The organism is Leucobacter sp. GX24907 (assembly GCF_053567335.1).
On the sequence record NZ_JBSGPD010000005.1, the window covers coordinates 285,120 to 342,790 of the forward strand.

At 66.8% G+C, this 57,671-nt stretch carries 50 protein-coding genes and 1 tRNA gene (1 of these 51 only partly in view); 20 read left to right on the forward strand and 31 right to left on the reverse strand.

Features of this window, described 5'->3' with window-relative positions:
- A protein-coding gene (locus tag ACUYV6_RS09790; RefSeq protein WP_449278475.1) for an isopeptide-forming domain-containing fimbrial protein crosses the window boundary here: on the reverse strand, positions 1-64 show its 5' end (the start). 9,695 nt of this gene lie to the left of the window's left edge; 64 of the gene's 9,759 nt are visible here — the first part of the coding sequence; it begins with the start codon at positions 62-64; its stop codon lies beyond the left edge, outside the window.
- Between the two features lie 304 nt (positions 65-368).
- Between ACUYV6_RS09790 and ACUYV6_RS09795 the strand changes: the two genes are divergently transcribed.
- Entirely contained in the window at positions 369-1,328 is a 960-nt protein-coding gene (locus tag ACUYV6_RS09795) for a 3-methyladenine DNA glycosylase (RefSeq protein WP_449278476.1), read from the forward strand.
- Here ACUYV6_RS09795 and ACUYV6_RS09800 read toward each other — a convergent pair.
- The 3 genes from ACUYV6_RS09800 to ACUYV6_RS09810 form a co-directional block, all read right to left on the reverse strand.
- The gene (locus ACUYV6_RS09800; RefSeq protein WP_449278477.1) at positions 1,325-1,639 is read right to left on the reverse strand and encodes a chorismate mutase; all 315 of its coding nucleotides are present in this window, start codon (positions 1,637-1,639) and stop codon (positions 1,325-1,327) included. The genes ACUYV6_RS09795 and ACUYV6_RS09800 overlap by 4 nt on opposite strands.
- 19 nt (positions 1,640-1,658) lie before the next feature.
- The gene (locus ACUYV6_RS09805) at positions 1,659-2,945 is read right to left on the reverse strand and encodes an adenylosuccinate synthase (RefSeq protein WP_449278478.1); all 1,287 of its coding nucleotides are present in this window, start codon (positions 2,943-2,945) and stop codon (positions 1,659-1,661) included.
- A gap of 72 nt (positions 2,946-3,017) precedes the next feature.
- Entirely contained in the window at positions 3,018-3,698 is a 681-nt protein-coding gene (locus ACUYV6_RS09810; protein WP_449278479.1) for a TetR family transcriptional regulator, read from the reverse strand.
- A gap of 97 nt (positions 3,699-3,795) precedes the next feature.
- Here ACUYV6_RS09810 and ACUYV6_RS09815 point away from each other — a divergent pair, with 97 nt between their 5' ends.
- The gene (locus tag ACUYV6_RS09815) at positions 3,796-4,629 is read left to right on the forward strand and encodes a CPBP family intramembrane glutamic endopeptidase (RefSeq protein WP_449278480.1); all 834 of its coding nucleotides are present in this window, start codon (positions 3,796-3,798) and stop codon (positions 4,627-4,629) included.
- On the opposite strand, the gene ACUYV6_RS09820 is transcribed toward ACUYV6_RS09815, so the two are convergent.
- The 5 genes from ACUYV6_RS09820 to ACUYV6_RS09840 all read right to left on the reverse strand — a co-directional run bounded on the left by ACUYV6_RS09820 (position 4,626) and on the right by ACUYV6_RS09840 (position 9,364).
- Positions 4,626-5,042: a DUF3151 domain-containing protein gene (locus ACUYV6_RS09820; RefSeq protein WP_449278481.1), complete on the reverse strand. Its 417-nt coding sequence runs from the start codon at positions 5,040-5,042 to the stop codon at positions 4,626-4,628. The genes ACUYV6_RS09815 and ACUYV6_RS09820 overlap by 4 nt on opposite strands.
- Before the next feature lie 29 nt (positions 5,043-5,071).
- A complete protein-coding gene (locus tag ACUYV6_RS09825) occupies positions 5,072-5,560 on the reverse strand; it encodes a YajQ family cyclic di-GMP-binding protein (RefSeq protein WP_449278482.1) in 489 nt (162 codons plus the stop codon).
- Between the two features lie 104 nt (positions 5,561-5,664).
- Entirely contained in the window at positions 5,665-6,990 is a 1,326-nt protein-coding gene (locus tag ACUYV6_RS09830) for a winged helix DNA-binding domain-containing protein (protein ID WP_449278483.1), read from the reverse strand.
- Positions 6,991-7,030: 40 nt separating this feature from the next.
- On the reverse strand, positions 7,031-8,170 hold the full coding sequence (locus ACUYV6_RS09835; RefSeq protein WP_449278484.1) for a glycosyltransferase: 1,140 nt from the start codon (positions 8,168-8,170) through the stop codon (positions 7,031-7,033).
- A gap of 3 nt (positions 8,171-8,173) precedes the next feature.
- Positions 8,174-9,364, reverse strand: coding sequence for a glycosyltransferase (locus ACUYV6_RS09840; RefSeq protein ID WP_449278485.1), 1,191 nt, complete (start codon positions 9,362-9,364; stop codon positions 8,174-8,176).
- Positions 9,365-9,626: 262 nt separating this feature from the next.
- Here ACUYV6_RS09840 and ACUYV6_RS09845 point away from each other — a divergent pair, with 262 nt between their 5' ends.
- The gene (locus tag ACUYV6_RS09845) at positions 9,627-9,926 is read left to right on the forward strand and encodes a helix-turn-helix domain-containing protein (RefSeq protein WP_449278486.1); all 300 of its coding nucleotides are present in this window, start codon (positions 9,627-9,629) and stop codon (positions 9,924-9,926) included.
- Here ACUYV6_RS09845 and ACUYV6_RS09850 read toward each other — a convergent pair.
- The 5 genes from ACUYV6_RS09850 to dnaK form a co-directional block, all read right to left on the reverse strand.
- Positions 9,923-11,107 (reverse strand): class I SAM-dependent methyltransferase, encoded by a 1,185-nt coding sequence (locus tag ACUYV6_RS09850; RefSeq protein ID WP_449278487.1) that lies wholly within the window; start codon positions 11,105-11,107, stop codon positions 9,923-9,925. The genes ACUYV6_RS09845 and ACUYV6_RS09850 overlap by 4 nt on opposite strands.
- Positions 11,104-11,520, reverse strand: a complete 417-nt coding sequence (locus tag ACUYV6_RS09855) for a heat shock protein transcriptional repressor HspR (protein ID WP_449278532.1) — start codon at positions 11,518-11,520, stop codon at positions 11,104-11,106. The genes ACUYV6_RS09850 and ACUYV6_RS09855 overlap by 4 nt, the downstream gene beginning before the upstream one ends.
- Before the next feature lie 82 nt (positions 11,521-11,602).
- A complete protein-coding gene (locus tag ACUYV6_RS09860) occupies positions 11,603-12,565 on the reverse strand; it encodes a DnaJ C-terminal domain-containing protein (protein ID WP_449278488.1) in 963 nt (320 codons plus the stop codon).
- Positions 12,558-13,247 (reverse strand): nucleotide exchange factor GrpE, encoded by a 690-nt coding sequence (locus tag ACUYV6_RS09865; protein WP_449278489.1) that lies wholly within the window; start codon positions 13,245-13,247, stop codon positions 12,558-12,560. Before ACUYV6_RS09865 ends, ACUYV6_RS09860 begins: the two co-directional genes overlap by 8 nt.
- Positions 13,248-13,267: 20 nt before the next feature.
- Positions 13,268-15,121 (reverse strand): molecular chaperone DnaK, encoded by a 1,854-nt coding sequence (gene dnaK, locus ACUYV6_RS09870; protein ID WP_449278490.1) that lies wholly within the window; start codon positions 15,119-15,121, stop codon positions 13,268-13,270.
- 295 nt (positions 15,122-15,416) lie between these two features.
- Here dnaK and ACUYV6_RS09875 point away from each other — a divergent pair, with 295 nt between their 5' ends.
- Positions 15,417-16,736, forward strand: coding sequence for an MFS transporter (locus ACUYV6_RS09875; RefSeq protein ID WP_449278491.1), 1,320 nt, complete (start codon positions 15,417-15,419; stop codon positions 16,734-16,736).
- A gap of 282 nt (positions 16,737-17,018) precedes the next feature.
- A complete protein-coding gene (locus ACUYV6_RS09880) occupies positions 17,019-18,308 on the forward strand; it encodes an ATP-dependent DNA helicase (RefSeq protein WP_449278492.1) in 1,290 nt (429 codons plus the stop codon).
- Positions 18,309-18,559: 251 nt separating this feature from the next.
- Here ACUYV6_RS09880 and ACUYV6_RS09885 read toward each other — a convergent pair whose 3' ends face one another.
- On the reverse strand, positions 18,560-19,660 hold the full coding sequence (locus ACUYV6_RS09885) for a biliverdin-producing heme oxygenase (protein ID WP_449278493.1): 1,101 nt from the start codon (positions 19,658-19,660) through the stop codon (positions 18,560-18,562).
- A gap of 116 nt (positions 19,661-19,776) precedes the next feature.
- On the opposite strand from ACUYV6_RS09885, the gene ACUYV6_RS09890 reads away from it, so the two are divergent.
- From ACUYV6_RS09890 to ACUYV6_RS09900, 3 genes are all read left to right on the forward strand, one after another.
- Positions 19,777-21,045: a serine hydrolase domain-containing protein gene (locus ACUYV6_RS09890; RefSeq protein WP_449278494.1), complete on the forward strand. Its 1,269-nt coding sequence runs from the start codon at positions 19,777-19,779 to the stop codon at positions 21,043-21,045.
- Between the two features lie 160 nt (positions 21,046-21,205).
- A tRNA-Gly gene (locus ACUYV6_RS09895) sits at positions 21,206-21,279 on the forward strand.
- Positions 21,280-21,375: 96 nt separating this feature from the next.
- The gene (locus ACUYV6_RS09900) at positions 21,376-22,146 is read left to right on the forward strand and encodes a GntR family transcriptional regulator (RefSeq protein WP_449278495.1); all 771 of its coding nucleotides are present in this window, start codon (positions 21,376-21,378) and stop codon (positions 22,144-22,146) included.
- Positions 22,147-22,227: 81 nt separating this feature from the next.
- Here the strand turns inward: ACUYV6_RS09900 and ACUYV6_RS09905 are convergent, their stop codons facing one another.
- Together ACUYV6_RS09905 and ACUYV6_RS09910 are read right to left on the reverse strand one after the other, a co-directional pair.
- On the reverse strand, positions 22,228-23,133 hold the full coding sequence (locus ACUYV6_RS09905) for a dihydrodipicolinate synthase family protein (protein ID WP_449278496.1): 906 nt from the start codon (positions 23,131-23,133) through the stop codon (positions 22,228-22,230).
- Positions 23,134-23,398: 265 nt separating this feature from the next.
- Positions 23,399-24,097, reverse strand: coding sequence for a GntR family transcriptional regulator (locus ACUYV6_RS09910; RefSeq protein ID WP_449278533.1), 699 nt, complete (start codon positions 24,095-24,097; stop codon positions 23,399-23,401).
- 284 nt (positions 24,098-24,381) lie between these two features.
- Between ACUYV6_RS09910 and ACUYV6_RS09915 the strand changes: the two genes are divergently transcribed.
- A complete protein-coding gene (locus ACUYV6_RS09915) occupies positions 24,382-25,212 on the forward strand; it encodes an alpha/beta fold hydrolase (RefSeq protein ID WP_449278497.1) in 831 nt (276 codons plus the stop codon).
- Between the two features lie 152 nt (positions 25,213-25,364).
- Positions 25,365-26,243, forward strand: coding sequence for an exodeoxyribonuclease III (locus ACUYV6_RS09920; RefSeq protein ID WP_449278498.1), 879 nt, complete (start codon positions 25,365-25,367; stop codon positions 26,241-26,243).
- A gap of 120 nt (positions 26,244-26,363) precedes the next feature.
- On the opposite strand, the gene ACUYV6_RS09925 is transcribed toward ACUYV6_RS09920, so the two are convergent.
- Positions 26,364-27,530, reverse strand: a complete 1,167-nt coding sequence (locus tag ACUYV6_RS09925; RefSeq protein ID WP_449278499.1) for an ABC transporter permease — start codon at positions 27,528-27,530, stop codon at positions 26,364-26,366.
- The gene (locus tag ACUYV6_RS09930) at positions 27,527-28,438 is read right to left on the reverse strand and encodes an ABC transporter ATP-binding protein (RefSeq protein ID WP_449278500.1); all 912 of its coding nucleotides are present in this window, start codon (positions 28,436-28,438) and stop codon (positions 27,527-27,529) included. Before ACUYV6_RS09930 ends, ACUYV6_RS09925 begins: the two co-directional genes overlap by 4 nt.
- 158 nt (positions 28,439-28,596) lie before the next feature.
- Here ACUYV6_RS09930 and ACUYV6_RS09935 point away from each other — a divergent pair, with 158 nt between their 5' ends.
- Together ACUYV6_RS09935 and ACUYV6_RS09940 are read left to right on the forward strand one after the other, a co-directional pair.
- Positions 28,597-30,054, forward strand: coding sequence for a sensor histidine kinase (locus ACUYV6_RS09935; RefSeq protein WP_449278501.1), 1,458 nt, complete (start codon positions 28,597-28,599; stop codon positions 30,052-30,054).
- Positions 30,055-30,066: 12 nt separating this feature from the next.
- Entirely contained in the window at positions 30,067-30,765 is a 699-nt protein-coding gene (locus ACUYV6_RS09940; protein WP_449278502.1) for a response regulator, read from the forward strand.
- A 24-nt stretch (positions 30,766-30,789) separates the two neighbouring features.
- On the opposite strand, the gene ACUYV6_RS09945 is transcribed toward ACUYV6_RS09940, so the two are convergent.
- From ACUYV6_RS09945 to ACUYV6_RS09955, 3 genes are all read right to left on the reverse strand, one after another.
- Positions 30,790-31,140: a hypothetical protein gene (locus ACUYV6_RS09945; RefSeq protein WP_449278503.1), complete on the reverse strand. Its 351-nt coding sequence runs from the start codon at positions 31,138-31,140 to the stop codon at positions 30,790-30,792.
- Between the two features lie 71 nt (positions 31,141-31,211).
- Entirely contained in the window at positions 31,212-31,733 is a 522-nt protein-coding gene (locus ACUYV6_RS09950; protein WP_449278504.1) for a DUF4395 family protein, read from the reverse strand.
- A complete protein-coding gene (locus ACUYV6_RS09955) occupies positions 31,730-32,164 on the reverse strand; it encodes a thioredoxin family protein (RefSeq protein ID WP_449278505.1) in 435 nt (144 codons plus the stop codon). Before ACUYV6_RS09955 ends, ACUYV6_RS09950 begins: the two co-directional genes overlap by 4 nt.
- Before the next feature lie 234 nt (positions 32,165-32,398).
- Here ACUYV6_RS09955 and ACUYV6_RS09960 point away from each other — a divergent pair, with 234 nt between their 5' ends.
- Positions 32,399-33,055, forward strand: coding sequence for a GNAT family N-acetyltransferase (locus ACUYV6_RS09960; RefSeq protein WP_449278506.1), 657 nt, complete (start codon positions 32,399-32,401; stop codon positions 33,053-33,055).
- A gap of 257 nt (positions 33,056-33,312) precedes the next feature.
- Here ACUYV6_RS09960 and ACUYV6_RS09965 read toward each other — a convergent pair whose 3' ends face one another.
- From ACUYV6_RS09965 to ACUYV6_RS09985, 5 genes are all read right to left on the reverse strand, one after another.
- Complete coding sequence (locus ACUYV6_RS09965; protein WP_449278507.1) at positions 33,313-37,275, reverse strand: aldehyde dehydrogenase family protein; 3,963 nt, start codon at positions 37,273-37,275, stop codon at positions 33,313-33,315.
- Between the two features lie 177 nt (positions 37,276-37,452).
- Positions 37,453-38,244: an ABC transporter ATP-binding protein gene (locus ACUYV6_RS09970; RefSeq protein WP_449278508.1), complete on the reverse strand. Its 792-nt coding sequence runs from the start codon at positions 38,242-38,244 to the stop codon at positions 37,453-37,455.
- A 5-nt stretch (positions 38,245-38,249) separates the two neighbouring features.
- Positions 38,250-39,263, reverse strand: a complete 1,014-nt coding sequence (locus tag ACUYV6_RS09975; protein WP_449278509.1) for an ABC transporter permease — start codon at positions 39,261-39,263, stop codon at positions 38,250-38,252.
- A 153-nt stretch (positions 39,264-39,416) separates the two neighbouring features.
- Positions 39,417-40,418, reverse strand: a complete 1,002-nt coding sequence (locus ACUYV6_RS09980) for an ABC transporter substrate-binding protein (protein ID WP_449278510.1) — start codon at positions 40,416-40,418, stop codon at positions 39,417-39,419.
- A gap of 159 nt (positions 40,419-40,577) precedes the next feature.
- A complete protein-coding gene (locus tag ACUYV6_RS09985) occupies positions 40,578-41,135 on the reverse strand; it encodes a YbhB/YbcL family Raf kinase inhibitor-like protein (RefSeq protein WP_449278511.1) in 558 nt (185 codons plus the stop codon).
- A 154-nt stretch (positions 41,136-41,289) separates the two neighbouring features.
- On the opposite strand from ACUYV6_RS09985, the gene ACUYV6_RS09990 reads away from it, so the two are divergent.
- On the forward strand, positions 41,290-42,147 hold the full coding sequence (locus ACUYV6_RS09990; protein WP_449278512.1) for a FadR/GntR family transcriptional regulator: 858 nt from the start codon (positions 41,290-41,292) through the stop codon (positions 42,145-42,147).
- A 70-nt stretch (positions 42,148-42,217) separates the two neighbouring features.
- Here the strand turns inward: ACUYV6_RS09990 and ACUYV6_RS09995 are convergent, their stop codons facing one another.
- Positions 42,218-44,398, reverse strand: coding sequence for a RecQ family ATP-dependent DNA helicase (locus tag ACUYV6_RS09995; RefSeq protein ID WP_449278513.1), 2,181 nt, complete (start codon positions 44,396-44,398; stop codon positions 42,218-42,220).
- Between the two features lie 76 nt (positions 44,399-44,474).
- Between ACUYV6_RS09995 and ACUYV6_RS10000 the strand changes: the two genes are divergently transcribed.
- Entirely contained in the window at positions 44,475-45,419 is a 945-nt protein-coding gene (locus ACUYV6_RS10000; RefSeq protein ID WP_449278514.1) for a tRNA uridine(34) hydroxylase, read from the forward strand.
- An 80-nt stretch (positions 45,420-45,499) separates the two neighbouring features.
- On the opposite strand, the gene ACUYV6_RS10005 is transcribed toward ACUYV6_RS10000, so the two are convergent.
- Together ACUYV6_RS10005 and ACUYV6_RS10010 are read right to left on the reverse strand one after the other, a co-directional pair.
- Positions 45,500-47,527: a M13 family metallopeptidase gene (locus ACUYV6_RS10005; protein WP_449278515.1), complete on the reverse strand. Its 2,028-nt coding sequence runs from the start codon at positions 47,525-47,527 to the stop codon at positions 45,500-45,502.
- Between the two features lie 59 nt (positions 47,528-47,586).
- Positions 47,587-48,540, reverse strand: coding sequence for a VOC family protein (locus ACUYV6_RS10010; RefSeq protein WP_449278516.1), 954 nt, complete (start codon positions 48,538-48,540; stop codon positions 47,587-47,589).
- Positions 48,541-48,950: 410 nt separating this feature from the next.
- Between ACUYV6_RS10010 and ACUYV6_RS10015 the strand changes: the two genes are divergently transcribed.
- The 5 genes from ACUYV6_RS10015 (at position 48,951) to ACUYV6_RS10035 (ending at position 56,248) form a co-directional block, all read left to right on the forward strand.
- Positions 48,951-50,306 (forward strand): MATE family efflux transporter, encoded by a 1,356-nt coding sequence (locus ACUYV6_RS10015; RefSeq protein WP_449278517.1) that lies wholly within the window; start codon positions 48,951-48,953, stop codon positions 50,304-50,306.
- Between the two features lie 18 nt (positions 50,307-50,324).
- A complete protein-coding gene (locus tag ACUYV6_RS10020) occupies positions 50,325-52,490 on the forward strand; it encodes a thiamine pyrophosphate-dependent enzyme (protein WP_449278518.1) in 2,166 nt (721 codons plus the stop codon).
- Complete coding sequence (locus ACUYV6_RS10025) at positions 52,487-54,091, forward strand: MFS transporter (RefSeq protein WP_449278519.1); 1,605 nt, start codon at positions 52,487-52,489, stop codon at positions 54,089-54,091. Before ACUYV6_RS10020 ends, ACUYV6_RS10025 begins: the two co-directional genes overlap by 4 nt.
- A gap of 230 nt (positions 54,092-54,321) precedes the next feature.
- The gene (nucS, locus tag ACUYV6_RS10030) at positions 54,322-55,014 is read left to right on the forward strand and encodes an endonuclease NucS (protein WP_449278520.1); all 693 of its coding nucleotides are present in this window, start codon (positions 54,322-54,324) and stop codon (positions 55,012-55,014) included.
- A gap of 67 nt (positions 55,015-55,081) precedes the next feature.
- On the forward strand, positions 55,082-56,248 hold the full coding sequence (locus ACUYV6_RS10035) for a diaminopropionate ammonia-lyase (RefSeq protein WP_449278521.1): 1,167 nt from the start codon (positions 55,082-55,084) through the stop codon (positions 56,246-56,248).
- Here the strand turns inward: ACUYV6_RS10035 and ACUYV6_RS10040 are convergent.
- Entirely contained in the window at positions 56,243-57,580 is a 1,338-nt protein-coding gene (locus tag ACUYV6_RS10040; protein WP_449278522.1) for an MFS transporter, read from the reverse strand. The genes ACUYV6_RS10035 and ACUYV6_RS10040 overlap by 6 nt on opposite strands.
- Positions 57,581-57,671 lie beyond the last annotated feature (91 nt).

Sequence of the window (57,671 nt, forward strand, 5' to 3'; positions counted from 1 at the left end):
TCCACTTGCGCAGTCCGCGCTTTTCCGTCCGCTGCGCTGCGTGCGCAGGTGCTATCGACGACACACTTATTCCCCAATGCTCCTGACCCACGCGTGTGCACGCACGAACCAGGTCTGTTCCGAGCGAACTCGGCGAAATCCCAATTTGTCGAGTCCGACCGCGTGTCGCGCTGGCAGAATCCTGCTGGGACGGGACGGATGGACCCACTTCGGGGGGAAATACTACCCAGAACTTCAACACAAGTCGAAATAAATGTGCAGAAATGTACAACGCATGACGCAAATTGCGCGCTCTGTTCGCTATATTCGTCGCCGTCCAGGTGGATCGCGAGGCGAAGCAGGCCTCGCCGACAACTATCCTGGATCGCGTGTCCGCACCCGCCCAGATCCCTCCAGGGATTCTTCCGGAAGAGCAGCCGCTCCTCGCAGAAGAGCAACTCGCCCTTCCCGAGAAGCCACTGACCCTTCCAGAGGAGCAGTGGCGCGAGCAGGAACGCGGCCATCTCGCGCGAGCTGAAGCGCTGACCGCCGAGCACCGCGCTCGCGCGGCACGTCGAGAACGTCACCCGATCGAGGACTTCCTCTTCACCTACTACCGGATGACGCCCGGTGAACTCGCCCGCTGGCATCCGGGGCCGGGCGTCCTACTGCGGGCAGGTGCAGAGCGCCAGGACTGGAAGTTCTACCGTGTCGATGCATCCGGGAATGCGCGCGTCGACGTCTCCGCCTTCTTCGCCCGACGCGCCGGCACCGTCGACTACGTCGCCGATCTCCTCTCGGCGACCCGAGACCGGCCACCGAGTCTCGGCTGCTTCGGACTCCACGAATGGGCGATGATCTATCGCCTCGGTCCCGAGCAGGTTCGTCACGTCGGCCTCCCACTGCGACTCGGCCATGCCTTGAGCGACCGAATCGTCGAGGAGCACCCCGTGGTCTGCAGCCACTTCGATGCGTTCCGGTTCTTTACGCCAAGCGCTCGGCCGCGCAACGAACTGCACCCCACACGCGAGAACCAGCCCTCGCTCGAACAGCCGGGCTGCCTGCATGCGGGCATGGACATATACAAGTGGTGCGGCAAACTCGGCCCGATCATTCCAGGAGAGTTGCTCCTGGATGCCTTTGAGCTCGCACGAGATATCCGCCGGGTAGATATGCGAGCTTCGCCATATGACGTGCGCGGATACGGGCTCGACGCGATCCCGATCGAGACCTCGGACGGGAAACGTCACTACGCTCGCCTGCAAGCGGACTTCGCCGAGCGGGGGAACGGGCTCCGCGACCGGGCGCTCGATGCGATCGAACGCGCTCGTGCGGAACTCTCGCGCTAGCCTTCCGACGCGATGTTGCGGTGGTGGTGGATGACCTCCGCGACGACGAAATTGAACCACTTCTCGGCGAACTCGGGGTCGAGGTGGGCGTCTTCAGCGAGCCTGCGCAACCGCGCGATCTGACGGGCCTCGCGATCGGGGTCGGACGGCGGCATGCTGTGCTGCGCCTTCAGCCGCCCGACTCGCTGGGTCGCCTTGAAGCGCTCGGCCAGCATGTGCACGAGGGCGGCATCGATGTTGTCGATGCTCGAACGCAGTCGCAGCAGTTCCTCCTGCGGGTCCTCTGACTCCGCTGCCCGTTCTGAAGTCACTGCCCGTTCTCTCTTCCTGTCAGTCGAGCAGGTCATGGCGAACGACAACCTGCTCACGCTCGGGGCCGACGCCGATCGCGGAGATGCGCGACCCGCTCATCTGCTCGAGCGCAAGGATGTAGTCCTGTGCATTCTTCGGCAAGTCGTCGAAGCTCCGGGCACCCGTGATGTCCTCGGTCCAACCCGGGAACTCCTCATAGATCGGCTGCGCATGATGGAAGTCGCTCTGGTTGACCGGCATCTCATCGTGGCGCACCCCGTTCACGTCGTACGCTACGCAGACCGGAATCGTCTCGAGCCCCGACAGCACATCGAGCTTCGTCAGCACGAAGTCCGTGACGCCGTTGATGCGAGACGCGTAGCGGGCCATCGGCGCGTCATACCAGCCGCAGCGACGAGGGCGCCCGGTCGTGGTGCCGAACTCGTGCCCCTGCTGAGCGAGGTGCTCGCCGTACTCGTCGAAGAGCTCGGTCGGGAACGGGCCCGCACCGACACGGGTCGTGTACGCCTTGATCACGGCGATCACGCGATCGATCTGATGCGGAGGCATGCCCGATCCGGTCGATGCGCCTCCCGCGGTCGCGTTCGATGAGGTCACGAAGGGATAGGTGCCGTGATCGATGTCGAGCATCGTCGCCTGACCGGCCTCGAACAGCACGTTCTTGCCCTGCTGCATCGCCTCGTGCAGCATCAACCCGGTGTCGCAGACCATGGACTCGAGCATCTCGCGGTAGGAGAGCAACTCGTCGACGACCTCATCGACGCCGATCGCCCGGCGGTTGTAGATCTTGACGAGTACCTGGTTCTTGAAGTCGAGCGCCGCCTCGACCTTCTGGCGCAGGATGTTCTCGTCGAAGAGATCTTGAATGCGGATCCCGACGCGGTTGATCTTGTCTGCGTAGGCGGGGCCGATGCCACGGCCGGTGGTGCCGATCTGACGCTTGCCGAGGAATCGCTCGGTCACCTTGTCGAGTGTGCGGTGGTATGCGGTGATGACGTGGGCGTTCGCGCTCACCTTGAGTCGCGACACATCCACGCCGCGCTCGGTGAGAGCGTCGAGCTCGCTCTTGAGCACTTCGAGGTCGACCACGACACCGTTCGCAATGATCGGAACCACACCGGGCGTCAGAATGCCCGATGGGAGCAGGTGCAGGGCGTACTTCTCACTGCCGATGACGACGGTGTGACCGGCGTTGTTGCCGCCGTTGAACTTCACGACGTAGTCGACTCGACTGCCGAGCAGATCGGTCGCCCGACCCTTGCCTTCATCGCCCCACTGGGCACCGGTGATGAGTACAGCGGGCATCTCAGCCCCTCCTTAGCACTTAGGCAGATACCGGCCCAGTCTAACGAAGGGGATGCTCCAGCCAAGTCTGCGTCAGTTTGAGGGTGCTTCTCGCACGCCGTGCTGCGGCGTTCTCACGCATCCGATTCCGAGGCCCCGCAGGATCGCGTCCCACTGCGCCCCGGGCGCAGCCTCGGACCGCGCGGCGATCAGCGGGAAGCCCGAGAGGTCGACCTCCGCCCTGATCTCGTCGGTGCCGCTCCTCCACCCCTCCGCCGAGAGTACGGTGCTGCCGTAGAACCAGCCGACGATGAGGTCGTGAGCGTCACGCGGATCGACCAGCGCATCCGCAGTCAGGCTCATGATCGTCTCGCTCAGTCGGAAGGAGTGCGGACCAAGGATGGGCTGCGCACGCAGGAGTGACAGCGTGCCGGGTGTCTCGGACATGGCTTGCGCACGCTCGACTAGCTGCGTGAGCGCGCAGTGTCGGCACGAGATATCAAGCAACTCCTCAGGGTGCAGCATTCCGAGCCGCTCATCGCCCAGGTCGTGCCAAATCGCTTGGAGCGACGGGAAGTAGGTGTAGAGCGTGTTCGCGGCAACTCCCACCTCGGCTGCGACCGCCCGGAGCCCGATGCCCTCGATCGTTCCCCGCTCGCGAACGAGTCGGTCTGCCGCCCGGAGGATTCGCTCCCGGTCGATATCGCCCCGCGGTCCACGCCTGGTCGCTCCGGGTACCTGGGCCGCAGGCGCACCAGGCTTCGCTTCATTCACGAATACCAGTTTACGATTCCACGAGATATTTGTACACTGTAGAAACTATGGTTTGTACATTGAACAAACAGTTCGAGAGCAGGACGGAGTCCCGACGATGAATGCTCGATCCGCGACGCAGAACCACACTCGCCCTCGTCACGCCATCGAAAGCACGATCTTTGTGCTTCTCGCCACCGCATTGTGCTTCGGGGTCGCAGCGCCCGCGATCTTCGGGGGCACCCCCGAAGAGCTTCTCGGAGTGCTCGTGCCTGCCGCACAGCTCACACCTCTCATCGCGGCCGTGATCGTCTTCGCGGCCGTGCGCCCGGGCAGGTTCGCCGAGCAGTTCGCGCTGCGCTGGGGCAGATCGTGGCGCGCACTCGGCGTCGGCATCGCGACGCTGGTGGTCATCGGGCTCGTGCAGCTCGGATCAGGGCTCGCAACCGGCCACGAAACCACCACTGGCACCGCGATACTCACCGCGGCGCTCGCGGTTCCGATCCTGTGGGTCATGCAGTCCGTGTTCGCGATCGGCGAGGAATTCGGGTGGCGCGGTTGGTTGGTGTCACGACTGCGCGGTCTCGGCTTCTGGCCTCTCGCCGCGTGCTCAGCCGTCGCCTGGATGGTGTGGCACCTCCCAGCGATACCGCTGATCATCGGCGACGGCGGAGCAGAGACGGGCATGGCCTACCTGCTCTCGATCGGCTCCTGGGCACCGTTCATGGTCGCCCTCCGCCTCTGGTCGGGCTCGGTGTGGCCGGCCGTCATCGTGCACGGTGCACTGAATAGCATCAGGGTGTTCCTCACCCAGTCGATTGCGTCGGGAGACGGCGTCAACTGGGCGGCTGAGGCGGTCGGGTGGATCCTGTGGCTCGCCGCCGCCGCGCTCGTCTGGCGCTTCGCCCTGCGCGGAGCCGACGCCAGAACTCCCGGCCCGTCCGCAGGCTAGTTCGAAGCCTCGAGCGTCGCGATCGCCGACGGATCGGCATCGTTCAAGAAGTCGGTCAGTCGCTCGACCTCGCTCTGCTCGCCGATGCGCTGCGCCGAACGCCGCAGCGCGTACAGGGCGCGCAGCACGCCGCGATTGGGTTCATGCGACCACGGCACGGGGCCGGCACCCCGCCAGCCCGCGCGGCGCAGCGCGTCGAGACCGCGGTGATAGCCGACGCGGGCGAACGCGTACGACTCGATCTCACGACCATCTGCATCGGCCCGGTCAGCGAGCACGGACCAGGCCAACGGCGAGTTCGGATGATCCCGAACCACCGACTCGGGCTCGGCGCCTGCGGCGAGCGCAGCCTCCACCTCGCGCTCCTGCGGCAGCAGCGTGGGCTCGGGCGCAAGCAGGTTCTCTCCGATCATCCGCCCAGTCTATCCGTCGGCGAGACCTGCTAGCGGAAGTTCACGAACTGCAACGCGGTGTCGACGTCCGCGCCCTTGAGCAGCGAGATCGTGCTCTGCAGGTCGTCTCGGCTCTTCGATGAAACACGCAGCTCATCACCCTGGATCTGCGACTTCACGCCCTTCGGGCCCTCGTCGCGGATCAGCTTGTTCAGCTGCTTCGCGGTGGCCTGGTCGATGCCCTCCTTGAGCTTCGCCTCGATGCGGTACTCCTTGCCGCTGGCATAGGGCTCGCCCGCGTCAAGGGCCTTCAGCGAGATGCCACGCTTGATGAATTTTGACTGCAGCACGTCGAGCACGGCGTTCACCCGCTCCTCGGTGTTGGCCCGGATCACGATGCCCCCACCGCTCAACGAGACATCGGCGCCAACGCCCTTGAAGTCGTAGCGCTGCTCGACCTCCTTGCGGGCCTGGTTCACCGCGTTCTCGACCTCCATCGAGTCGATCTTGCTCACCACGTCAAACGAAGAATCAGCCATGCCGACATGCTACCCCGAGCGGGTGAGGCGCGGCCGAGCACCCGGGACTCGGGCACTCAGCACCTCGACACCTCAACACCTCAACACCTCAACACCTCAGCACCTCAGACGATCGATACGGCCGGACTGGGTGTGCCGTGGAATTCTGCCCAGGCCCGGGCCTCGTGTTCGAGGCTTTGGGGATCCACCGTGCACCCGGGCAACGGCGAGACCAGGATCTCCGGCGCCTTGCGCGGGCCGCGCTTCCAGGTGGCGACCGTGCGTCCACCGCGCACCACCGTCGCGAGAAACATGCCGTTGCGGCCCGGTACGACGCGGTCGAGGTCGCCCGGCGCCAGTTGGACGGATCGGTCGGTGTAGCCAAGTAGATGCTCGTCGAACGCGGGCAGCAGGAGGTGATCGGCGCCGGCAGACGCGGCGGGCGCGGCTACCCGACCGGCGTCGAGCAGTTCCGGATCGACCCAGTACTCTCCGCCACGCACGCCTGAGTCGCTATGCACGTCTGAGCTACCAGCGCCTCCCGGATCCACCATCACCGGCACGAGTCGGCCGGCCTCTGCGGCGAGCGCGACGCCGCGCTTCGCGTCGCGCACGGTGAGTCCGGTCCACCAGGAAAGGTCGCGTATCTGCACAGGGCCACGGGCGGCGGCGTGACGCGCGGCGATCTCGGCAAGAGCCTCATCGCCGTCGAGCGTGCGCGGGTGCGAGATCCACTCGGAGGCGAGCACGAGCCTCGGCTCAGCGTCGGCGGCGGCCGGCGCGACTGCGGTGCCCGCGGCGGCCTTGGCGGCGGCCTCGGCAACCGCCTGATCGCCGGAGCGCCTGTGCACCGGCCCGAAGACGGTGATGCCGTTCTGGCACATCCACCAAATGGCGTGATACCGCCAGTTGCTCTTCCAATCGATTCCGGCCTCGGTCCAGAGCGCGGCAAGCTCATCACGACTCAGGCTACGGCCGCCCGCGAGCGCCGCCTCCGTGATACCGACCATTCGCTCGAGCATCGCATCCTCGAGCCCGAGGTACTCGCGCCGTTTCGGAGCCCCCGCGAGCACTCGAGCACCGGTGGCCCGCTGCATCCAGCCGATGTCCTCCGCAGCGGTGACGTGAATGGTGCCCCGCATCGGCCAGGAGCGCACGATACGGCCCGAGTCGAAGGTCTCCACCACATCGGCGAGGGTCGAACCCGGGGCACGACGGCCGAGCGCCCACCGGGAAGATCGCCAGTCCTGCCCCTGCGCCGCCAACAGGTGCCGGGCGACGGCGGCGATGCGATCCGGCCCCGAATTCGCAGGTCCAGAACCTGTGGGCCCTGTGTCAGCAAGCCCGGCACCTGCAAGCCCCGGCACCGGAGCCGTCAACCCGAGCGCCCGCATACGCAGGTTGAGGAGTTCAATGGCGCTCAGGGCCGGGTGCGCGGGTGCAGCGTTCATGGGCTCAGCATATGCAGTTCACTCAGCTCATGCAGTTCGTTCAGCGCACGCTACGGGATCCGACCCGTGCCGCAGCGTCGAGCAGTGCGCCAGCCGTCCCTGTCCACGAGTACTGGGCGGCGTGCGCCCGACCCGCCGCGACAAGCGCCCCGCGCCGTGCATCGTCATCCAGAGAGCGCACCGCTGCGGCGAAGCCTGCGGGATCCTGCGCAGACACGAAGAGCGCACCGTCTCCCGCGACTTCGCGGAAGATCTCGAGATCGCTGACGACGGCGGGCACGCCGAATGCGAGCGCCTCCGCGATGGGCAATCCGTATCCCTCGTCCAAGCTGAGGGTCGCGAGGATCGCGCCGTCGGCGAGCAGGGTCGCATACTCGGCGTCGCTGACCCCGTTATGGAAGACGATCGATGCCCCGGCAGGTGCGAGGGCTTCGAGCTCGCGACGACGCTCGTCAGAGATGCGGCTGAGCAGATGCAGTGTGTGTTCGGGCAGATCGGCCATGCCGCGCACGAGCGTCTCAACATTCTTGTAGGGCATGAACGACCCCATGTAGACGATACTGCGCGGCGGCGCGGAGCTATCGGCGGCTGTACTATCGGCCGCGGTGCCATCGGCCGCATCCTCGCCCGCCAGCAGCTCCCCGAGGCGCTGCGGGGCATTGGCGAGCACCACGACCGGCCGCTTCGTCAACCGCACGTCGGCGAACTGCCGGCGACTCGTCTCGCTCACGGTCGCGACGACGTCGGCCCGGTCGAGCACGAGACGCTGCGGCCAGTATGCGAGATGGAAGAGTCGCCAGCCGAGCCGCACGAGCGCGGGCAGATCTCTTGGCGGCGTGCGGTGCCGGTAATAGATGGTGTCGTGCAGGGTGAGGATCAGCCCGAATCGTCGGCCCAGCGAACCGATGGTCTGCATGGGAGAGAACACGGCATCGGGCCGGTGGCGGTTCAAGATCAGAGCGGTGAACGGCTCCAGGGGCGAGGTCGGTGCGTGGATGCGCAGCACGCGGGCGCCTGCGGGGAGGAGGCGCCGCTGGCCCTCGTCGTGGATGAGGAAGGCCAGCTCGACGCCCCGATTCTCGGCCTCAGCCGCAACCGCCTCGGCGAGCGAGGCAGAGAAGCGGCTGATGCCGTCGTGAAAATCGGTGCGGATGTACCGCGCGTCGAAGATGAGCCGCACTGGCTAATCCTCCACCGGTTCGCCACGGTAGAGCTTCTCGAAGGTCTCGAGGGTGCGTGTGATGTCGTGCACGCGCACTCCCTCGAGCGACGCGTTCTGCATGCGCAGCCACTCGTCGTGGTCGGCGGTGAGCACGTCGGTGAGTCGCTCGGCCAGCTGCTCGTCATCGTCAGGATCGACGAGGTAGCCGTTCTCGCCGTCGTGCACGAGATGGGGCAGCGCGACCGCGTTTGCAGCGATGATGGGCAGGCCCGAGGCCATGGCCTCCATCGTGGCGATGGACTGCAGTTCGGCGATCGATGAGATCACGAACACCGAAGCGCGACTGTAGGCACTGATGAGCTGCTCGTCATCGACCTTGCCGTGGAACGTCACGCGGTCACTGAGGCCGAGGTGCTCGGTGAGCTGATCGAGATGACGGCGCTGATCGCCGCCGCCGATCACGTCGAAGTGGACGTCGAGAGTGGGGTCGAGGCGGGCGATGGCGCGGAGCGTGACGTCGATCCTCTTCTCCGTGGTGAGGCGGCCGACGAAGAGGATCCGGTGCCGGGTGCGCGGGGAAGGATCCGGCCGATAGTTTCGGCGGTCGATGCCGCAGCTGATCGGAACCACCCCGGTGATATCGACCGTGCGCTCCAAGAACTCGGCGGCACGGCGGGTGGGCGTCGTGACGGCTCGAGCCATCTTGAAGGTGCGTTCGGCGTCGTCCCATGCGAGCTTCAACACCGCCTTCTCCATCGGCGCCGGCATGAGCGTGAAGTCGAGGATGTTCTCCGCCATGACGTGGTTGGTCGCGACGACCGGGATGCCGCGCTGCTTCGCGATGCGCGCGAGACCGCGACCGATGACGATGTGCGATTGGATGTGGACAACGTCTGGTTGCACTTCGTCGAGCACCTTGCGTGCGTAGTGCTTGGATCGCCACGGCCACACGAAGCGGAGCCAATCGTGAGGCAGCCAGCGCACGGCCGGCAGACGGTGCACCGTCATCGGCTGGTCTTCGATGATCTCGGTAGCGGAGTACGCCCGACGGTAGCGCTGGCCCGGAGCCGAGATGTGCACGTCGTGGCCTCGCTGCACGAGCCCGGCGGCGAGTCGCTCGGCGAAGCGTGCCGCGCCGTTCACGTCAGGTGCGAACGTGTCGCATCCGATCAGGATCCGTAGGGGACGGGGGGGATCGTTGGGGCTGCTCACGGGGTGCGGGCGTCCTTCAGTCGGTACGCCGCAGGCCGGAACACGGGTTCGGCACCGGTTCTGCGGTCTAGATTCACGCGCTGCATCGCGGTCTGCGTGCAGTGAGTTCCTCATTATGCCGGGTCAGGATCAGAATTCCCGATGTCCGAGCTGAGCATCGGCTCACCCGTTCATCGAAAACTGTGCGTTTGCGCGCTGTGCGTTCACATCCAGTGCGTCGCCGTTCTGGAGTTCTGAAGCTCAGGCGAGCACGCTTAATCGGGTGCCCAAGACCCATTCCGACGCCGCGATCCTGATCGGCTCCCGCCTCCGTGCGGCCCGCCAGGAACTCGGCATCTCGCTCGAAGACCTGGGCGAGCTTTCGGAGATCAACTGGACGACGATCGGCAAGATCGAACGAGGGGCGTCAAGTCCAGCGGTCGAGACGCTGATCAGGCTCGCGTCTGCGCTGGAGATCGATCCGGGCGCCCTCGTCACCGGCATCACTGCCGACGCCTACGGCGAGCGCCAGCACCGCTACACGGCACGGGACTTTCTGCGCGATCAGCGCACAAAAGGCTAGCGCCGCACCGCTGAGACAACTGTGAAGGTGCGGGTACGAGCCAGCTCCCGGGTGGGGCCGATGCTTCGCTCGATCAGGGGCCGGTATCGCAGTCCCGAGTTGTAGACGACACGCAACTCGCCTCCGGGCTGGAGCGCACGCGCACAAGCTCGGATCAGCCGGCGCGCGACCTCGGCGTGCACGGTCGCGCCGCTGTGGAACGGCGGGTTCAGCAGGATCAGATCGGCCCACCCGTCGGGCACCGCTTCGGTCGCATCCGCCCGGTGCACCGAAATGCCGTGGTGATCGACATTCCACGGATCCGAGCGCTCGTCGAGTACCGGCGCACCGGCCCATTCGGCGGTGAGCCGAGTCGCAGCCACTGCCGCTCGGGACTGGTCGGTGGCGATCACGTGCGCCTCGGGCCACCGCCTCGCCACGGAGACCGCGAATACCCCGTTGCCGCAACCGAGGTCGACGATACGACCGGGTGGCTCCTGCGACTCCTGCCCCAGCGTCGCAAGCAGCAGTCGGCTGCCGTGGTCGAGTGCTGCTCCCCCGAACGTCGCGCCGAACGCAGCGAGGTCAAAGGTGAGATCGGCGTCAGCGCGCCGCCTCGGCCAGGGCTCGGATCCTCCATCTGCCGCCGAACCCGACTGCCTGGGAGCCGCAGCCTGCAGCACGCGCGACTTGCGCGCCGCGAGGCCCGCGGTCACCTCGCCGAAGTATCTGCCGAGCACGTCATTCATGCGGAGCGTCATGTGCTTCACGCGTCCCCCGGCGAAGACCCGCACTTCGGGCGCAGCCCAGCGAACGATCGACCGAGCGATCTCATCGAGCGCATCGAGCGAGCGCGGCAATTGCAGCAGTACGACACGGGCACCGCTCAGCAGTGACCCGTCGAGGTCGTGCGACACGTAGGCGTCAGCGAAGCCCAGCCGCTCGGCGTTGCGCGCCAGCGCACGCTGGGCGAGCAGAGGGTCCTGGTACACCCGTATCCCTCGCCAGCCGAGCGCGGCCGCCCCGAGGGTGAGCGCGCCGTGCCGATCACCGATCACGACGAGCCCGCCGGCACCCGGGTCACCGAGATCCTGCCCCAGCAGCAGCTCATCTGTCGCGTCGTAAGCCCGCAGCTCCGGCGCATCGAGGTCCGGCTCCCGCGAGAGTCGCGAGAACACCGCCTCGAGCCCCGGAACCGTCACCTGGGTTCGCCCGGCTGCCAGACCACGATCTCAGAACTGCGCCGCAGACGCGTACCGCGTCGCAGCGTCACGACCTCACCCGCTGCACCGGCGGCGAAGACGCGCCGCTCGGGCCGCTTCAGTCGTTCCTCAGACAGGGCGCGCTCGAGATCGCGCACGTGGGCCTGGAGCTCGCGCACGCGATCCTCGAGCTGCAGCACCCGCCTGATGCCTTCCAGGCTGAGACCCTCAGCACCGAGACGGGCGACCTCCCGCAGTTGCTCGACGTCGTGCAGCGAGTACCGGCGAGTATTGCCCCGCGTGCGCTGCGGCGATACGAGCCCGATACGGTCGTACTGCCGCAGCGTCTGCGGGTGCATTTCGGCGAGCTCGGCAGCGGCCGCGATCGCGAAGACCGGGGTATACCGATCCATCTGCCGTTCAGCCACCGTGCTCGCCTCCTCTCACTCTCACTGTATCCCGGGCTCGGTATCTCGCCCGATGTGCTCCGGGGGCTCAGTGCCCCCTGGTGCGGGCCAGGATGTCGTCACGCGGGTTCTCCCGCGGACCAACCTCACCGAACGCTTCGAGGGCCGCACGGGCCTCATCCGAGAGATGCGCCGGAACGACGACCTGCAGCTCGGCGAGCAGGTCTCCCGTGCCCTTCGAGCTCTTCACCCCGCGGCCCTTGACCCGCAGCACCCGTCCGCTGGGCGTGCCGGCCTGCACCTTGAGCTTGACGGGGTCGCCACCGAGGGTCGGTACCTCGATCGTCGCGCCCAGCGCTGCCTCCGTAAAAGTGACCGGCACGGTGAGCCGCAGGTTCTGGCCATCTCGCTCGAATACGGGGTGCTTGCGCACGTGCACCGTCAAGATGATGTCGCCGCGCGGACCCCCGTTCGGGCTGGGCTCTCCCTTGCCGCGCACCTTGATCTTCTGGCCATCGGCGACACCGGCAGGAATCTTCACCTTGACCTGCCCGTCGGGGCCGTTCAGCGTCACGGTGTTGCCGCGCACCGCGGTCTCGAAATCGAGCGTCGTCTGCGCGGCAACATCGCGGCCGGGCTGCGGGCCGCGCGGGGCTCCTCCGCCGAACATCCCGAAGATGTCGTCGAAGTTCTGTCCGCCGGCTCCGCCCTGCTGGAAGTGGAAGTTGCGTCCTCCACCGCCGTGGCCGAACATGCCGCCGAAGACGTCTTCGAAGCCGCCCGCACCGCCACCGCCCGCGGTGAAGCGAGCGCCGGATCCCATCGCGCGTACCTGGTCATACTCGGATCGCTGCTCAGCGTCCGAGAGCACCGAGTACGCCTCGCTGATCTCCTTGAACTTCTTCTCGGCTGCGGCATCACCCGGGTTTGAATCCGGGTGATACTTCCGTGCGAGCTTGCGGTAGGTCTTCTTCAGCTCGGCATCGCCGACGTCTTTCGAGACGCCGAGCGTCGCGTAGAAATCCTTCTCGAACCAGTCCTGGCTAGCCATCAGCCCCCACCGCCACCGCCACCTTCGCGGGGCGCAACTCGACTTCGCCGATCCGGTAGCCCCGCTCGATCACGTCGAGGACGGTCTGCTCCTCGGTGCCCGGAACCGGAACCTGGGCGATCGCCTCGTGCACGGAGGGATCAAACGCCTCACCCTTCTCACCGAACGACTCGAGGCCGAGGCGCTCGAGCGTGCCGCGGATCTTCTGGGCGATCGTGTGGAACGCCGTGCCCTCGACGAGGTCGTCGTGGGCCTCGGCCCGATCCAGATCGTCAAGCACACCGAGCAGCGACGAGACCGCAGCCGCGGTCGCGCGCTGCTTCTCGAGCACTGCGTTCGCCTCGGTGCGCTTCCGGTAGTTCGCGTACTCCGCGGTGATGCGACGCAGGTCCTCGAGATACGAGGATTCCTCCTCCGTCTCGGCGGTGCCAGCGGCATCGCCTGGTGCGCCATCGCCTGCAGCTGCGCCACCCGCCGCAGCGCCACCCGCCGCAGTGTCGTCTGCGGCCGCGTCAGCGTGCTGCTCCGCGTTCAGAATGTCTTCGACCGTCAGGCCGGAGTCGTGCTCGTTCTGCGCGTCGGACTGCCCTGAGGGGCCGGCGGATTCCTCCGTCGGCCCCGAGGCGGCAGTCTCATCGCGGAACGGCTCTTCGTCCGGCGCGCGGTGATCCTTCTCTGCCATGGTTACTGCTGCACCCCTGCTTACTTCTGCTCGTCGGTCGCGGGCTCGTCGTCCTCAACAACCTCGGCATCCACCACGTCCTCGTCATTCGAGTCCTCGGCGGCGGCCTCGGGGGCCTCCTCCTGTGCTGCCTGGTAGATGGCCTGGCCAAGCTTCTGTTGGCTCTCGCCGAGCTTGTCGGAGGCGCTCTTCACGGCCTCGTCGTCATCGCCGGCGAGCGCCTGCTTGAGCGCGTCGAGGTCGCCCTGCACCTCGGTCTTGACGTCCTCGGGCAGCTTGTCCTCGTTCTCCGAGATGAGCTTCTCGACGGAGTAGGCGAGCTGCTCGGCACCGTTACGCACCTCGGCGGCCTCGCGACGCTTCTTGTCTTCGGCGGCGTGCTCTTCAGCCTCGCGCACCATGCGCTCGATGTCGTCCTTCGAGAGGCTGGAGCCACCGGAGATCGTGATCGTCTGCTCCTTGCCGGTGCCCTTGTCCTTCGCCGACACCTGAACGATGCCATTGGCGTCGATGTCGAAGGTGACCTCGACCTGCGGCACGCCGCGCGGCGCCGGCGCGATGCCGGTCAGCTCGAAGGTGCCGAGGTTCTTGTTGTCGCGCGTGAACTCGCGCTCGCCCTGGAACACCTGGATCGACACCGACGGCTGGTTGTCTTCAGCAGTGGTGAAGGTCTCCGAGCGCTTCGTCGGAATGGCAGTGTTGCGCTCGATGAGCTTCGTCATGATGCCGCCCTTGGTCTCGATACCGAGCGACAGCGGGGTGACGTCAATGAGCAGCACGTCCTTGCGCTCACCCTTCAGCACGCCGGCCTGCAGCGCGGCGCCCACAGCGACGACCTCATCAGGGTTGACGCCCTTGTTGGGCTCGCGGCCGCCGGTGAGCTGCTTGACGAGCTCGGTGACGGCGGGCATCCGGGTCGAGCCGCCGACGAGCACGACGTGTGCGATGTCGGAGACCTTCACGCCGGCCTCTGCGATGACGTCCTGGAAGGGCTTGCGGGTGCGCTCGAGCAGATCCTTCGTCAGCTCCTCGAACTTGGCGCGGCTGAGCGTCTCGTCGAGGTTTGCGGGGCCGTTCTCGGTCAGCGAGAGGTACGGCAGCTGAATCTGGGCGCTCGTCGAGGTCGACAGCTCCTTCTTCGCCTGCTCGGCGGCTTCCTTGAGTCGCTGCAGCGCGATCTTGTCGCCCGCGACGTCGACGCCGGTGGAGTTCTTGAACTGCGTGACGAGCCAGTCGACGACACGCTGATCCCAGTCGTCGCCTCCGAGGCGGTTGTCGCCAGCGGTCGAACGCACCTGGATGGTCGAGAAGTCGTCGTCCTTGCCCACCTCGAGCAGGGAGACGTCGAAGGTTCCGCCGCCCAGGTCGAAGACGAGGATGAGCTCGTCTTCCTGGCCCTTGTCGAGGCCGTAGGCGAGAGCGGCTGCAGTGGGCTCGTTGATGATGCGCAGCACGTTGAGGCCCGCGATCTCGCCCGCCTCCTTGGTCGCCTGGCGCTCGGCGTCGTTGAAGTACGCGGGAACGGTGATCACCGCATCGGTGACCTTGTCACCCAGATACGACTCGGCGTCGCGCTTCAGCTTCTGCAGCGTCCGTGCGCTGATCTCCTGCGCGGTGTACTTCTTGCCGTCGATCTCCTGCGTCCAGTCGGTGCCCATGTGGCGCTTGACCGAGGCGATGGTGCGGTCGATGTTGGTGACGGCCTGGCGCTTCGCGGTCTCTCCGACGAGCACCTCGCCATCCTTCGTGAACGCAACGATCGACGGGGTGGTGCGCAGACCCTCCGCGTTCGCGATGACGGTGGGCTCACCGCCTTCGAGGACCGAAACGACCGAGTTGGTGGTGCCGAGGTCGATGCCGACTGCACGTGACATATGTTCTCCTTGCGGTTGCTGATGAGGTTGTGTACGAGGACCCGCCCCGTGAATCGCATTTCGAGCGCTCGCGAGGTTGAGCCTGATGCACTCAAGTTTAGTGCCGCGGCGATGCGCGTCAAGTCGAAACAGCAAAACTTGAGTCGATTCGACTCAACTCTCAGTGGACTCCCAGTTGACCTCAGCCGAACCTCTGATCTCCCATTGGCCACCATCGACTGCTGCGCTTATTGCCTGATCGACTACGCCCCCGACCGCTGCGCTCGGCTCCCGCCCATCGACTACAGTGCAGAGCATGAGCGACTCACCGACGACGCTGGCGACCGCAACTCCTGCGAAGAAGCGCACGATCTTGGCTTGGTCGCTGTGGGATTGGGGATCCGCCGCATTTCAAGCCGTCGTCACGACCTTCGTCTTCAGCGTCTACATCACGAGCGCCTCATTCGGCCCCGAAGCCGAGACCTCGTCCAAACTCGGCACCGCACTGCTCATCGCCGGCGTCATCGTGTTCCTCTTCGCACCCGTCATCGGCCGACTCACCGACGCGGCCGGCCGACGCAAGACCTGGCTCGGCATCAACACGGGCATCGTCGTGCTCGCGACAGCCCTCATGGTGCTCGTCGCCCCCGAGCAGCAGTACCTCGTGCTGGGGCTCGTACTCCTCGCCATCGGCAACGTCGCCTTCGAGTTCGCGAGCGTGACCTACAATGCGATGCTCTCCCAGATCTCCACGAACCAGAACGTGGGGCGCATCTCAGGCATCGGCTGGGGCATGGGCTACATCGGCGGCATCGTGCTCCTCGCGATCCTGCTCGTCGGATTCATCTTCCCTGAGCAGGGCTGGTTCGGCGTCACCTCGGAAGACGGCTGGAACATTCGCGTCGCCATGCTCATCTCTGCCGCATGGTTCGGGATCTTCGCTGTGCCCGTATTCTTCGCTGTGCCCGAGATCCCGGCCTCCGCTCCGAGCGACTCGCGACCCCGCGGCATCGTCTCCGCCTATGGCGACATCTTTCGCAGCATCGCCGACCTGTGGCGGAACGCACGCACGACGCTCTTCTTCCTCATCGCGAGCGCGGTGTTCCGGGACGGGCTCGCTGGGGTCTTCACCTTCGGCGGGGTCATTGCCGCACTCAGTTTCGGTTTCGATCCCTCAACTGTCATCATCTTCGCGATCGCCGCGAACGTGGTCGCCGGCCTTGCCACGATCGCCGTCGGGCTGCTTGAAGACCGGATCGGCGCCAAACCGGTGATGGTGTGGTCGCTCGTACTCATGGTGACGTGCGGGCTCCTGCTCTTTATCCTCGCGCCCCTCGGCACATGGGTCTTCTGGGCGTTCGGACTCGTACTGTGCATCTTCGTCGGCCCCGTGCAGTCTTCGTCGCGTACGTTCCTGTCGCGCCTGATCCCGTCCGGCCGCGAAGGCGAGATCTTCGGTCTGTATGCCATGACCGGTCGCGCGGTCTCGTTCCTCGCACCCGCTGCGTTCACGCTCGCGGTTGCAACCGGCGGTGCCACCATTTACGGCGCGCTCGGACTCGTGCTCGTGCTGCTCGTCGGCCTCCTCCTGCTGTTGCCGGTGCGGGTGTCAGGAGGACGCGCAGCGTCCGAGTAACCCCGCACTGCCGCCACCGCGGCAGCCTACGGAGCGAAGCGAGAGGTAGCGGGTGCCAGGAGGGCGCACAGCGTCCGAGTACGCTGCCGTGTTCGCACACTTCGGCTGACGCAGACTGAGGCCATATCCGCCCGTTGAACACACTCTGCGCCAGTCGAGCGCCGGCGGATCACAGGCGGTCGGCGATCCCGAACCGCCCGCCGAACCGCTCGCCGCCCCGCCCGCCGCCCCGCCCGATCTCGCAGTACCCGCTCCGCCCCGCTTGCCGGATAGGCTGTGCGGGTGGAACGCCCTCCCCTCAGCCCGGAACAGCTCGCAGTCTACGAGCGCATCGAGCACACGCGCGAGAACGTGTTCGTGACCGGTCGCGCGGGCACCGGCAAGTCGACGATCCTGAACCATCTCGCCTGGAGCACCAGCAAGATCATCGCGGTCTGCGCACCCACCGGAGTCGCCGCGCTGAATGTCGGCGGGCAGACGATCCACTCACTGCTGCGCCTCCCGACCGGCGTCATCGCCGACCACCAGCTCGATCAGCCGGCCGAGCTGAAGAAGATGCTCGCCTCGATCGACACGCTCGTGATCGATGAGATCTCCATGGTGTCCGCCGATCTCATGGATGCGATCGATCGATCTTTGCGGCAGGCACGCGGCAAGAAGCACGATCCCTTCGGTGGCGTGCAGATCATCATGTTCGGTGATCCGTATCAACTGCCTCCGGTACCTCCACGAGACCCCGAGGAGCGCGCTTACTTCTCAGATACCTACCGATCGCTGTGGTTCTTCGACGCCCGCGTGTGGGAGGGCGCCGACCTCTCAGTCATCGAGCTCGAGGAGGTGCACCGTCAGCGCGACGACCGGTTCAAGCAGATCCTGGGAGCGGTGCGGCACGGCGTCGTCACCGCTGACATGGCTGAGGAACTGAACTCGGCCGGCGCGCGCTCCGCCCCTCGTGACGCCCTCACCCTCGCCACGACGAACGCGACCGTGAACCGCATCAACCAGGCTCGGCTCGCCGAGATCAAGGGCTCCTCGCTGCGGGCGGTCGCCGAGATCAATGGCGAGTTCCGCGAGAACATGTACCCGGCCGATGAGGTACTCGAGCTGAAGCCGGGCGCCCAGGTGATGTTCCTGCGCAACGACCCTGACGGGCGTTGGGTCAACGGCACGATCGGCACGGTGTCGCGCGTGAAGGGCACGGTGTGGGTCGAGGTGGATCGCGACGGCTTGGATCCCGAGGAGTTCGAGGTCGAACCGACGACGTGGGAGCGCTTCCGCTACACCTACGACCCCGACACGAAGAAGCTCGAGAAAGAGGTCGTTGCGGAGTTCGAGCAATTCCCGCTGCGACTCGCCTGGGCAGTCACGGTGCACAAGTCGCAGGGACACACGTACGACGCTGCAGCGATCGATCTCGGTCCGCGCGCGTTCAGCGCCGGGCAGACGTATGTGGCGCTCAGCCGGGTGCGATCGCTCGACGGGCTCTACTTGCGGCGCCCGCTGCAGCCTCGAGACGTCATCGTGGACCCCAACGTCGTGCGGTTCATGCGCGAGCGCCAGGGCACCGCGTAGATCGCATCGCCCGCGTAGGTTCTGCCGAGTGCCCGGGGCGCCGTACGTTGTGTGCAGTGCCCGGCCGTCAGGCCATGCGCACTCCCACGTGCACGCTCAAACTCACGTGCACCGAGATAAGCCTTGCGGGTCCTTCAGCACCCGGAAAGAACAACCAGGCTTGTTTCGGTGAGGTCTGGGGCGCGGCCCGGTGAGCTTTCCTCGGTGCCCGTCAGGCAGCGACCGTGCGCGCCAAGCAGCGACCGTGCGCGTCAAGCGGCGACCGTGCGCGCCCGGGAAAGATCGACGAACACGGCGGTGTTGAACGCGTAGGCACGACGCACCTCGTCAAGCATGCGTGCGCGCTCGTCTTCGCTGAGCCCGGCGCCGAGCGAGTCGAGTGACGCACGGTAGCCATCCTTGAACTCGGCGAGATCACCGAGTTCGGGGAAGGCGTAGAAGGCCGCGCCGGCCTCCTCGAATCCGTGCTGCTTCGAGACGCGCCGAGCGATCATCTGACCACCCGAGAGGTCACCGAGGTACCGGGTGTAATGGTGCGCGACCAGGCCTGGGATCCAACCCTCGTCACCCACTTCGCGGATGCGTGCCGCATAGTCACGGGTCGCGGGCGTCGCTTCGATGCTGCTTCGCCAGTCCGAGCCGATGAGGTGCTCGAGATCCGCCTCGATGGTGCGCAATCGCGCAAGTGCCGGCGGGTGGAACGGCGCGAACGCAGGATCATCTGCGAAGCGATCTGCCACTTCCTCGAGCGCCTCGTACATGTAGAAGTGCTGCACGACGAGCGCGATGTAGTCGTCGAGGGAAGCACGCATGCGCATGATGTCTTCCATGAACCCGGCCCCCTCGCTCTGCGAGTGGTCGGCCCAGGATCCCTCACGGATCTGCTGCGAGAACGGCTTCTCGCCGGCCTCCTCGTCCGCGGAAGCCTGGGCACCGTGCGGAGCAGCAGCGTGCGGATGAACGCCACCGTGGTGCCCGGCACCGTGATGCTCACCGTCGTGGTGACCGCCAGTAGCCTCGCCACTGCCGTGACCGCCCGGGGCAGCAGACTGGTGCTCCTCGCGGGCCGGCACTCCGAGCTTCTCGCATGCGGCATGATAGAGCGCAACGACCTCGCGGCGGATCTCGGGCCGCTCGGAGATGGGGCCGCCCGGCCAAGCAACGCTGACGTCATGCTCGCCATTCGCGTCGACGACACGCCAGATTCCGGCCTCATCGCTGAGGCCGCTCATGGTGCTCTCCGTCGCATCGGGGTACCCGAAGGCACGCGCGATGAGCAGGTTGTCTTCGGGATGGTCATCGTTCATGTGCCCGGTAACGGCGGAGATCACATGGTTGTCGAATACGCTCACATGTCCAGCTTAGTAAGGTTTACCTCACTCTGTGAGAAACCTTCTGCAAGGAACCATGCAGAAGAAAAGCAAGTAGAATCGCCCCCGTATCTGTCCCAGAGGAGATTGGCGGTTCGGTGGGCTTCAAGATCGGGCGCCGTGCGCGCACAGCGGCAATCGGCACGATCGCAGTCGCCGCACTCTCTCTGACGGCCTGCACCGGCGGGGGAGGCGGGATCGGCTCCCCCGATGCCAACAGCGTCAGTTCAGGGTTCTCAGACGCCGTCGACGGTGCGATCGAATCGGCGATGCAGCAGAGCGGATCCACCGCCGCTGTCGTCGGCGTCTGGGCAGAAGACGGCGAATATCTTCGTGCGTACGGAGATGAAGAGATCGACAGCGGAGTGCAGTTCCGCGGGGCACAGGCGACCCAGCCGGTGATGTGCGCCCTGCTGCTGCAGCTCGCCGAAGACGGCACCGTGGGTCTCGACGACGAGGTCTCTGACGATCTCACCCGCCAGGTCGGCATCGAAGACATCACATACCGTCAGCTCTGCACGGGCACCACCGGTCTCGCCGACTTCAAGAAGGGCTTCGGCGACATCTTCACCAACAACCCGGCGCGTCCGTGGGGACCGCGCGAACTGCTCGCGCAGGGCCTCGCCGAGTCACCGACGAAGTGGCCGGGTCTGAACTTCAACCAGTCGGACACGAATGCCCTGCTGCTCGCTCGCGCTCTGCAGGTGCGCACGGGTACCCAGATCGGGGCGCTCCTCGACGAGTACGTGTACGAGCCCGCTGAGATGTCGGCGAGCTACTACCCGGCCCGCGAAGATACGGAGCTGCAATCAGGTCTGGATGGGCTCACGTACCCGTCCTCCGGGAGCAAGCCGGTCTGCGACGCAGGTCCGGTAGAAGTCGCACAGGTCTCGCCGACCATGCTGTCCGGTGCCGGCGCCACCGTCACGACTGTCACCGATCTCAAAAAGTTCTACTCGGCATTCCTCGATGGCGAGTTCGGCGGTGAGGAGTTCGGCAGCCTGCCGACCGACGTGATTCCGACGAAGAACCCGAAGCGCGACAAGAACGGTGACCCGGTCGAGGAATCAGAAGAGGCCGAAGAAGCTCCAGACGCGCGTATGTGGGGCTTCGGCGCCGAGCGCATCGGCCCGCTCTACGGTCGAAGCGGGTCCATCACTGGCACGCTCACCGCGGCGTACCACGACCCCTCGACCGATTACACGGTGGTCGTCGCAATCAATAATTCGAGCGCCGGGTCGGCCTTCATCAAGGCTCTGGCCTTCGAAATCGCGTCGCTGAGCTCTGAGAACGGCGTTGGTCCCGAGGTTCCGTGGACTACTGAAGACCAGTCCAATCAACTCGCCGAGCACGCAGTCTGCCAATAGTCGACTGGTCTTGATTCCGCCGGATCCGGCGCCTGAGCGAGCCAGGTCGTCAGGCCGACTTGGTCGAGACGATCGAGGACGTCACGTACGTGGACACTCAATGGATACACGGGGGCGATCTGCTACAGTTCTTGAGGCGGAATCGTTGAGATTCCGCCACGGGGCTGTAGTTCAATGGTAGAACTTCTGCTTCCCAAGCAGACAGCGCGGGTTCGATTCCCGTCAGCCCCTCCACTGTCACCCCCTTCGCCTCCGACGCACCTGAGTTGGCGGGTCCGCTCATCGCTCTCGGGTAGTGCGCTACACTCGCACTTGGCTTCGGGAGGCAGCATGGCAGGCAACGATTCGATCGTCGAGACGCGTACGCTCCGCGATCAGGTCGTGTCACTGCTGCGCAAGCGACTGATGCTCGGCGAGATGAAAGCCGGCGAACTCTACTCCGCAACGACGATCGCCCAAGAAATCGGCGTGTCAAGCAGCCCGGTCCGTGAAGCACTGCTCAAGCTCGTCGATCAGGGCATGCTCGAACCCATTCGCAACCGCGGCTTCCGGGTCACCCCTATGACCGATCAGGATCGTCGCGAAGTGCACCAGCTGCGAGCACTCCTCGAGATCCCCCCGATGCAAGACCTCGCCGGCCACCCTGAAGTGACGGCGCGACAGGGCGAGTTTCGTGCACTCGCCCACGACATGGTCGCCGCGGCCGAGCGTGCCGACTATATCGGATACATCGAAGCGGACCGTCGCTTCCACCTCGGGCTGCTCAGTATCATCGGCAACCAGCGCCTCCTCGAATCAGTCGAGAACCTGCGCGACCATACGCGCCAGGGTGGCCTCACCCAACTGCACTCCTCGGGCCAGTTCCTCCGCACAGCGGAAGAGCACTTCGGCATTCTCGAGGCGCTCCTCGCGAACGACCCCGATCTCGTCGGCAAGCTCATGGTGCGCCATCTCGAGCACGTGCTCGACGACTGGGGAGCGTTGGAAAGCAAGGACACGGGAAGCGGGGTCACGGCAAACGGCGTTGCGGACAGCGGCGTCGCAGCCAGCCGGGCCACGGAGCCCAGGGCCGCAGAGGGCGGGAACGCAGAAGGCGCCTGATCCTTATGGAATCAGGCGCCCGTGCAGTGTGCACCGCGTGCTTCGAGGTGCGGGGAAGTCACCCCTCTCCGCACCTGCGGATTACTTGTAACCCTTGGCGAGCACGGCCTCGGCGTCGGCGATGAGCTGAGCCTCGAGCTCCGCGGGAAGCGGCAGACGCGGCGGGCGGGCGACGCCGCCCTTGCGACCGAACACCTCCTGCGACTTCTTGATGGCCTGCACCAGGGTGTACTTGCCGTCCCAGCGCAGCAGCGGGTGCACATCGCGGTAGATGGTGCGGGCGGTCTTCCAGTCGTTGGGATCCTCCGACGTGGAGAGAGCGAACAGCTGCATCATGGTCTCGGGCAGCACGTTCGGCATGCCGGCAACCCAGCCGGTGGCGCCCGCAATGCCGACCTCGAGCACGACATCGTCGGTGCCGACGGAGACGTCGAGGCCGGGCACGACCTCCTGCACCTCGTAGCCGCGACGCACGTCACCGGTGAACTCCTTCACCGACACGATGAGGTTCTCGTCGTACAGGCGCTTGAGCAGGTCGGGGCGCAGATCAACCTTGGTGTCGAGCGGGTTGTTGTACGCCATGACGGGAACGCCCACGGCAGCCAGGCGACGGAAGTGATCCATCACCTCGTCATCATTCGCACGGTACGTGTTCGGGGGCAGCGCCATCACCGCGTGCGCACCGACCGAAGCGGCATGCTCGGTGTGGCGCACCGACTCCAGGGCACCGTAGGCTCCGACGCCCACGATGAGGTTCTTGCCTTCGGGCAGTATGTCGGCAGCGGTCTGCACGACCTGCTTGCGCTCGTCTTCGCTGAGCGTCTGGTACTCGCCCAGCGAACCGTTGGGAATGACGCCGTCGACTCCCTTATCGAAGAGGTAGGTCACGTGCTCTGCGTAACCGTCGTAGTCGACCGAGAGGTCGTCGTTGAACGGCAGGGTCGTTGCGACGTTGACTGCCTGCCAGGCCTGCTTCGCGTCGGTCATGTCTTTCCTCCTCGAGGTGTGTCTACTGAGGGCAAACCCCTCACGATTAGAAATTACAACGTGCAATTGCACATGTCAAGACCGGCATTGGTTGAGATTTGGATCCGCAGGGTTCTTCGGCGGATGCGAGCTTGCGGGTTCCGCAGTGTCGTTCAGCGGATCTAAGCTTGCCGGATCCTCATTCACCGGGTCCGCACATCCCAGATCCTCACTCCAGCGGGTTCCTCGCTTGCCGGATCCTCGCCCCTGCCGGACCCGTCGCGCCTCAGGCGCCGCCCGCAAGCGTGTTGCGCGCACCCGCCTCGCGCCCGCCCTCGACATCCGCCCAGGTACTCCGCGTCTGGCGAATGTGCGACACCATCAGGTCGAAGGCCAACTGCGCATCCCTCGCTTCGATCGCATCGACGATGGCGAGGTGGTCTGCGGCCGAACTCGCCAGTTCACCGCGATCTGCGAGCGCCGAGACCCCGAACAGGCGCGCTTGGCCGCGGAGCTCATCGATCAGACGGCTGATGCGCTGGTTGCCGGCGTACCCGAGAAGCGCGAGGTGGAAGGCTTTGTCTGCCTCCGTGTACTCGCCGAGGTCTTGCGCCGCGGCGTGCTCGACAATGGCGCTCGCCAGCTCGCGCAGGTGCGGCAGGTCTGCTTCAGGAATCAAGTCGACGGCATCACGCACAAGCGGTGGCTCGATGAGCTCGCGGAGCTGCGCGATCTCATCGAGGTACTCATCGTCGACTTCGGTGACTCGGAACCCGCGGTTGCGCACCATCTCGACCAGGCCTTCCTTGGTGAAGTCGAGCATGGCCTCGCGCACAGGCGTCGCCGATACCCCCAGGCTCGCGCCGAGCGACGGCGCCGAGTAGATTTCCCCTGGCCTCATCTCGCCGGAGATAATTGCTGCGCGAAGGGCTCGCCTGACGTGCTCCCGGATCCCCTCGGGCTTACGGATCGGCCGAAGATGCATATCGGACACGTCGTGCCTCCCATCTCGAAACCGGGATTCGCAGTGGCCTCGAACGATCCCTTGTGCTTTGCAGCATAGGACGCCACGTCGCAGCTCATCAAATTTCCAATTGCAATTGCACGTTCGCAGTTGTTGGGAACGGCTGGAAACGATTGGAATGAGCCGGCATCCGATCGCACCAGTTCGAAGTGGCCGGGGTGAGCATCGCGCATACCGGTTGTATTTCCAGAACGGGTGGCTAGCGTGAGAAGCGACCCGGAAGATCGGCCAGTCGGGAGTCCAGCATGAGCACCGAGACCGCCAGGACGATCCTCGTACCCGGTGCTTGGATGGGCGCCTGGATCTGGGAGCCGATCGCGCAACGCTTGCAGAATCGGGGATTCGATGTCGAGACCGTCACTCTTCGAGGCCTCGAACCGGCGCAGAACACCGACACTATCGCTGCGGTACGGCTCGAGGATCATGCTAGGCAGCTTCTCGAACATGTGAACGCTCTTGACCTTCAGCCGGTGGTTCTGGTGTCGCACTCCTACTCGACCATACCGACCGCGCTGGTAGCCGATCGACTCGGTGGGCAAGTGCGGGGGCTCATCCACGTCGGAGGGTTCCCGCCGGCAGACGGCCGGTCCCTCGTCGACGACTGGGGAGATTCCGACGAGTCCCGGAAACAGGAACTCGAGAACATCCGCGCTGCCGGTGATCTCTGGATGCCGCCGGACCGTAAGATGCTCGAGCATGAGTCAGATCTCTCGCCTGATGACCGAGACTTCCTGGTGAAACACTTCACACCGCATCCAGGCCGTACGATCACCGATCCTGCCCACCTCTCCGCACCCGTGGCTGCACAACCCAGCACCTATGTAGCGCTCTCGTTGCGAGGAGACCAGGAGACGGCCTGGCAGGACGCACCCCTGAGAGCCCAAAAGGCATCGAGTTGGCGGAGGAGATACCTCCGGAGCGGACACTGGCCGATGATCTCCGCGCCCGAAGCGACGACCGATCTCCTTGCCGAAGAGATCGACTTCTACAGCTCTGCTAGACGCGAACGCATGGCCGCAAGCGACGGGTCACACGGACCATCAACCTCGCGATCGAACTCTTCGGCGACCAATTGACGCTGCTGACCCTCCGCGAGATGATCCTCGCTGGTCAGAGACACTCCCGCCTCGTTGAAGACTGACGCTCACCCTCCGTAGGCTGGTGGATGCGGGCTCCATTGCCCTTACCGTGCACTCCGCATCATCTCAACGAAGCAAAGGGTCTTGATTTGCGCATCGCCACTTGGAACATCAACTCGATCCGCACCCGCTTCGGTCGCGTGGTCGACTGGCTCGTTCGCGAAGACATCGACGTGCTCGCCATGCAAGAGATCAAGTGCCGGCCGGACCAGTTTCCGGTCGAAGCCTTCGAACAGGCGGGATACAACCTCGAGATCCACGGCCTCAACCAGTGGAACGGCGTCGCATTCGCCAGCCGCCATGAGATGACCGAGGTGACTCGCGGTTTCGACGGCATGCCCGGGTTCGGCAAGCCGGTGAAGGGTCAGGAGGAGCTGCAGGGCCCCGGCCCGAACGGACTCCCGCTCGAGGCGCGCGCCCTCGGTGTGACGGTCGGAGACCTGCGCCTGTGGAGCCTGTACGTGCCCAACGGACGCGCACTCGACGACCCGCACATGGCCTACAAGCTTGCCTGGCTGGAAGCGCTCAAGAACAGCACTGAAGCCTGGCTCGATGAGGATCCGGATCTCCCGCTCGCCCTCATGGGAGATTGGAACATTATTCCCCTCGACTCCGACTGCGGCGATCCCGGCTTCGTACCGGGCCAGTCGACGCACATCTCCCCCGAGGAACGGGCAGCGTTCGCGGCGTTCGACCCCTTCCTCGACGACGTCGTGCGCCCGATCGTTCCCGAGGGCTACACCTACTGGGATTACAAGGCGGGCAAGTTCCCGAAGAACCAGGGCATTCGCATCGACTTCATCCTCGGATCCCAGGCCTTCTCCGATTCAGTGGTCGATGCGGCGATCCACCGCGAAGAGCGCAAGGGCGATGCTCCGAGCGATCACGTGCCGGTCGTGGCGGAGATCGACCCCTCGCTTCTCGGCGGAACCTTCGAGGACGAGTACGACCGCCCGATGGTGTTCTGATCCGGCACCAGAACCAGCTTCCGTACCCCAAAACTGTCGGGTGCACCTCAAGATCGCGGTGATCTTGAGGTGCACCCGACAGTGAGATGTGCGCCGACGCACGGCACACGCACGTTCCGCCTACCCGGCGATAGCGTCCTTTAGCTTCACACGAGCACCGGTGCGCAGAATCGAGTTGCTGTAGATGCGGGCGCCGATCTGCCACACGATCGCGATCGACACGATCAGCACGCCGAGAGACAGCACGGGCTCCCACCACTCCGCCGTGCCGAGGTAGAGGCGCATCGGCATGCCGATCGGCGCAGAGAAGGGCACGTAGCTCATCACCTGCAGCGCCACCGGGTTGTCGTTGAAGAAGATGATCGCGAAGTAGGGGATCATCACGAGCCACATGACCGGACTCACCGCGGTCGCCATCTCCTCCTGCCGCGACACGAGAGACGCGAGGGCCGCATACATCGCCGCGAGCAAGACGAAGCCGAAGGCGAAGAGGATCCCGAACCAGATCAGCGAGGTCCCGAGTTCGCCGAGCACGAGATCCTGCCCGGTCGCCAGCAACCCGATCGACGCGACCGCCGCGATGGCGACCACCTGCGCAAGTGCCAGAATGCTGTTGCCCAGGATCTTGCCCGCGAGCAGGGCCCGCGCGGAGACCGTGGCCAGGAGGATCTCGACGATGCGCGTCTGCTTCTCCTCCACCACACTCTGCGCGATAGTGGTGCCATAGGTGATCGCACTGAACATGAACACCACACCGAAGGCGACGCCGATGAGATAGGCCAGGGCGGGGTTCTCGCCGTTCGGCTCGAGCAGTTCGACCGCCGGCGCGGCCGAGAGCGCCTGCATCAGTTCGGTGGGCGGGCTATCCTTTGCGAGCACGGTCATGTCGACCGGCGTGTCGCCGCCGGGTACGACTGCAGCGTCGACCTCGCCGTCGAGCACGGCCTCCTCGGCGGCCTCGCGATCCGCCACCGATACACGCTCGAACGCCTCTGCGTCGACCGCGTCTGCGGTCTCCGAGACCACGGCCACCGAGTCCGGGCTGCCGAAGCCTCCCGAGTTGGCCATGAATCCGCTGAAGAGCACCCCGCCGAGCACAAAGACCAGCAAGATCGCGCTCGAGATGATGAAGGACTTGCTCCGCAGCTTGGTGGAGATCTCACGTTCGGCGACGAGCCATGAGGCCTGCGCTGCGCCGGTGCGGCGGGTGGTGCGGGACTGGGCTTGCGACTGGTTCTGCTGTTTCTGGCCCTGCGAAGGAGCCTGCTGCTGGGTCTGCGCGTTCATCGGACGACCTCCTTGAAGATCTGAGCGAGCGACGGGGTGATGGGTGCGAATCGGCGAACGGCGCACTGCGCAGGATCGCTCCCGCTCTGCACGGCTCGCGCCAGCACGGCCTGCGCGGCTTCTGCGGTGTCTGCGTCGAAGCGAGCGAGGCCTCCGTCGAGATGGGTGACTGCAACGCCGGGCTGCTCGCGCACCCAGCCGGCGTCGGCGCTGGCTCCGACGAGTTCGAGCTCGTAGGCGTTGCCGGAGTGCTCTGCACGTAGGCCCTCACGTGATCCCTGGGCGAGGATCCGCCCTCCGCCGATCACGACGACGTCGTCGCAGAGGCGCTCGACGATGTCGAGCTGATGCGACGAGAACAGCACCGGGATACCTTGTGCCGCATAGTCGCGCAGCACGCCGAGGACCACCTCGACGGCGATCGGGTCGAGGCCCGAGAAGGGCTCGTCGAGCACGAGCGCGATCGGATCGTGCACGAGCGCGGCCGCGATCTGGGCGCGCTGCTGGTTGCCGAGCGAGAGGCTTTCGAGTGTGTCATTCGCACGCTCGCCGAGCCCGAGACGCTCGAGCAGTGCTGTCGCCGATCGCTTCGCCGACTCCGCGCCCATGCCGTGCAGGCGACCCAGGTAGACGAGCTGCTCGAGCACCTTCATCTTGGGGTAGAGGCCGCGCTCCTCGGGCATGTACCCGAAGCGGGCGCGGTCTTGCGCGGTCAGCTGGTGACCGTCGAGCTTCACCTCGCCCTCGTCGGCGGAGAGCACCCCCAGGATGATACGCATCGTCGTCGTCTTGCCCGCTCCGTTGCCGCCGACAAACCCGGTCATCCGGCCACCGGCAACCTCGAACCCGACCCCGTCGAGCACTCGGCGTTCGCCGAAGCTGCGCGAGACACCTGTGATCTCGATCATGTTCGCTCCTCTCGTCGTGTGTATTTCACGCTACTGAGCAGAGGCATGCGATCACCTCCCCCGTGAGAGGGAAATCTGCGGCTCAGCTGCTTCAGAGCCCGCCGGCTTCCCCCGTGCGGCGGAGGCGGAGCAGGTACTGCGCCGCTAGCCTGGAACGCATGGGTGCAGCAGACGCGGGAGCCAACGCGGCAGCAGACGCGGGAGCCAACGCGGCAGCAGACGCGGGAGCCAACGCGGCAGCAGACGCAGGAGCGAGTGCCGCAGCACAGGGGCCCGCGGTCTGGGAGCGCCCACGTCCTGGCGCGAAGGGCGTGCGCGCCGATGCGGGCCTCGCGATCCTCTTCGCTATCGGTTCATTCCTTGCCGCTCTGCTCTATCAGCGGACCGGGATCTATGACACCGTGGCCGAACCATGGGTGTGGGTGTTGGGCATCGGCTTGGGCACCCTCCCACTCGCCGCGCGTCGCCGCTGGCCGGTACCGGCTGCGGTAGCCGTCGCCATCGGGTTCTTCATCGTCGGGCAGTTCGGCGTACCCGACATGCTCATGGTGCAGGTCACCATGTTTCTGGCCATGTATTCGATCGGTGCGTGGGAGCGGAACCGCGTGCTGGCGCTCTGGTCGCGCATCGGCATCACCGCTGCGATGTTCGTCTGGGTCGTCACGAACCTCCTGGTCTCCTCCTCAGATACTGCGCTGTTTCCCGGCCTATCTCGCTCGGGCCTCTTCTCGGCATTCGCGACGTTCGCGGTGATCCAGATCCTCACCAACATCATGTACTTCGGCGGCGCATTCCTCTTCGGCGAGCGCTCCTGGCGCGGCGCACGCACTCAGGCCCTGCTCGAGGCGCGCACGCGTGAGCTCGAACTCGAACGGAGCACGAATGCCGCACAGGCCGTCGCGCTCGACCGGCTCGCGATCGCGCGCGAGTTGCACGATGTCGTCGCCCACCACATTTCGATCATGGGGATCCAGGCAGCCGCAGCTCGTCGCAGTCTCACGTCATCACCCGAGCGCACGGCATCTCCGGAGCGCACAGCTTCTCCGGAACAAGCGGCGCAAGCACTCGAAGTAGTCGAGACGAGTGCCCACTCCGCTGTGACCGAGCTGCGGGCGCTGCTGCACACGCTGCGGTCTCCGGGCGCTGAGGCAGCCGCAAGCGATGGATCGGCCGCATCGACCGTCGGGGTGTCGCATCTCGGACAGCTGGTCGAAGAGTCGCAGAGCGCGGGCACACCGACGAACCTGATCGTCGCGGGAGCACCGCACCCCCTCCCCCTGCTCGTCGACGTCGCGCTCTACCGGGTCGTGCAGGAGGCACTGACCAACGTGCGCAAGCATGCCGGACGCGGCGCCCGGGCGACCGTGCGGCTGCGCTTCGAGAGCGACGCGGTCGAAGTCGAGATCACCGACGACGGGCCGCGGCGGCGCCTCGACCGCAGCTCGACGCCCGGAGGCGGCGGATCCGGGCTCGGGTTGCACGGCATGCAGGAGCGACTCGCCGCGGTCGGTGGATCCCTGGACTATGGACGCCGCGAGGGTGATGGCTTCATCACGCGCGCCCGGGTGCCGGTCGCTGCATCTGCCCATAAGAATCGCGTCAGCCCACAAGAATGAGGAAACCACCGCATGATTCGTGTACTGCTCGTCGACGATCAGGAGCTGGTGCGCTCCGGGTTCCGCATCATTCTCGAATCGGAACCCGGCGTCGAAGTCGTCGGTGAGGCCGCCAACGGCGCCGACGCGGTCATGCTCGCAGCGACGACCTCGCCCGACGTGATCTGCATGGATATTGAGATGCCAGTGATGAACGGGATCGAGGCGTCGCGCCAGATCCAGCGGTCTAAGGATGCCTCGGCAGCGGCGATCCTGATCCTCACGACATTCGGCCACGAGCGGTACCTGTTCGATGCGCTGAGTGCCGGAGTGAGCGGCTTCCTGCTGAAGACCGCGCGCGCCGAGCAATTGATCGACGCCGTGCGCACCCTTGCTTCGGGGAACGCGCTACTCGGCCCCGATGTGACTCGTGCAGTCATCGAGCGGGTGTCGCAGGATCGCGCGGCCGCAGCCGGCACCCCGCCTCTGACCGCCTCCCCACCCGCCGGTCACGAAGAGGCCGACCCTCTCGGCGACGCCGGACTCACTGAGCGCGAACGCGACGTACTGCTGCTCCTCGCAGAGGGACTCTCGAACGCTGAGATCGCAGAAAGACTCTTTCTCGGCGAAGCGACCGTGAAGACACATGTCTCGAATCTGCTGCAGAAAGTAGGCGCACGCGATCGCATTCAGGCGGTCGTGTGGGCGCACACCCGCGGCGTCGTCACCTGAGATCAGGTATCGCTGGTCGAGTACTCAGGGCCGCTGGGAGGACGGCATGCACTCCCGCACCTCGATCCAGGTGTCGAGCTCACCCGCCAACTCTCCGGCGAGCTCGGTCACCCGTTCGACGCTCTCGACCCGCACCGCCCAGACGCGGGAGAGCGCCCGACCGTTCTCGTTGTACCAGCCAGGCCTGGTCTCGGCGCCGGGCCCGATGACGACGGCCGCATCCTCGTCGCCGAGCACCTCGGTCCATTCGAGTTCCGAGTTGCTCGCCAAACGATCCTCGAAGCGGGCGAGGTAGCTCGCGGCCTCCTCGATCCACTCCGGCGTGCGCTGACGCATCTCTGCCTCGCGCGTGTGGAGCAACAGCATGTACCGCATGTTCGTTCTCCCTCCCGGCGTGTCACCATGGTGACACCTCACGACACGGGTGTCGAGGGCTCAGGCGTCGGCTATGCGGAGCGACGGCTCCTGATGCGCAGCAGGAGCAGGTAGATCTCGCAGCCGAGGCAGAACCCGAAAGCGGCGTTCAGAAAGGCCGCCAGAAATGCTGCTGCGCCGGCGACGACCAGGGCCCAGGGGAGCCCAGCGAGATGCAGAAGGAGGCCGACTGAGACGACGACGAGCCCGACCCCCTGGGCGAATCGCGGCGGGCGCGGATCCTCCCACTCTTCGGACGGGCGCAGCCGGGGCTGCACCAGCGTTCGGTAGAACGCGGAGAGCGGCTGAGTGCGTGGAGCGATGAGCGACCATGCGAAGAGCAAAGCAACAAGGGCGAGCAGGAGGAACCCCGGATCCGCTGCGCGGTCGAGGACGGTCAGTTCCCCGAGGCGACCCGTCGCCGAGCTTCCGATCGCGGCGAGATAGGTTCCCGCCAGCAGGAGCGCCGAGGTGATGGCCGCGCTGACTCGCGGCCCCCGCGGGTCGATGGCGCCCACCGGCCGAGTGCTCCTGTCTGTCTTCTGGGTGGTCATCGATCTCCTCCTACAACTCGTTCGAGGGCCTGCGACAGCTCGGCCCCGGTGATAGTTCCGCTGAATCGTGCGCGCGGGATCCCCGCACCGTCGAGCAGCAGCACGGTGGGGGTCTGGCGCAGTTCGTGCTTCGCGACGAGCGGCGCGTCGTGGGTGACGTCGATGTGGGCGAAGGCCACGGCCCTGCGCCCTCCCAAGAGGTCCGCTATCCGGCGCCGCACCTGCGGGCAGCGCGCGCAGTACACGGTGCTGAACTGCACGATCGTCGCCCCGGTCCCGAAGGCGTCGAGACCGAAATCGCCGGGATCGAGCGCACGGTCGGCGTCCGGCAGTCGCCTCTCCTCTCCCCTGCGAAACCTGAGCAGCAGACCGGTCGCCACGGCGAGCAGCAGCAGGCCCGCGATGACGGTGAGCGCGGCGAGCGGGGTCATCGCGCCTCGGCCTGGGCAGGATGCGCGAGACGGGGTGCGGCAGCCAAAGACGAGCCGAGGGCGGCGACCCGCAGGCTGCTCTCCCGAGCACCGGGTTCAGTGATGGACATGAGTCGAGATTAGAGTCAAGGGAGCCTCTCCGGAACGACATTGCATAAGATTTCACAATTTGTCCCATAAGTATCGCAGGAATCTGTCGGCGTTCAGTCCCGAGCTCCGTGGGAGGATCGATCCATGACCTCCTCCCCAGCCGACCTTCCCGCCGGCTACCGCCTGCGCCGCGCTCGCTTCGCCGAACTCGACGCCCGGACCTTCCACGACCTCGCCCGCCTGCGCGAGCGCGTCTTCATCGTCGAACAGGAGTGCGCCTACCTCGAACTCGACGGCCGCGATGTCGAAGCGGAGACGGTGCATTTCTGGATCGAAGCCGATCCGGATGTCGCAGCTGGATCGGGTGGGCAGGGGCCGAGGGAACAGCTGCCGGTCATTGCAGCAACCCTGCGCCTGTTGAAAGGCAGACGCGACCACGGCTCCGCTGCGAGCCCGTCAGGCGCTGAAGGCGCGTCGGACGCAGCACAGCAGAGCAGCGACCACGGGTATCCGGCCGACGGCGGACCCTCGTCGAGCGACGGCGATCCGGAACCCCGCGTGATCGGCCGCGTCGTGACCGCCCCCGAGCACCGCGGGCACGGCCTGGCGGCGGTGCTCCTGAGTGCCGCCGTCGCCGAATGCGATGCCTCCGCCGACGCCGAGACCCGCATCGAACTCCACGCACAGTCGCATCTCACCGGCTGGTACGGCCGCTTCGGCTTCGCGCCGTGCGGGCCAGAGTTCCTCGAGGACGGGATCCCGCACACTCCGATGCGGCGACCCACGGGGCTGCCCACGTAGCGAGCCGCATCTCCACCGACCCGCCGAGCTGCCGAGCTGTCGAGCTGTCGAGCTGTCGAGCTGTCGAGGGTATAAAAACTTACGTAAGATTCGACGTTTCCGTGAGTTTTTCGACCCTCGCAGACACGAACGGGGATGGAGGGGGAGCAGGCAGGCAGGCAGGCAGGAAAGAAAGAAAAGTAAGGAAAGGAAGGAAGGAAGCGCGGGACGAACGACAGGGGCAGTGGCAGTGGCAGTGGCAGGGAAGGCACTGGGGCCTAGTGCCCGAGCGAATCCAGCCACTCGTCGACTTCGAGCACGGGCGAGGCCACCCCGTGACGGTGCGCACGCACCGTGATCGACTGCTCCCGCAGCAAGCTGAGCAACTCGACCGGGCCGGCCATGGTGACCGGTTCGGCCCAGAGCGCGCGATCCTGACCACCCATCCACTCGGCCACGCGCACACGATCGCCGCCGATGAGCCGCACACGCTCTTCGGGGATGCCGCCGGCAGTCGCGGGAAGCGCGAGCCGTTCCACCCAGTCCGAGTCGCGCTCGAGCGACACCTCGATGCCCTGTTTCGCGAGCAGGTTCGCGACAGCGTCGGGAAGCACCTTGCCCGTGGAGACGGTGAACGGCGCACGCACCAGCAGGGCTGCTGCGATGACCCGCAGCAGCTGCGCGACGGGCGCGGTCTCTGAAAGCCTGAGCGCCGTGGGCACCGGGCGGTGCCGCAATGCGTTGCGCTCAACGCCGAGGCCGATCGTGTCTTCGACGACGCCGAGCGTTGTCCTCCACGTCAGTGCATCGGCGAGCGCGGCGCGACGCACGGCGTCGAACTGCTCGTAATCGAGCGATTCCTGGGCCGCCTCGATGAGCAGACGCACTTCGGGTTCGAGCCCGCGCAGATGCAGCGTCGTGCTGCGCGTGCCCTCACGCACACGCCACGACCCGAGTGCCACCAACTGATTCGGGCCGCCGGAGAGCGCCGACAATCCGACGCCCTCGCGCCCCCAGCCGCCCGCCGGGCGGCGCTCGACGCGGGGCCTGCAGGTGGCCGAGTTCACGACGAGGCTCGCGGCATTCGCCTCATCCAACCACGCGAGTATCTCGTGCGAATTGAGCGACTGGAGGCCCGCTACCGACCCGCCACCGACCCGACGCTGCAGCGCGAGGGCCTCCGTGAACGTGCGGGCGCGGGCGATGCCGAGCACGGGAAGGCCGTGGGACTGCTCCCAGAACGGCGCATCGGGAGCGACGCCCAGACGCACCCCCGGAGCCCACAGACGCCCGGTATCATCGAGTTGCCGTGGCGCGACGAGCCACTCTTCGCCGCGACCCAGCTCGGTCAGTGCACGCAGCCCGTCTGCATGCGGATGTGTGGCGAGCGGCCCGACGTCAAAGCTCAACGGACCGGTCGATTGTTCGGCCTCGCCCCCGTACTCGTCCCCGACCCCGTCCGCCGCGTTCTGCGCTCCCGGTTCATGCGCAACCGCGGTATCGCCGACACGCAGCGCACGCACGGCATCGGCGAGCTTTGTTTGGAAGGAACGCGATCGGCCGGTTCCTCCGACCAGGATGACCGCATGCGCGGCCTGGGGATCCGCCCCCGCCCCTCGGAACGCCGACGCGATGATGTCGCGCACAGCGTCATCCTCGTCAGCGGAAGGCGTGACCACGATCGCACCGCAGCTCACGAACCAGCCCTCGACGCGCAGATCCGGGCGCACGCGTGCCAGCTCACGGCCGGAAGAGCGCAATCCCACCACGAGCGCACGATCAACGTCACGGGCGAGCGTCCCCGCCAGTGCACGCGGCACCAGCGTCACGACGCCCCGGGTGAGCCCGGCGCCCTCCCACTCTTCGAGCAGCACACCTGCCGTGTGACGCACGGAATCGGGCACCGCCCAGATCACGGTGCTCCCTGCAGCGAGCGCGGTCAGTACGCGCCCCGCCTGCTGGCTCACCGGGGCGACCGCATCGGCGACGATCAGGGCGGTTCCGCCCGGCACGAACTCCGCTCCGCGCACGGCTGCGAGCCCATCGACGAGCTGTGCGGCGTAGCGCCCGGCGTCGATGATGTCGCCGATCTCAGCATCGATCTCGGCGATCGGACGGCCGGTGTCTGCGGCGAGCGACTCGGTGAGTCGGTCGCGGGCGGCTGCGGCGCCGAGCGATGCACGACGCAGACGAGTCGCCCGGGTGCTGTGCAACTGAGCGGACCAGGCCTTCTGGGCTCGATGAGCACTCTCGAGGGCGGAAGCGGCGTCGGCAGGGTCGTCTGGGTGTGCTGCGCTCGCTGGCTCTGCCGCGTCTGTTTCGTACGCTGCAGCTGTCTCGCCTGTTCCCTCATCTGCCGCAGTCGCCCCTGAACCAGTCACCCCTGCACGATGCGCGGCGGCTCGTCGCAGCAGCGCGCTCGCCCACTCGCGGTTCTCGGGGAGCAGCGCATCGGTGCCCGGTTCGTTGGCGAATCCCGACTGCGACACGACGGGGATGCTGCGTTGGGGTTCGAGCTCTTCCAGACGCACCTCGCCCGTCTCGCCTCGCACCAGGCCGAGCACGGCCGCGGTGAGTCCGCCGGTGTCGAACGGGGCAGGATCGTCGGGAGATCGATAGAAGAGTCCGCTGTCGCGCTCACTCGGGTTCCATTCCTGCGAGCGGAGCTGGGTGCGATGCGACGGCGGTGCTGGCTCATCACTGAGCAGGATCGCCTCACGCAATGCCGAGATCTCGCTCTCACGCTCGCTCTCGCCTTCGCCGGCGCTTGTTTCTGCGCTTGTCTCAGCGCTTATTTCTGTGCTTGCACTCTCCGCCGCGAGCACGGCATCGAGCCGGGCGAGTGACGACGCTGGGTCGGCGACCTCGGCGGCAAGCTCGACCACGGTGCTCAGTGCCCCGGAGAACTCGTCAGGAGGCGTGATCGGCAGATGCACCCGGACCTCGCTCGGCACGGGCGCCACCGGCGATTCCGTGTCCGCGCCTTCACCGGCATCGGTGCTTCCGGGTGCGCTCGGTTCCTCGCCCGCACCAGCCCGCGCCGCGCCGCCAGACCGGGCCGCGTCGCCAGACCAGGCTGCCAGCATGCCCGCAAAGGCGGGGGCCACTCCGGCGCGCAATCGCACCACTGGCATCTCGCTCACCCCCGCGGCACGAGCATCATCGAGCACGGCTGCGATGAGCAGAGGATCATCGCTCGCCAAGACCGGACGCAGCGCCGACCCCGAGCGCAGCGCCTCGCGCATCAGTCGCAATGCGTGCGCATCGACAGCAGCGCGGGAGTCGAGCACCGGTACCGGGAGCCCCGAGAGCAGGGAGGCGATTCGTTCTCGACCCAGCATGTGCGCAGGGCCGATCACGGCCTCGAGCGGAGCACCGCCATCACGCGCACGCATGCGAGCCCAGCGCCGGAGACGATCGAGTGCCTCGGTTGACTCCGGCATCTCGGTGGGAAGCAGCAGCCCCGCCCGCACCGAATCGAAGCGGGCATCACCGAGCGCACGCAGCAGCGCCTCGGGAGCGAGCAGCGCGAAGCGATAATCACGCGGCTCGAGCGAGAGTGCGGTGTCGTGTGCGAGACAGGCTTCGAGCAAGGTACGGAGGGCCTCGACAAGCTGTTCGGTGTCTTCGTGTGCGCTCCACCCGTCGCCGCCAGGCATCGGACTGACCGGCACGAGACGCGCCGGATCGACGATGAGTCGGTCGACGTGCGCCCGAGCCGCGAGTGCGACGAGGCGATCGAGCTCGCGCCGGGCACCCTGCGGACCATGGGGTGTTTCACCGCGCACCTCGATCTGCGGGGCGATCCCGCGCGATCTGAACCTTCGCACCGCCGCGCCAAGGCCCGTACCGTTCGGCACCCGGGTCGCCAGGAGCAGGTGCGAGACGCGTTCGCGCAACCAGCGGCGTGCCAGTGGCATGACGGCCCAGGGCAGGCCGAGTGACACGGCCCCCGCGGTGCGTGCGACGGCGCGGTCGCGCAAGGCAAGACTCTCCGGCAGCTCCCTCGACAGGTCACGCAGCCCGTCTGCGGCCACCACCGCGTCGTCGGTCTCGAAGACCAGGTCGAGCAGGCGATGCAGAAACTCCACGCTGTCGGTGTCGCCGTGCGCGCCGATCATGAGGTCGGCGCCGTGCCCGCCTTTCGGTGTGCGACGGTGCAGCTCGGTCGCCCACTCGGCCACGATGGCCGCAGCCCGCTCGGCTGCTCCGCCTCGCTCCGCGCCGCGACCTTCCACCATGTGCCCACTGTATTGGGCGGTGCGGCACTCCTCGGTGCGGCGCGCGGCGCGGGATCCCGACCTCAGGGAATGCCCAGCAGTCGGCGCTCAACTCGGCGGCCCGACAGCCGGCTTCGAGTCGAGCAGCGGGGGCCGATCGTCAGCCCAACGGCCGATCCTCAGCCCAGCGGCCAACCCTTACCCGAGCAGCGCGCGATCCGTCAGCTGCGCGCCCTTGATCTTCGTGAACTCGTCGAGCAGCCCGGCCACGGTGAGCTGTCGCTTCCGCTCGGCGTCGGCCTCGAAGACGATGCGACCCTCGTGCATCATGATGAGGCGATTGCCCAGCTGGAGCGCCTGCTCCATGTTGTGCGTCACCATGAGCGTCGTGAGGCCGCCCTCCGAAACGATGCGCTCGGTGAGAGTCGTGACGAGCGCCGCCCGCTGCGGGTCGAGGGCCGCCGTGTGCTCATCGAGCAGCAGGATGCGGGGCTGCGTGAAGCCCGACATCAGCAGCGAGAGGGCCTGGCGCTGGCCTCCCGAGAGCAGGCCGACCTTCGCGGTCAGCCGATCCTCGAGGCCGAGCTCGAGCTTTGCGAGCTCATCACGGTAGTGGTCTCGACGAGAACGGGAGAGCGCGGGGCCGAGCCCACGGCTCTTGCCGCGCCGTTCGGCGAGCGAGAGGTTCTGCTCGATGGTGAGATCGGGCGCCGTGCCGGCCATGGGGTCTTGGAAGACGCGGCCGATGTACTTCGCCCGCTGATGCTCACCGAGCCGATTGACGCGGTTGCCGTCGATCTCGATGTCGCCCGAATCGACGCTGTAGCGGCCCGAGATCGCGTTCAGCAGCGTCGATTTGCCGGCACCATTCGAACCGATCACCGTGACGAAGTCGCCTTCGCCGAGTCGCAGGTCGAGACCGGCGAGCGCACGCCGCTCGTTCACGGTTCCCGGGAAGAAGGTCTTGGAGATGCTGTTGATGACGAGCATGGCGACTACCTCGCACTCTCAGTGGCGGCGGCTTCATCGCTCGCCGCCGCCAGGTCGGGATCGGGCGATGCGTCGTCGTAGAGCGACGGATCGCGATCCTCAGGGTTCTGGGGCACTCTGCCGCCCCGGGTCTTCCAGGAAGGAATCTTCTTCAGGAAGCCCCAGCGCGGCAGCAGCAGGGCCAGCACGACGAGCAGGGCGGTGATGAGCTTCATGTCGTTCGGGTCGAGGCCGACCTGCAGCGCGAAGAAGATGATCATGCGGTACAGCACCGCGCCGAACACTGCGGCGAAGCTCGCGATCCAGATGAATCGCTGCCCCATCACGGCTTGACCCAGGATCACGGACGCGAGGCCGACGAGGATGAGGCCGATGCCCATGCTGATGTCTGCGAAGCCCTGGTACTGCGCGACGAGTGCGCCGCAGGCGGCGACGAGACCGTTCGAGAGCGACAGGGTGAGGATCTTCGTCGCATCGGTGCTCACGCCGAAGCTGCGGATCATCGGACCGTTATCACCGGTGGCCTGGATGGCGAGCCCGAGGTGAGTCGACAGGAACCAATCGACCGCGAGCTTCACCACCATGACGCCGGCGAAGATGATGATCGTGCTCAACCACGTCTTGGAGATGCCCGCCTCTGCGAGCGGGGTGAACACGGTCTCTGCGCGCAGAAGGGGCAGGTTCGAGGTACCGGAGGATCCCTCGACCGCAGTTCCCATGATGCGCAGGTTGATCGACCACAGGGCGATCATGGTGAGGATCCCGGCCAGCAGCCCGTCGATCTTGCCCTTGGTATGGAGCAGGCCGGTGATGGCCCCGGCGACCAGGCCGGCCGCAGCCCCCGCGAGGGTCGCGACCACCGGGTTGTTGCCGAGCGTGATGAGCGCGGCAGCGGTGGCCGCGCCCGTGGTGAAACTGCCGTCGACGGTGAGGTCGGGGAAGTTGAGGACGCGGAAGGTGAGGTACACCCCGAGCGCCATCACGCCGTAGATGAGGCCCAGTTCGAGAGCGCCGATCATGCGGGGGTCCTACTTCCTTCGTTCCGACGGTGCGTCGGGATCGTCCCGGCGTTCCCTCGATGCGGGCGTCGCCCGAGGTGCTGCGCGGGGGTGGTGCGCGGCCGCGCAGTTCGTGACGCGCTGCGCGGCCGCGGAGTCGTGCGGAGGTCCGTACTACTCGATGATCTCGGCGCCTTCGAGCAGCGACTCGGGCACCTCGACGCCCATGCGCTCGGCAGCACCGGTGTTGATGACGTAGGCGAACTCGTTCGCGACCTCGACAGGCATGGTCGCCGGATCCGCGTCCTCCTGCAGAACCTTGAGCGCCATCTCGCCGGTCTGACGGCCGAGCTCCTCGTAGTCGATGCCGAGCGTCGCAATCGCGCCGCCCTCGACGGTGCCCGACTCAGCGGCGAACACGGGAATCTGCTTCTCTTCCGCGACCTGCACGAGCGCCGCGATGCCGGTCACGACCATGTTGTCGGTCGGCACGTAGATCGCGTCGACGTCGCCCAGCGCCTCGGTGGCCTGCGGGATGTCGTTCGCGGTCGTGACGGTCTGGAGCTCGAGCTCGATGCCGAGGTCGTCGGCGACGCCCTGGGCCTGCTCGACCTGCACCTCGGAGTTCTTCTCGCCCGAGGCGTAGACGATACCCACGGACTTCACGTCGGGAACGATCTCCTGGATCATCTCGAACTGCTCGGCGATGGGCGCCATGTCGCTGGTACCCGTGACATTGCCGCCGGGCTCCTCGTTCGAAGCGACCAGCTCGGCCTCAACCGCGTCGGTGACGGCGGTGAAGAGGATCGGGGTGTCAGCGATCGACTGTGCGAGCGCCTGAGCCGACGGCGTGGCCACGGCGAGGGCGAGATCGAGATCGGCGTCGGCGAAGCCCTGAGCGATTGTCGTGGCCGTGGCCTGCTCGCCCTGAGCGTTCTGCTCGTCGTACTCGACCTCGACGCCGGCGTCTTCGAACGCGGCCTTGAAGCCCTCGGTAGCGGCGTCGAGTGCCGGGTGGGGTGCGAACTGGCTGATACCGATCTTGTAGCTCTCAGCCGCATCGCCGCCTTCGCTGTCCCCACCGTTTCCGGAGGAGCATGCGCTCAGCGTAAGCGCGGCAACGGCGGTGAGACCCGCCGCGGCGAGTGCGCGGCGGCGGAACGAGGTCTGTCGCATAGGGGCGTCCTTCGAACGGGTGCTCGGAGATGCAGCGCCTCGCCGAGCAGCAGAAATACGCGGTACCTGATCGCACCGCTACCTGTAAATCGTAACCGAAACCCGCTGCTCCGCGGACGGCCGCGCATGCGGGCGCCCCGAGCGATTACTGGACGAGGATCACGCGGCCTGGCCGAAGGCTCCGGTTGCCACGATGAGGGCCCGTGCCAGCACCGCGTCGCGCATCATGAAGCCGAGCACCGCGGGCGTCGCCTCCGGGTCGATATCGATATGTTCGACGTCGAGCGCGTGCACCACGAACCAGTAATGGTGCGTGCCCGTGCCCTCGGGAGGCGCGGCACCCGCGAACGCCGCTTCGCGCGTCTCGTTCGGCAGCGTGATCGCGCCTTCGGGGAGCAGCCCCGCGGCGGTGTCTCCGGCACCGGCCGGCAGCGAGGTGACCTGGGCGGGAATATTCGCCACCGCCCAGTGCCAGAAGCCCGAACCCGTCGGGGCATCGGGGTCGTAGCAGGTGACCACAAAACTGCGTGTTTCGGCTGGGAAATCAGACCAGGCGAGCTGCGGGGAGCTGTTCGACCCGCCGGCGTCCGCTGCGTACGTTTCCACCGGCAGCGGTTCGCCGTCTTGGATGTCGCTGCTCGTCAGAACGAACCCGGGCACCTCGCGCATGCCCGCGTAGGGGTTGATCTGGCCGTGGCTCGGGCTCGGGTAGGTCATCATCGACTCCTTCGTCTGCTCTACTGGCGGTTCCCCCACACTATCTCTGCGCGCCGACCGGTGTCCCAGCACCTCGTCTCTCACATCGACCCGAGAAACCGGGCGGCTATACTCGGTCGGAGTGGATCAACACTCGAACGAAGTGAAGTGAGCAATGGCGACGATGGGTTCTGAGCGGGCGCGGGCGACCCTCGCCTACCTCCGCCGCAAGATCACCACTGGCGAATGGCCGGTGGGAGAGCGTATTCCGATCGAGCCTGAGCTTGCCGAGCAGACCGGCGTCGGTCGCTCCACGATTCGTGAGGCCGTGCGGTCTCTCGCGTCCATGGGCATGCTTGAGACCTTGCCCGGCCGCGGAACGTTTGTGCGGTCGGCCAGCCCGACAAGCGCACTGCTCAATGAGTTCCTCGTCGACTTCACGCTCGAAGAGATCCTCAGCTACCGTCGCGCCCTTGAGATCGAGGCCGCCCAGCAGGCCGCGATTCACCGTACCGACGAAGACATTGCCGCACTCGAGAAGGCCGCAGCCGAGGAAGTCGGCTGTTCACGCTGTCCGGTGCTCGGCTTCGGATCCGATGCCGACTCGACGTTCGACAGCAAGTTCCACCGTCTCGTCTTCGATGCGGCGAAGAACCGCCTCCTCGCATCGCTCTACTCGGGCATCAACGATCAGCTGCGCACGCCCGCGCACCGTGGCCGACTCGCGAACGTTGCCACAGGCGCCGAGATGGAACGGGATCACGCCCGCGTGCTCGAAGCCATCAAGCGGCAGGACTTCATCGATGCAGTGCACTCCATGGTCGATCATGTCGATCACGACGTCGTCATCGTGAACGATCAGCACGAAGTCGTGCCCCCGCTCACCCGCACTCCCGAGCAGCAGTTGCGCATCGATCAGGCGCGCGAGGCTCAGGACGATCGGGTCGACGAGCTACGGGACGAGACCGACGAACTTCAGGGGGACGCCGAGGCGCTCCGAGACGGAGCCGCGGAGGCCGCCGCCCGGGGCTGATCCGTGTCACGGGGTTGATCCGTGTCACGGGGTTGAACCGCGTGACCGGGCCCGGGGATCGGGACCCGGCCTACCCGACAGACGCGAGTGCGAAGGGCAGCACCGCGGGAGCCCCCGCGCGGCGAAGCTCACGTGCCGCAACCGTGATGCTCCAGCGGCTATCGACGAGATCATCGACGAGCAGGAGCGGACCGCCGGGGTACTGCTGCGTGCTGCCACGGATGGCCTCCCCCAGCTCGGCTCCGACGGAGAACCGGTTCCAGACCGACGCGAGCCGAAACGCACTGTTGCCGCCCGGCCCGACGACCGGAATGGACGGGTCTGCATCGAGCGCCCCCAACAGCGGCAGGCGGCCCAGCCGCGCGATCGCCGATGCGGTGCTGGAGACGAGGGCCGGACGGGTCACCGAAGGCATTGCGACCACCCCGACCGGGCGCTGCTCCCACGACCAGTCGCGCAGCGTCGTGACGACCCCGTCCAGCAGCCGGTCATCGATCTGTCGATCCTCTGCACCCGCAGCGAATACCTCGCGGAGCGGGCCGCCCCACCCGAGATCGGTAAGCCTCGCGATTGCACGTCCCGTCTCCGGGCGCTCCTCCACAGCGATGCGACCCCGCACCGGGACTCCGCGCCGATCGGCCCCGGTCGGCCACATGCCGCGCGGCTCGATCGGCACACCGGTGCGTTGCAATCGCCCGGCGGCGCTGCCGATCGCAGATTCGGGCACCTCACTCGGATACCACGCTCCCGCGCACACGTCGCAGCGTCCGCAGGGCCCGGCGCTCGGATCGTCGAGCTCCCGCTGCAATGCCTCCATGCGGCAGGTCTCGCCCCGCTCGTACGCGAGCATCGCCCGCTGCTCGGCCTGGCGCGCTTCCGCGATGCGCGCATAGCGTTCCGCATCGTATTCCCAGGGATGCCCGGTCGCGACCCAGCCGCCACTGACTCGACGTACCGCTCCGTCGACGTCCAGCACTTTGAGCAGGAGCTCGAGCTGCGTGCGCCGGATGTCGACGCGGGCTTCGAGCGCCGGGGTCGAGAGCGGGTCGTCACCGAGTGCCGCGAGCACGCGCGAAACCCGCTCCGGATCCGGCATCGACGCAGTCGCGAAGTAGTGCCAGATCGCAGCATCCTCACGACCGGGGAGGAGCAGGACATCCGCCCGATCCGTGGCACGGCCCGCACGACCGACCTGCTGGTAGTAGGCGACCGGCGACGACGGTGCTCCCAGGTGTACGACGAACCCGAGATCCGGCTTATCGAACCCCATGCCGAGTGCGCTCGTCGCGACGAGCGCCTTGACCTCGTTCGCTTTGAGGCCGGCTTCCAGCCGCTCGCGCTCCTCCGGATCGGTCCGCCCGGTGTATGCAGCCACCTCATAACCGGTTTCGCGCAACAGCGCCGCCGTGTCTTCGGCGGCTGACACCGTGAGCGCGTAGATGATGCCGCTGCCCGGCATCTCGCCCAGGTGTGCGACGAGCCAGGCCAGTCGATCCTCCGCTGACGGCAGCGTCAAGCAGCCGAGCCGCAACGAGTCGCGCGCGAGCGAACCGCGCAGCGTCAGCACATCACTGCCGAGCTGCTCCTCGACGTCGGCGACCACGCGCACATTCGCAGTCGCGGTGGTCGCGAGCACCGGGATAGCCCGGGGGGACTCGGCCCGTCCCCGGCCATCCGGCCGATGCTCGTCGTCGAGCTCTGCGACCAACGCCGCGATGCGCCGGTAGTCGGGGCGGAAATCATGCCCCCAGTCGGAGATGCAGTGCGCTTCGTCAATGACGAGAAGGCCCAGCCGCTCAATGAGCTGCGGCAGCTGCTGCTCGCGGAAGCGCGGGTTGTTCAACCGCTCGGGTGAGACGAGGAGCACATCGATCTCATCCGCGGCCAGACGCTCGGCGATGCCCTCCCACTCATCTGCGGTCGCCGAGTTGATCGCGGCGGCGCGCACCCCGGCCCGTTCGGCCGCGGCGACCTGGTCACGCATCAGCGCCAGCAGAGGTGACACGAGCAGCGTAGGGCCGGCGCCTCGCCGACGCAGCAGCGCCGTCGCCACAAAATAGACCGCCGACTTGCCCCACCCCGTGCGCTGCACGACGAGCGCGCGTCGCCGTTCGTCGACGAGCGCGCGAATCGCCTCGAACTGGCCGTCGTGAAACACCGCTTCAGGCCGCCCGGTCAACCGCCGCAGCAATTCAAGAGCCGACTCGGCCGTGCCCGCTGCGCCTGGTGCCGGATGCTGTTCGGTGCTCATGGCCACGATCCTGCCAGAGGCCACCGACAACGCCGCAACCCCGTAAGTCCGGTGCGCACCCGACTACCCTGGAGGGGTGAGCCAGCCCAAGATCCTCCTGTACTACGTCTTCGCACCCGTCGCCGACCCCGAGGCCGTACGTCTGTGGCAGCGCGAACTGTGCGAGTCACTGGGCCTCACGGGGCGCATCATCGTGTCAAAGCATGGCATCAACGGCACGGTCGGCGGCGAGATCGACGCCTGCAAACGCTACATTCGCCGCACTCGTGGGTACGGCCCGTTCTCGAACCTCGAGGTGAAGTGGAGCGACGGCACGGGCTTCCTCGCTTCCAGACCCGAGTTGCTGAAGGGTGTGGATCGCGCAGCCCCCTGGAAGCGCATCGCCGATTTCCCGAAGCTCAGCGTGAAGGTGCGCGACGAGCTGGTCGCGTTCGGGATCCCCGAGGAGACCCGGGTCGACGAGCACGGCGTGGTCGGCGGCGGCGTCCACCTGAGCCCTGAGGCGGTCAACGCGCTCGTCGACGAACGCGGCGAGGAGGTCGTCTTCTTCGACGGACGCAACGCCTGGGAAGCTGAGATCGGCCGATTCTCCGGCGCAATCGTTCCCGACGTGCGCACCACGCACGGCTTCATCGAGCAGATCGAATCCGGCGTCTTCGACGACATCAAAGATCGACCGGTCATCACCTACTGCACGGGTGGTATCCGCTGCGAGATCCTCTCCGCCGCCATGCGAAACCGTGGCTTCTCCGAGGTCTACCAGATCGACGGCGGAATCGTCCGCTACGGCGAGGCGTACGGCAACGACGGTTTCTGGGAAGGATCACTCGCCGTGTTCGACGACCGCGAGTCCATGGACTTCGCACCCGGTGCCGCGAAGATCGGCCGCTGCGCGGCATGCGGAGTACCCGCCTCCGGACTCGCGAACTGCGCGCTACCCGAATGCCGTGATCGGTTCGTCGCCTGCGATGCCCACCGCGACGCGCACTGCCCCCGGCACGCGGAAGCGCTCACCGACTGAGCGCGGCACGATCTGCTCCGGATCCCGCACCGTCAGTTCCCTCGCACCTACGCGGCGCCGAACCCACGCGACGCCGGCAGCTACCAGATGCTGACGCGCTCCGCCGGATCAAGCCACAGGCCGTCACCGGGCGCCGTACCGTAGGTCTCGTGGAACGGGGCAAGGTTCCGCACGATCTGGTTGCAGCGGAACTCGTTGGGCGAGTGCGGATCGATCGTGAGCAGCCTGACGACCTCTGCGGGGCGCGACGTCTGCTGCCAGGCCTGCGCCCACGACAGGAAGAAGCGCTCGGCCCCCGTCAGCCCGTCGATGACGGGTGCTTCGGATCCGTCGAGTGCGCGCTGATAGGCCTTCCACGCGATCTCGAGGCCCGCAAGGTCACCGATGTTCTCGCCGATCGTGAGTTCGCCGTTCACGGTCTGCCCATCGGCCCCCCGCGGCGACAGGGCGTTGTACTGGTCGATGAGCGCACCGGTGCGCTGCTCGAACGCGGCGCGATCCTCGTCCGTCCACCAGTCGGTCAGACGACCGTCACCGTCGTAGCGCGAGCCCTGGTCATCGAAGCCATGCCCGATCTCATGCCCGATCACGGCCCCGATCGCGCCGAAGTTCGCGGCCTGATCCGCGTGCTTGTCGAAGAACGGAGGCTGCAGGATCGCCGCAGGGAACACGATCTCGTTGAACCCGGGGTTGTAGTAGGCGTTGACGGTTTGCGGCGTCATGAACCACTCGTCACGATCGATCGGTCCGCCGACCTTGCCGATCTCACGGGCGAACTCGAACTCCGAGACACGGCGCGCGTTACCCACGAGGTCGCCGGCGTCGACGGCGAGCGCCGAATAGTCGCGCCACTTCACCGGATAGCCGATCTTCGGGGTGAACCGACCCAGCTTGTCGAGCGCACGCTGCTTCGTCTCGGGGCTCATCCAATCGAGCTGCTGGATCGAGTCACGGTAGGCCTCGATGAGGTGCTCCACGAGCTCGTCCATGGCCGCCTTCGCGGTCTCATCGAAGTGACGCTCCACGTAGAGGCGACCGACGGCCTCGCCCATGGCGCCCTCGACGAACGAGACGCCGCGGCGCCACCGGTCGCGCTGCTCGGTCGCGCCGGTCAGCTCGGTGCCGTAGAAGTCGAAGTTCGCGCGGGCGATGTCTTGCGAGAGGAGGGCCGCCGATCCTCGCACGATCTGCCAGACCAGCCAAGCCTTCCAGGCCTCGAGCTGCTCGGCGTCGTCACCTGCGGCGCTGAGCAGACCGGTGATCGCGGCGATAGCGTCGGGCTGACCCACGACCACCTCGGCGAAGGCCTGCTCGGGCGCCCCGACCCGAGTGAGGTAGTCGCTCCAGTCGAAGCCGGGGGTGAGTTCCTGCAGCTGCGCGAAGGTGCGCAGGTTGTAGATCTTCTGAATGTCGCGGCAAGCGACACGATCCCAGTGGACCTCAGCGATACGGCGCTCGAGATCGTAGCTCAGCTGCGCGAGTCGGGCAGGATCTGCGCTGCCCTCTCCGAGGCCATCCTCACCCACGCCGACGAGCGTCAGCATCCGCTCGATATGGGCGCGATACTTCTCACGCAGCTCGGCGAACTGCTCTTCGCGGTAGTACGACTCATCGGGCAGACCGATGCCGCCCTGCATCACGAAGACGATGTAGCGGGTCGGGTCGCCCGGATCGTTGTCGACGCCCATGCCTGTGAAGCCGCCCAGGCCGCCGCGTTCCAACTCGGCGATGAGCGCGATCAACTCGTCACCGTTCTCGACGGCGAGCGCCCGCTCGATATCACGCGCGATCGGGGCCGCGCCGAGCGCGTCAGCACGCTCGACATCCATGAAGCTCGCGTACAGCGCCGCCACCTTCTCGGCCTCCGCCTCGGCGCCGCCCTCGATGAGGCCGGGCTCAGGCGCCTCCGTGCCGACGATGATGTCGCGCACGGCCTCCTCGGCGTTCTCCGCGAGCACCGCGAACGAGCCGTAGCGCGCCTTATCGGCAGGGATCTCGGTTCGTGCGATCCAGCGGCCGTTGACGTGCTCGAAGAGGTCGTCCTGCGGACGCACCTCCGGATCGAGCTCTGCCGTATCAATGCCTGAAGTCGGGGCTGCGTCGGTCATGCCGAACACCCTACTAGCACGCGCTCCATGCCGACGCAGTAGGCACGCTCTGTCTCCGCTTACGCATCGCGGAACATGAACTCCGGGGTGGATCGCAACAGCGGGTGCCGCGAAAGGTCCAGGGCCGGCAGAGTGACGAGGCCGTTCGGGCTGTCGACATCGACGCTCACGCTCGGTGCGCCCTGCTCGATCACCAATTCGGCGCTGGCGCCGATCCCGGCCCCGTCGATCTCAACCGTGTCGACCCCGGCCGTGTCGACCTCGGCCGCGCCGATCCCGACCGTGCCGATCCCAACCGTGTCATAGAAGGCCCGCAGTGCCGCAGGATCCTCAGCCGTCACCGTGATCGAGCGCAGATCGAGTGCGGGCTTCCGCATCTTGGCAGTGGGGTGGATCAGCTCCTCCCAACCGACGTAGAACGGTGCCGCGGCACCGAACTCGCTCTCCCCGGCGAAGGCGACACTCCACTCCATGAAGCTGCCATCGCGCCCCCGACGGTTCCACCGACGCGGACCGGCCGTCGAATAGCCGGCCTCACCCGCGGTGCGCACGAGCCCATCGAGATCACGGTGGCTGTGCGCAAAGGTCCAGACTCCCGGCTCGACATCGAGCAGAGCACCGCCGATGGTGCCCTCGAGGCCAGCGCCGTGCAGATGCTGCTCGAGATCGGGAGCCACGATCTCGACGTAGGTGACTCCACCGAGGTGCACGAGCGCGTTGCGAGTGCCCGTCCAGGGATGGCTGCCGCCGATGCGCGGTTGCACGCCCGTGCGGTCGGCGAACTCCTCGACTCCCCAGGCGAGGTCGGGGACGACCCACAGCAGGTGGTCGAACTCGAGGTGATGCAGTTCCGCGTGGCGTCTCGAGGCGCCCGGCTCGACGACTTCGCCGTCCGCCGTGGTCTCGGTGGGATCCTGCCCGAGCCCGTGCCGTGCTGCACCGGTTGCTGCGGTGCCGTTTGCCGCCGTACGATTTGCCGCCGTGTCACTCCGTGCCGTCTCGTTCGCCGCCATCGCCGCCCCTTCGCTCACACGCTCGTCTGTTCTTCGGCAGGCGCCCATTCCGGGCGCACCTCCTTCTTGACGATACGGGATCCTCACATCGATTTGGGCCCGACGACCCCGGCGAGTGGGTCGGCGCGTAGGTAATGGATGCGTCAGCGCCTAGATATGGAATCCAACGGGCTTAGCGAATGCATCCATCAGCACGTAGATATGGGATCAGCACATAGATATGCCCCAGAGCGCGATTTCGGCATATTTAGGTGCTGATCCCATATCTACGTGCTGCTCGGTGGCGGGGGGAAGCAAGAGCAAGAGCAAGAGCAAGAGCAGACGCAGAAGCAAGAGCAGGCGCAGGAGGAAGCGCGAATTGAGATCCCCAGCACCCGCGACTGTGCGAGGCCTCGACTACCGTAAGTGGCATGCCCCAGCGCGGTACTGACGACTCCGGCGAGCCCGCCGTGAAGCGCACCGTCGACCGCAGCATTGCGGCGCTCGCGGTTCCCGCACTCGGCGCGCTCGTCGCCGAACCGCTGTTCCTCATCGTCGACTCCGCGATGATCGGGCACCTCGGGGCCTCCCCGCTGGCGGGGCTCGCGATCGCGTCTGCGATCCTGCAGACCACCGTGGGACTCATGGTGTTTCTGGCCTTCGCGACGACCCCGCTCGTCGCACGGCGTCTCGGTGCTCAGGATCTGCGGGGAGCCGTGCAGGCAGGCATCGACGGTTTGTGGCTCGCGCTCGGTCTCGGGGTCGTGCTGTCCGTCGGCCTGTGGGCGGCGAGCACCCCGCTCGTCACGGCCTTCGGCGCAGAGGCCGCGGCAACCGAGCAGGCACGCACCTACCTCGCGATCTCGTGCGCCGGGCTCCCCGCGATGCTGCTCGTCTTCGCGGCGAGCGGTCTGCTGCGCGGGCTCCAAGATACGCGCACGCCACTCGCCGTCGCATCGATCGGCTTCGCCTCGAACGCACTGCTGAACTGGCTGCTCATCTACGGTTTGGAATTCGGGATCGCCGGCGCCGCAACCGGCACCGTCATCGCGCAGTGGGGCATGGTGCTCACCTATATCGTCGTGATCTCCCGCCACGCGCGGCGCGCAGGCGCCCGATTTCTGCCGCACCGCGACGGCGTCATGCGCACCGGACGCAGCGGCGGCTGGCTGTTCATCAGAACACTCGGTCTGCGCGTCGCACTGCTCGCCACAGTCGCGACGGCGGCGAGCCACGGTACCGCCGCAACCGCCGGCTACCAGGTGATCTTCACGATCTTCTCGACGGCGGCCTTCGCGCTCGATGCGCTTGCGATCGCGGCGCAGGCGCTCATCGGCCAAGCACTCGGGGCGCATGACGAGGATCGCGTGCGTCTCATCGTGCGTCGCAGTATTCGTTGGGGCATCGTGTTCGGTACCCTCGCCGGCGTGCTGCTCGTCGCCGGCAGTCCGGTCATCGGGCGTGTCTTCACGAGCGATACGACCGTGCTCTCGATCCTGCCGCTCGCCCTCGTCGTGCTCGGCGTCTCCATGCCGCTCAGCGGCTACGTGTTCGTGCTCGATGGAGTGCTGATGGGCGCGGGCGACGCCCGGTATCTCGCCTGGAGCGGGCTCGTGAATCTTGCCGTATACCTACCCGTGCTGTGGCTGATCGTCCACGCATTCACCGAGCGCTCGGCGGCACTCGTCGCGCTCACCGCGGGCTTCTCCCTCGTGTACATGGCGGCCCGCGCGACGACACTCGGGGTGCGTACTGCGCGTGAACGCTGGATCGTGCTCGGCGGCTGAGATAGTCTGACCGCAACTATGGAGACGATCGACGAATACGTCCGCAGAATCCTCCCCTCGTTGCGCCCCGAGGAAGCGGATACCCCACCTGAGCGCGGGCTCGAGGGCGCCCTGTCCGACCTGTTCGCGGCGCAGTGCCAAAGCCGGCATCTCGACCTCGCTGCGCGTGCGCTCCAGAAGGAGCAACGCGGCTTCTACACGATCGGCTCGTCAGGCCACGAAAGCAATGCGGCAATCGGACTTCTGTCGCAGGTGACCGATCCTGCACTGCTGCACTACCGTTCGGGCGGCTTTTTCGCGGCCCGCGCACTACGAGCCCACCACAGGGATGCGATCCTCGACACCCTGCGCAGCCTCACCTGCTCGGCCGATGACCCCATCTCGGGTGGGCGGCACAAGGTCTTCGGCAGCGCGGGGTTGCGCATCATTCCGCAGACCTCGACGATCGCCTCCCATCTGCCCCGTGCCGTCGGCCTCGCCTACGCGATCGATGCGGCACGGCGGCTCGATGTGCCGAACGAGTGGGAAGACGGGTCCATCGCCCTGTGCAGCTTCGGCGACGCCTCCGCGAACCACTCGACTGCGCTCGGGGCACTGAACTCAGCCGCCTACCTGGCCCACTGCGGCATCGCCTGCCCGGTGCTGTTCGTGTGCGAAGACAACCGCATCGGCATCAGCACTCGGTCGCCCGGGGGCTGGCCTGCGGCTCCGCTCTCCGCTCTGCCCGGCGTCGACTACTGGCAGGCCGACGGCGATCGTCCGGAGCAGCTGCTCGAGACCGTGGAGACCGCGATCGATCGGGTCCGTGCGACGCGACGACCAGGAGTGCTCCATCTGCGCACCGTTCGCCTCATGGGCCACGCCGGATCCGACGCCGAGATCGCATACCGCGAACGACGCGACATTCTCGCCGACTACGAGCGGGATCCGCTCGTCGCCACCGCCCGCTCCCTTGTCGCACGCGGTGCGCTGACCGGGCAGGAGGCGCTCGCGCGGTACGAGGCGATGGGCGAAGACGTGGCCGACGCGATCGCGCAGCTGCGGCACGGCGACGCGCTCGCCACCGCCGAAGAGGTCGTCGCACCGATCGCGTTCCCGAAGAACGTGCCGTCGATCGAGCGCACCGCGGACCCCGAGGCAGATGGGCGGGACTCGAAGGCGGCCACCCCGCTCACTCTCGCCGACAGCATCAACCGCGCCCTGACCGAGCTCATGGCTGATCACCCCGAAGCGCTCGTGTTCGGCGAAGACGTCGCGCGCAAGGGCGGGGTCTACGGTGTGACCCGCGGGCTGCAGAAGCGCTACGGTGCCCGCCGCGTCTTCGATACCGTGCTCGACGAGCAAACCGTCTTCGGCACCGCTCTCGGCACTGCGCTTGCCGGCTTCGTGCCGATCCCCGAGATCCAATACCTCGCCTACCTGCACAACGCCGAAGACCAGCTGCGCGGTGAAGCGGCCTCTCTGCCGTTCTTCTCGAACGGGCAGTACGCCAACGGCATGGTGGTGCGCATCGCCGGTCTCGCGTACCAGAAGGGCTTCGGCGGGCACTTCCACAACGACAACTCCATCGCGGTGCTCCGCGACATTCCGGGACTCGTCATCGGCATCCCCGCGCACCCGGGAATCGCCCCGCGCATGCTGCGGTCGATGTTCGCGCTCGCGAAACGCGAGCGCCGCGTCTGCGTGATGCTCGAGCCGATCGCCCGTTACCACACGAAGGACCTCCTGGCCCCGGGCGACGGCCTGTGGACCGCGCCGTTCCAGCCCCCGGGCGAAGAGCCCGAAACGCTCGAATTCGATGAGATCGGCATCCACGGCTCCGGTGACTCCGCCCTCATCGTGACGTACGGCAACGGCGTCTACATGTCGCTTCAGGCCGTGGCCGAGCTGGGTGAGCACGGCATCAACGCGACGGTGCTCGATCTGCGCTGGATCGCCCCCCTGCCCGTCGAGGCCATGCTCGAACAGGCCAGACGGTTCTCGACCGTGGTTGTGGTCGATGAGACTCGCCGAAGCGGCGGCGTCGGCGAGGGGATCGTCTCGGCGCTCGTCGAGCACGGGTATGAGGGACGCATCGCCCGCGTGTCGAGCGAAGACAGCTTCATCCCGCTGGGTCCGGCCTCTTCCGCAGTACTGGTCTCGCCCGCTGACATCGTTCGCACGGTCGTCGCGAGCGTCGCATGACAACTCGGTTCGATCGAAAGGCCGTTCGGCACTGGGCCACCGCGACCCTCATCGTCTTCACGATGATCGGCTTCGGCTTCGGCACGTGGTTGAGCCGCCTGCCCGCGGTGCGCGACGAGCTGGGCGCCACCACCCAGGAGATGAGCTACCTCGTACTCACGCTCGCGGTCGGTACGTTGGCCGGTCTGCTCCTGTCGGGGCGGCTGGTGGGGCGCATCGGCCCACGGCGGTCGATCGCGGCCGGCGTCGCCGTGCAGTTCGTGGCGCTGCCGGGGGCGGTCGCCCTGATCTTGACCGCACCGATCTACGCGGGTATCGCCGCGCTCTTCCTCTACGGCCTGTCGTTCGCCGTCTCCGAGGTGGCCGTGAACGTCAACGGCGCCGGTGCCGAGCGGGCCATCGGCAAGGCCCGCATGCCGCTCTTTCACGCGGGATTCAGCCTCGGAACCGTCAGCGCCATGGGCATCGGCGCGCTTGCCGAAACGTTCAAGATTCCGCTCCAACTGCACTTTCTCGGGTCGTTCCTCATCATCGCGGTCGCGACCTTCGCCGTGCTGCGCTTCATGCCCCACCACCCGCAGCAGAGTGCGGATCAGGCGCGGGCCATCGCGGCCGGTGAGGCTGATGCTGCCGCAGAAACTGCCACCGATACTGCAGAGCTATCGAATCTCGACAGTTCCGCAAGCGAGGGCCCAGTAGTCGACGGCTCTGCCGGTGGAGGTTCAGCTGGCAACAGTTCCGCGGAAGTCGATGCCGCTGGTAGCGATTCGGCTGGTGACGATTCGGCTGCGGAAGATGCGGTCGATGACGACGCAGATGATTCCGGATCCTTCGACGCCGAACCGCTCACCCTGACGGGTTCGATCCCGATCATCGACTCCGCCGCCGGCCAGCAGCCGGCGTTCTCGACGATGACGGGCACGATCCCGATCATCACCCCGGAGCACTTCGAGCACGCGGATGCCTCGGCTGATGGAGCCGATGGCAGTGATGGCGGATCCGCCCCGCCCACGAAGCACGGCAGCGCCTGGCGCGACCCGCGCGTCGTGCTCATCGCCCTCATCGCCCTGTCCGTGACGTTCATCGACGGCACCGCCGCCGACTGGCTTCCGCTCGCCCTCGTCGACGAGCGCGGCATCTCCAACGAAGCCGGCGCGACCCTGCTCGGCGTCTTCTTCGCTTCGGTGCTGCTCGCCAGGGTGCTCGGGTCCGCGCTCATCGACCGCGTCGGACGAGTCGCTGTCGTTCAGGGAAGCGCGGTCGTCTGCTCGCTCGGCGTGATCTCGGTGATCCTCGTGCCCTCGTGGGCCGGCATGGTGCTCGGGTCGATCGCCTGGGGGCTGGGCACGGCACTCGCATGGCCCATCGCGATCTCTGCCGCCGCCGACCGCCCTGAGACCGCCGCCCGCGACGTGGCCGCCGTCTCGGCGCTCGGCTACGGGGCGATGATGGTGGGGCCGATCCTCATCGGATTCCTGGGCGAGCGCCTCGGCCTGCTCACCGCCTTCTGGGCACTGATCTTCTTCGCGGCGCTCAACGCCGTGCTCGCGCCCGCCGCACGCGAACCCTGGAGGCCGAAGCGGAGCCGGCGAGGGCACTGAAGCCCGGCCTGCTCACGACCGCTTGCCCGTGCCCGACCGCGACAGCATACCCGCGCCTGTCAGCTCGCGTCCGACCGACCACGACCAACTTTGGATGACTTTGCTGCTCTATTCCGCGGAATACTGCACCAAAGTCATCCAAAGTCCGGGTCGGGCCGGAAATGTCGTCGAGTGCCCCGCGTCCGCCAGGCCAGGGGACGCAGCACGTGCGCTCCGAGTAGACTGTTCCGGTGCGAATCGTTGTTGCAGACTGCTCAGTTGACTACGCTGGCCGACTCTCAGCCCATCTGCCGCGCGCGACGCGCGTGCTCATGCTGAAGAACGACGGCAGCATCCTCGTGCACTCCGACGGCGGGTCGTACAAGCCGCTCAACTGGATGAGCCCGCCCTGCTCGCTGCGCGAGGTCGACCCCGACGACGAGCAGCAGGCCGCCGGCATCACGGAGGTCTGGGAGGTCACGCACTCCAAGACCGCAGACCGGCTCGTCGTGTCGCTGTATGACGTCGTACATGACACCTCCCACGACCTCGGCATCGACCCAGGCCTCATCAAGGACGGCGTCGAGGCCCACCTGCAGGAGCTCCTCGCGGAGCAGATCGAGCTCGCCGGCGAGGGCTACTCACTCGTGCGCCGGGAATACATGACGGCGATCGGGCCGGTCGACATCCTCGCGCGCGACTCCTCGGGGTCGTCGGTCGCGATCGAGATCAAGCGTCGTGGCGGCGTCGACGGCGTCGAGCAGCTCACCCGCTACCTCGAACTCATGAACCGTGACCCGCTGCTCGCCCCAGTGCAGGGAGTGTTCGCAGCCCAGGAGATCAAGCCGCAGGCACGTACGCTCGCCGAGGATCGGGGCATCCGCTGCCTCGTGCTCGACTACGACGCGATGCGCGGCATGGAAGACGCGAACACGCTGTTCTAGAACTCACCGTTCTGCAATCGTCCAAGCGGCCCTTCTCAGAAGCGGCCCGGTGCATCAGACTGACGGTATGACGAAGCACGACTGGTACTCCCGCCCGGAGGCCCGCGAGTGGACGACCTCGAAGCTCGGATCGCTCGCCGCCTTCCACGAATCCCTGCCCGGCTATGCGCCGACGCGGCTCGTCGACGTCCCCGAACTGGCCGAAGAACTCGAAGTCGGTCGCGTACTGGTGAAAGAGGAATCGTCGCGACTCGGGTTGCCCGCCTTCAAGATTCTCGGGGCGGCGTACGCGGTCGCTCGCGCGGTCGCCGAACGGCTCGGGATCGCAGACCAGGCCCCGCGGCTCGAGCACGTGCGCAGCGCGCTCGATGAGGCCCGCGCCTCAGTTGCAGACGGTTCCGCCCCGGTCAGGTTGTATGCGGCGACCGACGGGAACCATGGCCGCGCTGTCGCACACATGGCGCGGCTGCTGGGCCTTCCCGCACGCATTTACGTCCCTGCCGGGGTGACGGCTGCGGCGCAACAGGCGATCGCCGACGAGGGCGCCGAGATCTCAGAGCTCGACCTCGACTACGACGATGTCGTCACCTCCGCCGCCTCCGGCGCGGAGGCGGACCCGGTCGGGCTGCAGATCCAAGACACTTCGTGGCCGGGTTACGAAGAAGTGCCGCAGTGGATCGTGGACGGCTACTCGACCCTGTTCGAGGAGGCCGACCGGCAACTCACCGAATTCGGTGAGGATCACTTCGACCTTGTCGTGGTGCCCCTGGGCGTGGGATCCATCGGCCAATCCGCCGTCCGTCACTACCGCTCGGCACACGACGCGACGGGCCGCGCCCACCGCCCGAGCGTGCTGAGCGTGGAACCCGTCGCCGCCCCGGCAGTCATCGCGTCGCTGCGCGCGGGCCGCGCGGTGACCGCGGGTTCCGGGCGCACCATCATGAACGGCCTGAACTGCGGCACGCCCTCCGGGCTTGCCTGGCCGATTCTGCATGCCGGACTCGATGCGGCGGTGACCGTTACCGATGCCGAGGCGGCCCAGGCCGTGCACGACCTCGAAGACTTCGGCGTCGACTCGGGTCCGTGCGGGGCGGCGACTCTGGCGGGTCTGCGCCGGGCACTCCTCGACGGTCACCGCGCAGACCTCGGCCTCACAAACGATTCGACAGTCCTGCTGCTCTCGACCGAGGGCCGGCAGGCCAACCCGCTCCCGCCGGAATATGCGAGGTCATGACGCGGTGTCACGCGCCCGGCGCCGCTCTAGCAGCGCCATCCCGATGCCGAGCGCCCAGACCGGGATCTGTACGGCGAATGCCCAACGGAAGGCGTCCAGCGAGTAGGTCTCGGGTGATCCCGCCCCCTGCGCATCGAGAATAACCCCGATGCCCAAGATCACGATGAGCGCAGCGGTGGAACCACCGGTATTTGCGATCCCTGTCCCGAGGCCCGCCGCGCGCAACGGCGTGTATTCTCGGGAAACTTCGAAGGCGATCATCGAGGCTGGGTACCCCAGCGGGATCGCGATCATCAGCGCAATAACGAGCCACGTAGGTGGAATTCCGGGCCACAGCATGACAGCGACCCAGAGCAGAGCGATGAGCAGCACGACGCCCACGAATATCTCAATGCGCCGGTCGCTGAAGCGCGAGATGAACGGCCCCGCCATGAGCCCGGAGGTCATCGACGAGACGACGACGAGGCTGAGCATCGCGCTTGCCTGCGGGGTACTGAGCCCGATGCCGCCGGTGAGGAACGGGGTTCCCCACAGCAGAATGAAGGCGTTGGGTGCGAACTGCGACGTGAAGTGCACCCAGTAGGCGAGCCGCACTCCGGGCATACGGAGCAATTGTACGAGCTGCGCTCGGAACGCGGGTGCAGGATCCGCCGGCGTCGCAGGTTCCCCGGAGCGTTGCCCCGCGTCCGAGCCTTGACTGCCATGACCGTTGCGCCGACCGGCGAAGAGAGACTCGAGGAAGGTGCGCGCTCCCGGGGCATCTCGCACCACGATGAACGTGAGAATGCCCGCAAGCAGGGTCACCGCGCAGACACCGATGAAGCCGTTCACCCAGCCGAAGGTGCCGACGACGAATGCCAGCGGCGCGACCGAAACCAACTGACCGGCCTGGCCGATCAGCCCGACGAGCTGACTCATCGTTGGCAGTCTGCGTACCGGGAACCACTCGGGCAGCAAGCGCATCACACTGATGAAGACGCACGCGTCACCGGCTCCGACGAGAATTCGGGCGAGGATCGCGAAACGCACATCGGCCACCGTGGCCATGACGATCTGCCCGCCGACCATGAGCACCGATCCGCTCACGATCAATCGGCTCGCGCCGAACCGGTCGAGCAGCGTTCCGACGGGGATCTGCGCTCCTGCGTACACCGCGAGCTGAATCAGCGCGAACATCGACAGCGTCGTCGCGTCGATACCGAAGTGCTGCTGCGCGGTGGGGCCGAGAGCGGCCAGGGAGCCGCGGTTGAAGACGGCGACCGCGTATGCGAGAACGGCGACGCCCCACACGAGCCACGGCAGGAAGGGCTTCACCTCTCGAGGACGCTGCACCCGGAGAACCGCCTTCCCTCGACGAACTGACCTACCGAACCAACTTACCGTGTGGTTCGACCTGCTCAGCTGTCGCAGATGTGGCTCACAC

Bases quoted from the DNA above. Each gene is read 5' to 3' on its own strand.
- ACUYV6_RS09805 (WP_449278478.1), bottom strand. From the start codon at position 2,945: ATGCCCGCTGTACTCATCACCGGTGCCCAGTGGGGCGATGAAGGCAAG.
- ACUYV6_RS09815 (WP_449278480.1), top strand. From the start codon at position 3,796: ATGAATGCTCGATCCGCGACGCAGAACCACACTCGCCCTCGTCACGCC.
- ACUYV6_RS09820 (WP_449278481.1), bottom strand. From the start codon at position 5,042: ATGATCGGAGAGAACCTGCTTGCGCCCGAGCCCACGCTGCTGCCGCAG.
- ACUYV6_RS09825 (WP_449278482.1), bottom strand. From the start codon at position 5,560: ATGGCTGATTCTTCGTTTGACGTGGTGAGCAAGATCGACTCGATGGAG.
- ACUYV6_RS09830 (WP_449278483.1), bottom strand. From the start codon at position 6,990: ATGAACGCTGCACCCGCGCACCCGGCCCTGAGCGCCATTGAACTCCTC.
- ACUYV6_RS09855 (WP_449278532.1), bottom strand. From the start codon at position 11,520: ATGGATCGGTATACCCCGGTCTTCGCGATCGCGGCCGCTGCCGAGCTC.
- ACUYV6_RS09860 (WP_449278488.1), bottom strand. From the start codon at position 12,565: ATGGCTAGCCAGGACTGGTTCGAGAAGGATTTCTACGCGACGCTCGGC.
- ACUYV6_RS09865 (WP_449278489.1), bottom strand. From the start codon at position 13,247: ATGGCAGAGAAGGATCACCGCGCGCCGGACGAAGAGCCGTTCCGCGAT.
- dnaK (WP_449278490.1), bottom strand. From the start codon at position 15,121: ATGTCACGTGCAGTCGGCATCGACCTCGGCACCACCAACTCGGTCGTT.
- ACUYV6_RS09875 (WP_449278491.1), top strand. From the start codon at position 15,417: ATGAGCGACTCACCGACGACGCTGGCGACCGCAACTCCTGCGAAGAAG.
- ACUYV6_RS09900 (WP_449278495.1), top strand. From the start codon at position 21,376: ATGGCAGGCAACGATTCGATCGTCGAGACGCGTACGCTCCGCGATCAG.
- ACUYV6_RS09905 (WP_449278496.1), bottom strand. From the start codon at position 23,133: ATGACCGACGCGAAGCAGGCCTGGCAGGCAGTCAACGTCGCAACGACC.
- ACUYV6_RS09910 (WP_449278533.1), bottom strand. From the start codon at position 24,097: ATGCATCTTCGGCCGATCCGTAAGCCCGAGGGGATCCGGGAGCACGTC.
- ACUYV6_RS09915 (WP_449278497.1), top strand. From the start codon at position 24,382: ATGAGCACCGAGACCGCCAGGACGATCCTCGTACCCGGTGCTTGGATG.
- ACUYV6_RS09925 (WP_449278499.1), bottom strand. From the start codon at position 27,530: ATGAACGCGCAGACCCAGCAGCAGGCTCCTTCGCAGGGCCAGAAACAG.
- ACUYV6_RS09930 (WP_449278500.1), bottom strand. From the start codon at position 28,438: ATGATCGAGATCACAGGTGTCTCGCGCAGCTTCGGCGAACGCCGAGTG.
- ACUYV6_RS09935 (WP_449278501.1), top strand. From the start codon at position 28,597: ATGGGTGCAGCAGACGCGGGAGCCAACGCGGCAGCAGACGCGGGAGCC.
- ACUYV6_RS09940 (WP_449278502.1), top strand. From the start codon at position 30,067: ATGATTCGTGTACTGCTCGTCGACGATCAGGAGCTGGTGCGCTCCGGG.
- ACUYV6_RS09945 (WP_449278503.1), bottom strand. From the start codon at position 31,140: ATGCGGTACATGCTGTTGCTCCACACGCGCGAGGCAGAGATGCGTCAG.
- ACUYV6_RS09950 (WP_449278504.1), bottom strand. From the start codon at position 31,733: ATGACCACCCAGAAGACAGACAGGAGCACTCGGCCGGTGGGCGCCATC.
- ACUYV6_RS09955 (WP_449278505.1), bottom strand. From the start codon at position 32,164: ATGACCCCGCTCGCCGCGCTCACCGTCATCGCGGGCCTGCTGCTGCTC.
- ACUYV6_RS09960 (WP_449278506.1), top strand. From the start codon at position 32,399: ATGACCTCCTCCCCAGCCGACCTTCCCGCCGGCTACCGCCTGCGCCGC.
- ACUYV6_RS09965 (WP_449278507.1), bottom strand. From the start codon at position 37,275: ATGGTGGAAGGTCGCGGCGCGGAGCGAGGCGGAGCAGCCGAGCGGGCT.
- ACUYV6_RS09970 (WP_449278508.1), bottom strand. From the start codon at position 38,244: ATGCTCGTCATCAACAGCATCTCCAAGACCTTCTTCCCGGGAACCGTG.
- ACUYV6_RS09975 (WP_449278509.1), bottom strand. From the start codon at position 39,263: ATGATCGGCGCTCTCGAACTGGGCCTCATCTACGGCGTGATGGCGCTC.
- ACUYV6_RS09980 (WP_449278510.1), bottom strand. From the start codon at position 40,418: ATGCGACAGACCTCGTTCCGCCGCCGCGCACTCGCCGCGGCGGGTCTC.
- ACUYV6_RS09985 (WP_449278511.1), bottom strand. From the start codon at position 41,135: ATGACCTACCCGAGCCCGAGCCACGGCCAGATCAACCCCTACGCGGGC.
- ACUYV6_RS09990 (WP_449278512.1), top strand. From the start codon at position 41,290: ATGGCGACGATGGGTTCTGAGCGGGCGCGGGCGACCCTCGCCTACCTC.
- ACUYV6_RS09995 (WP_449278513.1), bottom strand. From the start codon at position 44,398: ATGAGCACCGAACAGCATCCGGCACCAGGCGCAGCGGGCACGGCCGAG.
- ACUYV6_RS10005 (WP_449278515.1), bottom strand. From the start codon at position 47,527: ATGACCGACGCAGCCCCGACTTCAGGCATTGATACGGCAGAGCTCGAT.
- ACUYV6_RS10010 (WP_449278516.1), bottom strand. From the start codon at position 48,540: ATGGCGGCGAACGAGACGGCACGGAGTGACACGGCGGCAAATCGTACG.
- ACUYV6_RS10015 (WP_449278517.1), top strand. From the start codon at position 48,951: ATGCCCCAGCGCGGTACTGACGACTCCGGCGAGCCCGCCGTGAAGCGC.
- ACUYV6_RS10020 (WP_449278518.1), top strand. From the start codon at position 50,325: ATGGAGACGATCGACGAATACGTCCGCAGAATCCTCCCCTCGTTGCGC.
- ACUYV6_RS10025 (WP_449278519.1), top strand. From the start codon at position 52,487: ATGACAACTCGGTTCGATCGAAAGGCCGTTCGGCACTGGGCCACCGCG.
- ACUYV6_RS10035 (WP_449278521.1), top strand. From the start codon at position 55,082: ATGACGAAGCACGACTGGTACTCCCGCCCGGAGGCCCGCGAGTGGACG.